We start from the raw sequence: 56,464 nt of genomic DNA, 5'->3' as shown, positions 1-56,464 counted from the left end.
GCGATTAAATGGTCTTCGATTCCGAGATATGTACAGAGTTCGGTATTGCTTGGGCATAGAGAAATTATTTTCATTAATTAGTCACCTACCCTTGAAAGATAAAAAAATGAAGAACAAGTGCAATGAATACTCCAGTCAAAGCTCCGAAAAAGACTTCAATCGGCTTATGGCCCAGTAATTCCTTTAATTGCTGCTGTTTTTGTTTTTCCTCTTTTTTCTGCCAATTTTTCGCTTGTTGTACAAAAAGATTAAAATCTGTGACAAGCTGATTCAAAACGGCAGCCTGTTCTCCTGCCTGCCGCCTTACACCTGTTGCATCAAACATCGTGATGATGGCAAAAACAGTGGCAACAGCAAAGACGGGGGAATCCATGCCCATTTCGATTCCCACGGCTACCGTAAGTGCAGTCACGGCCGCAGAATGGGAACTGGGCATACCGCCGGTAGAGTTAATCAGCGACCAATTCCATTTATGAAAGGCAATAAAGTGGATCGGTACTTTAATGAATTGAGCAAAGAAAATGGCAATTAAAGCGGCTATTAAGGGGAAGTTCATGAAAAATTCCAAAAGTTTCAGCCTTCTTTCCATTTATAAAGTAACGTTGAGACTTAATTAGAGGAAGCGGATACTGTTTAATCTTTATATCTTTATAATACTTCCATCATATCCAGTCAATTCCCTGCCAATTAGGGAAAATATGTACTTTCTTATACTATTTCTCTAAAGGGAGGCTTTCTAAACTACTTCTTTGTGTGCCTGCGAAATAAAGCGGGGGTCTATGAAAAATCAAGACGTTTATAAAAGTGCCCCGGTAAAGCTCTGACAAGGATTCTTTAGCGGGACACCGAATATGTATAGTAATAGTATGTTTTATAAGGGGAGATATTATTGTCCAATTCAAAAGATAGTGTTAGTTCCATTGTACGTACTGGAAAAATAGAAGATTCTGATTCGATTTTAGACATACAGAAATCCGTTGTTTCAGAAGGAGAGTTTCTTATTCCGTTAGCTCCCGAGTTCAACAACACATATTCTCAACAGAGAGAATGGGTTCAGAGCATATTGGAAAATGAAAAAGAAACATTAATAGTAGCTGAAAAAGAAGGTGAAATCATTGGCTGGATCGTATTCCAAATGACCAAAAATAGAATGCGATTGTCTCATACAGGCACTTTTGGAATGATGATAAGTAAACGGTACAGAGGATTAGGTATTGGAAGCATGCTGCTAAAAGCATTATTGGATTGGGCAGAGAACCATCCTTCCATCGAAAAAGTGAGTTTAGGTGTTTTCTCATCGAATCATGGGGCTCTTTCTTTGTATAAGAAAATGGGCTTTCTTGAAGAAGGTCGTAAGGTTAAAGAATTTAAGATGGGTGAAAATGAATATGTCGATGATATTCTCATGTATAAATGGGTTCAGTAATTGTTCCTATCATGTTTTTTTGGTGAATGAGGACGAGGGGATATTGTTGCAATCATGCTTTTTCAAATCTACGTTGTGCATTGAATTCGGAAATTTCGGGGAATTCCGTTATAATAGAAATAATTGAATGGAGGAATAGAAGAATGTTTACAGTGAAAAATACCTTGAACTTAGATATGACAGATGAATGCTTGTTGATGGGTGTGTTTGATCGACCTATTAAATTTACGGGCATTGGGCAAGAAGCGGATGAAAAGTTAGATGGACACCTTACACAATTGGTGAAAGATGGTGAAATCTCTTCCAAGAAAAAATCAGTCGCGAAAATACATACATTAGGTAAACTAGGCGTGAAGAAGCTGATTTTTGTCGGTTTGGGAAAAGAAAAGGATCTTTCTTTCGAGACATTAAGGGAAGCTTTAGGGAAGGCACGTAAAATGTTGGCTGATTCTAGGCTTACGACTATGAGCATCGCTTTGGATACCTTCACGACTGAACAATTGGGTGCCCTGGATGTAGCGCATGCTTTTTCCGAAGCATTTGAACTAGCTGGCTATAAATTTGCCGGCTACAAACAGAAATCGAACCAGGTGGAAAAAAATATAGAATCAATCACGGTTTATAGTGAGTGTGATATGGAAGAAGTAGGAGCGGCCCTGCATGTCGGGCGGGTATTTGGAAAAGCGACGAATTCAGCGAGGACGTTAGTTAATACACCTGGAAATTTACTGACTTCAACGGATTTAGCGAACTATTCCAAGGACTTGGGTGACCGGTATGGATTCGAGGTTGAAATCCTCAAGAAGGAAGATATGCTCAAGCTTGGTATGGGAGCCCTTCTTGCAGTGAATCAAGGGTCGGTTGAACCACCGAAAATGATCGTCCTCAAATATCAAGGTAAAGAAGAATGGACAGATGTAATCGGGTTGGTCGGAAAAGGGATTACCTTCGATACAGGCGGTTACTCGTTAAAAACGAAGACCGGAATCGTTGGAATGAAAACGGACATGGGTGGAGCAGCAGCTGTTTTGGGCGCTATGGAAATCATAGGGGAACTTGGTCCGGATCAAAATGTCGTAGCCGTCATTCCTTCTACCGATAACATGATCAGCGGAAATGCCTTTAAACCAGATGACGTGATTACAGCCATGAGCGGTAAAACCATTGAGGTGTTGAATACAGATGCCGAGGGAAGGCTTGTATTGGCGGATGCCGTGACGTATGCGAAGCATCATGGTGCAGAATACCTTATTGATGTGGCAACCTTAACGGGTGGCGTCATAACGGCCTTAGGCAATGATATGACAGGTGCCATGACCAATAACGTAGATTTCTATGAGCAGGTCCAAAAAGCCTCTGAGGAAGCCGGAGAGCCGATGTGGCGTCTGCCAATTACCGAAAAAGATAAAGAGCGTGTGCGCAACAGCAAGATTGCGGATTTGAATAATTCACCAGGTGGAGCGGGACATGCCATAATGGGCGGTGCCTTTGTCGGTGAATTTGCCGAATCTACACCATGGGTTCATCTCGATATTGCCGGAACCTCCACGTCAGTGAGTGCGAATGAACTGGGAACTGCCGGTGCGACTGGAGTCATGACCAGGACGCTTGCCCTTCTGGTGGAGACTTTCAATTCGGAGAAGAACTAGCATCATTGACCGAAGCCGGAACGTGGCTTCGGTTTTTTTATGCTACAGATTACTAATTACTCCACTTTAAATTGATGATGATATGGCAGTTTACTTCTCCCGACTTTGGATAAAAATCGAAGCGGATCCCATCAGGATTGTACTTGATATCGGGTACCGTTTTAACTCCCGTTTTTTTTATCATGTCTGTGACGGCAGCCGTTTTTGATTCTTGTGCCGCGGCCATGAGCCTAGTGGAAAATGGTTTGGATGTGGCAATCATATCCACGACTTTTTTTGCATCGTCCATTAATGATTGTGAAGACTTCGCCGATTGAATGAGGAGGTCAGGGTTCCTCATGGAGAAAGCACGAGTTAACTCACCTTCTGTTTTATAATCATTCTTATCCCCATCGTCGTTCGTGCGAAATCCATCCGGGTCATTAAAAAAATAAGGGATCTCACCCAATAGATAGCCTCCCTTTCCCAAGTCTTGCTATAGACAGGGTAATTATATAGGTTAAAATATGAATGAATGTTGAAGATTATGATAGCGGTTTTAGAAAGTCCATTTCTTGTTTGTGAATAGAAACAAATACACACTATTATTTGTAAATGCTTGCATCCAATGGTATACTTACTTACCTTAAGTAAGTGGGTAGAACCTCACTAATAAAACTAAAAAAATAGGTGATTATACTATGAAAATAACGAATCAAATCAAAAACCTTTTAATAGATAAAATGAAAATCTTGAAAACCCCTGGTAAGGATGATCTATGCCTAGTGGGCCCTGTTAATCTACCTGTTAAGCAAGGGGAATTCTCTGCTGTCTTTCAATGGTATACGTGGCTTCAGCTCGAAGGTGAAGACAATGGGAAGGAAGATGTACTCGAGTCTCTTTCACATGCTAACTTAGCTTTTGGCCAGCAATCATCGGTGTTGGTATATGGTGACTTCGAGAAGGCAGAGAATGCGCTCGTCCGTATGCATAGCATCTGTCATACGGGAGATATTTTCGGCAGCCAGCGGTGCGATTGCGGGTACCAACTTCACCAGTCGATGGAGATGATCGTTGAGGCCGGAAATGGCGCCATTTTTTACCTTGCGGACCATGAGGGAAGAGGGATTGGACTATTTTCGAAATCCCTTGCTTATTTGCTTCAGCAAGAAGGATATGACACCGTTGAAGCGAACAATGCCTTGGGGTTTGAAGATGATACAAGATCTTATGAAGGAGCAATCACTGTATTGAAAGCCCTGCGTGATCAACCGGTGACGTTGATTACGAATAATCCTAAAAAGCTATCTGCGCTTAAAGAACATGGACTTACTGCAAATAATCATATCCCGCTTTGGGGCGGTTTGACAGATACGAATAGTTTCTATCTGGATACGAAGATCAAGAAATCCGGACATATCCCGCAAGAGGATCCTACTTTAATTGTGTGAAGGGGAGCTGTATTGATGAATAATGATGAATATTACATGAAGATGGCCTTGGAAATAGCCGCTAGTGCTAAAGGCAAGACCAATCCAAACCCTATCGTCGGGGCTGTTATCGTGAAAGACGGTGTGATTGCCGGTACGGGAATTCATCGTAAAGCGGGCGAACCACATGCGGAGGTTCATGCCTTTAAGATGGCTGGAGACTATGCCAAAGGTGCCACCCTATTTGTGACCCTTGAACCTTGTTCCCATTATGGAAAAACACCACCATGTGCAAACTTGGTGAAGGATTCGGGGATTAAGCGGGTCGTAGTGGCGATGGAAGATCCAAATCCAGAAGTGGCAGGGAGAGGGATTGCCCTCCTTAGAAATGCGGGCATCGAAGTGGAAGTAGGCATTTTGGAAAAAGAAGCACGAAGGTTGAATGAACGATTTATCCACAATATGACAACTGGGCGTCCTTTTGTTCTGTCCAAATATGCGATGACGCTCGATGGCAAGCTTGCGACGCATACTGGTCACTCGAAATGGATTACCGGGGAACAATCCCGCCACTCGGTCCATTTGCTGCGTAATGAAGTCGATGCGATACTAGTTGGCATCGGAACGGTACTGGCTGATAATCCATCCTTGACGACCCGGCTTCCTGAAGGCGGGGGCAAAAATCCAATCCGCATCATTTTGGATAGTGAACTCCGTGTGCCCTTAGAGGCCAATGTCGTCCAAGTCGAGGAAGCAAAAACAATCATAGTTACGCATGAAGATGCCTCATTAGAAAAAATTTCGTCCCTAAGCGAAATGGGGATTGAAATCATGATGGTCCCGAGAACTGATGCGGGATTGGACTTAGAAATCATGATGGACGAACTGTACAAAAAAGGGATAACGGATATCTTGCTTGAAGGCGGAAGCGAGGTAAATGCCTCCTTCTTAAGAGCGGGCCTCATCAATAAATACTTCATCTATGTAGCTCCTAAACTATTAGGAGGAAGAAATTCGCTTACTCCATTTACAGGGGACGATGTGGATACAATGGATGAAGCCTTGGATGTTTCCATCTCTCATGTAGACACGTTTGGGGAAGATATCCGCATTACGGCTTATCCTAAATCAAAATAGACAACAGGTGAGAAGCATGGTGATCAAAACGGATGTATGCATTGTAGGTTCAGGTCCTGGTGGGGCGCTTTTAGCCTATCTTTTGGCCAAACAGAACATTTCAGTCATCTTACTTGAACGGAACAGAGAAGTCGCACGAGAGTTCCGGGGTGAATTCTTGAACGAAGAAGGAGAGGGCATCCTTAAAAAGCTTGGCTTATTTCCGAAAGTGGAAGACTTGGGTTTACTTAGAATAGAACAGATCGAATATTGGCAGGATGGCCAACTTCTAAAAGAAATTTTTCCTGACGTGTACCAAGATAATCTTGGTATCCATGTGCCTCAAAATCATCTGCTGAAGGTGATTGTCGATGAAGCCCAAAAGTTAGATTCCTTTCAATTGATGTTGAATACGAGAGTGACTGATCTCATTCAGGATGAAGCAGGGCAGTTTTGTGGTGTGAAAGCCTTGAAGGATGGGAGCGAGCTCATCATTCAAAGCCCATTGATCATCGGTGCGGACGGAAGGTTTTCAACGGTTAGAAAAAAAGCGAAAATCCCTGTGGCAGTGAAAAACCACGGGTACGATTTACTCTGGGCTAAAATACCGGCTCCTTACGGTTGGAAGCCTTCCATCAAGAATGCATTGGTCAATGGTTCACAGCTAACCCTGTTCACTCAGGCAAAAGGTTTCATCCAGATTGGATGGAATATTGAACATGGTTCGTACCCACAGCTTCGGAAACAGCCTTTTGAACCTTTCATTGAAAAATTGATCAGGAATTTCCCTGAGTTAGGGAACGTGGTCCGAGAACATATCCAATCCTGGCAGGACTTCATTTTATTGGACGTTCATAGCTGCCAGTGTGAAACGTGGGCAAAAGACGGCGTTTTGCTATTGGGGGATGCCGCCCATACAATGACGCCTACTGGTGCTTTCGGTCTCAACTGTGCCCTGGGGGACGCTGATTTATTGGCCCAGCAAATTCACCATTGCATCACAGAGGGAGATACCAAATTCATCGGATTGGTAAGGGCGGAGCCCAAAAGAAGAGCCTACATTGAAAAGGTGCAGGCCTTGCAGGTGGATATGGAGAAATCTTATGAATCCTTGTTTACCGCATATGTCTAAATGGAGAGTGAAGAAGATGAGATTTGGTTTTGATATAGATGATACACTGATTAACTTAAGGGAATATGCATTCCAGTTATATAATGAAAAGCTCAATAAAAATGTGGAGCTAACGCAATTCAAGGCTCTGAAAACATTGGAAATCCATGAATTGTTTGATATGAGCAAAGAAGAAGGCGGAAAGATGTGGAACAGTCTTGCCGAAGAAATCTATTATTCATCTTGTCCAGCATTCGAGGGTGCAGTGGAAACATTACAAGAGCTTGCAAGCGAAGGACATGACATTTTTTATATCACAGCAAGGAAATCCGAGCATGGTGAACGAACGAAACAATGGATGATTGAAAAGGGATTTCCTGTGAAGGATGACCACTTTTATTGCGGCATGAAGGATCATGAAAAAATCGAAACGATTAAGAAATTGGAATTGGATTATTATTTCGATGATAAACCGGCCGTTCTTGAAACATTAGTCGGGATTCCTACGAAGGTATACGCCATCGATAATTCCTATAATCGGGAAATGACCATTCCGAGACTGATGAACTGGTCAGAACTGAAACAGATCTTTTCCAAGTGAATGAAATGAAGGGTGACTTGAATGAACTCAGGTCCCCCTTTTTTATTGATAAAAAATGAATGGTTATTCATTTTCTTCTGTTATAACTCAGGAATACGAGGTAGAATGGTATTAAAGGTAGATTTTATTATGAAAGGGAGGACGACAATGGATATGAATGTAGAAAATTCGTTGATTGGTACGCTTGGGATAGAGATGAAGGAATTGAGTAATGGAAAAGTCATTGCGACAATGCCTGTTGATGAGCGTACCAAACAGCCTTTTGGTTTACTGCATGGAGGCGCATCGGTCGCCTTGGCTGAATCTGTGGCAAGCATCGGTGGTTTCCAGCTGGTCGATGGCACAAAACAAGCGGTCGTCGGGCTTGAAATCAATGCAAATCATGTTAGAAGTGTACGCTCAGGGATTGTTACGGCAGAAGGTAACATCCTTCACCGTGGGAAAACCACAATGATATGGGACGTAAAGATTCGGGATGAAGATGGAAACCTGGTCTGCGTTTCGCGATGTACTTTGGCAGTCATAGACTTGCCGAAGTGAGGAACTAAAAGCGGAATGATAAAAGGGGCTGTCCCAAAAAGGGTAGTTAAGCCTAAATTGAATAAATAGAGAGAGGCAGAAATGTTGATTTAACAACATTTCTGCCTCTTCAATTTTGTGTTATTCTACTCAAAAAAGGTCCTATGAGACAGGCTCTTTTATGGGTTTCATCGTCTTTTCTTCAAGTCATCCTGGACGCTTTGGTCCCACATTTTGACGCCGGAATGATAGGCGGATCGGTTGATCAAATGTCCAGCTACGGGGCTGGTCATGAAAATGAAGAAGATGGCCAGTAAGACGCGAAAATCGAAATGGCTGTGCTTGTAATAAAAATAAAGAAGGGTACCAAGCAAGATGAACATGATACCAAGGGTTGAACTTTTGGATACAGCATGATTCCTTGTATACACATCAGGCAGCCGGATGATACCGAAAGCTGAAACTAAAAATAGAAAGACGCCGATCAAAATAAAACCGGCCGATAGGATTTCAACGATTTCGGTCATCTTCGATTATCTCCCCTTTCTCCAGGAATTTAGCGAAAGCGACCGTTCCGATAAACGACAAGATACCGAGCAACAGGATGGCTTCAAGATATGCTTTCGTATCCATGACTACAGAAGCGAGAGCGACCAGTGCGATAAGGTTGATTCCCATTGCATCAAGGGCGATGACGCGATCAGGCACGGATGGCCCTTTAATTAACCGGTACAAGAATCCAAGCATGGATAATGAAACACCAAGCAATGCGATTTTAAGTAAAAGTGCAAACATTATTTGCTCACCTCCATGATCGCTTTTTCAAATGTATATTTGATGCTGTCGACGGCTTCCTCTTTATCAGCGATATCCATCGCATGGATATAAAGGACGCGATTGTCTTCCGAAACCTCAACTACCAGTGTACCCGGGGTCAGGGTGATTAAATTTGATAGGATGGTAATCTCCCAATCCTTCGTGAGTACCGTTTCGTATGCGAATATACCTGGCTTCATATCGAGCCTTGGCTTCAATACGACTTTAAGTACGCTAATATTGGATAATAATAGTTCCCGGGCAAAAATCAAGATCAGCCGGATGACGGCATACACTCGGTTGAGATAAAAACGTCTGGTGAAAAAATGGCGGAAGAAAAACATGATGCCAAGCCCTAAAGCATAGCCAATGATAAAGGTGCTTCCGTTAAATTCATTTTTTAGAAACATCCAGATGATCGCCAGGAACACATTCAGTAAAATTTGAAAGGACATCAGGCACTACTCCTTTAAAACCGCATCGATATAAATATCGGGATTGATTAGTGTGTCAACAGCATGTGAGATGAAAGGGTAAACCGCTTCTGTCCCGACACCGTATAAAACGGATAGGGCAACAAGAAGGACCGCCGGAAAAAGCATTTTATTAACGGTTGATTTATCAAGGGTATAATCTGCTTTTGGAGTTCCCCAGAAGCCGTGTATGAAAATTTTCATCACCGAATATAAGACCATCAAGCTTGATAGTAAGACCATCGCCAACCCAATATAGGCTCCTTTTTCGGCTGCACCTTGAAGAATCATTAGTTTGCCGGCAAACCCACTGAAGGGAGGGATACCCGCCAATGATATGGCTGCGATAAAGAAGGTCCAGGCAAGCCCCGGATATTGCTTGATCAGGCCACCCATATTCCGTAAATCATCGGATCCACTGATTTTAATCATGATGCCGACCAATAAGAAGAGTGCCGCTTTGATCAACATATCATGAATGATATACAAGATTGAACCGGATAAGGCTGGCTCGTTCATCAAAGAGATTCCGAAGATGATGACACCGACGGCGATGATGATATTATAGATGATGATTTTTTTAACATCCCAATAGGCGATTGCGCCGATAACCCCCACGATAATCGTCAAGATTGCAAGGATTTCAAGGAACAGATGCGTAAAGCTTTGATCATGGTGGAACATGAGTGTATAGGTCCGGAAAATGGAATAAATCCCAACCTTGGTCAATAAAGCTCCAAATAAAGCCATCACAGGGATGGGCGGAGCGTAATAAGAACCAGGAAGCCATTGGAATAACGGGAAAATGGCTCCCTTTAGGCCAAAGACAATTAAGAAACCGATGGCGATGACCGATAGGATTGCTGGCTGTCCGGCCTCTGCGATCCGTTGACTCAGGTGAGCCATGTTCAACGTGCCAAGGACGGAATACAGATAGGCGACCATGATGACGAAAAAGGATGAGGAAAGCACATTGACGATAATGTACTTCAGTGATTCCCTCAGCTGGATTTTCGTCCCTCCCAATACAAGGAGTACGTAGGAAGCCATGAGCATCACTTCAAAAAAGACGAACAAGTTGAAAAGGTCACCGGTAAGGAATGCCCCGTTAACACCAATCAACAAAAACTGAAAGATCGGGTAATAATAATAGGTCTCGCGTTCTTTACCTATGGAATAAAACGAATAAATCAATATCGCAAAACCGATGATATTGGTTGTTAATACGAGTAAGGATGAAAGCATGTCAGCGACGATCACAATTCCAAACGGCGCTTTCCAGCTGCCGACTCCCAGTGATAAAATGCCTTGATTATACACGGATATGACTAAATAAACGGCTAAAGCAATTCCGATAAGGGACGAAATTAGCGAAATCCCTCTTTGAAGCTTAATATGTTTGGCGAATAAAATAAGAATGATCCCTGTAAATAGCGGTAATAAAACAGGCATGAATGGTAGATTAATCATTAGTGTCCGTACCTCTCATTTCTTCCATATCATCCGTCCCCAGTTCCTGATAGGTCCGGTATGCGAGCACCAGTAAGAAGGAAGTGACGCCGAAACTGATGACAATCGCCGTTAAGATGAGTGCTTGGGGAAGCGGATCAACATAAGATGTCACTTCATCACCAAGCAATGGAACAGATCCACCTTTTAAACCACCCATCGTTAAAATCAAAAGATGGGCTCCGTGACTTAGCAACCCTGTACCGATAATGATTCGCAAGATGCTTTTGGAAAGCATCAAATAGGTTGCACACATAAATAGAATTCCTATGACAATGGCCATTAAAAGTTCCATTATTCACTCTCCCCTATCGTTTGAATAATGGTCATCGTGACACCAACAACCACAAGGTAAACCCCTAAATCAAAAAGTACCGCTGTATGAAGCGAAATATGACCAAGGATAGGCAGGTCGATATATCGATACACATGGGTCATGAGCGGAACCCCGAAAAGAAGCGAACCTGCTACAGTCAGGGCCGAAATGAGTAAGCCCGTCCCTATCATCATTTTATAGTCGATCGGCAAGATTTCGGTGACTGTAGTAATATCATAAGCAAGCAACAGCAAGACGATGGCCGCTGATGTCATCAGGCCGCCGACAAATCCGCCCCCCGGCGAGTAGTGGCCACCCAAAAAGATGGAAACGGAAAAAAGCAGGATAACAAAAGCTGCTACCTTTGTTACGGTTTGAAGAATCAAGTCATTTTGTTTCATGATTTATCTTTCCTCCCCGTCAACCGCAATTTAATCATTGCGAAGATTCCAAGCGCTGCAATGGAGAGAACACTTATCTCGAACATCGTATCAAGTCCACGGAAGTCTACGAGAATGACATTGACGACGTTTTTACCTCCTGCTTCCTTATAGGCATTATCAAGGTAATAACTTGAAATGGAATCAAATAGCTTATTGCTATGGGCCGATAAAGCGATTAAGGTGACGATTACTCCGACCCCAATCGATATCAAGGCATTATTCAGCCTGAATGCAATTCGCTCTTCCTTCCGGCTTGCAAGTAACGGCAAATGGTAGAAACAGAGCAAGAAAAGCGCGACGGAGATGGTTTCTATGACCAGTTGCGTTAATGCCAAATCGGGTGCACGGAGTAAGACGAAAAATAGGGAAATCGTATAACCGACCGCTCCTAAGATGATGATGGATGTTAACCGCGATTTGGCAAACAGAATGGCAATCGACCCAATCACGATGATTGCCGCCAAAACGACTTCATATATCCCGAATGGGGCAAAGTTTCCAGTTTCGAATCTAAATGCATCCTTCCAATAAAGGGAAAAGCCCAAGGAAAGGATGAAGAATAGGAAAATTGACAGTAAATAGTTCCGAATCGAGCCGGTCATTAAAAATTTCATGATGGAAGAAGCGGAACGTTCCATCGATTTTAACCCGTGATCATAAAGGGCGTTTAACGAGAAACGTTCTGGAACCCAATGATAGACTTTGCTCCATTTGGATAACGTTTTGTATAAAATGATGCCGATCACAATGATGCCGATGGTCATCCATAATTCTGGTGTGAATCCGTGCCAGAAACCAATATGTACATGAAATGCTGAATCTACTAGGCTTGGCTGGATGCTAGCCACAGCCGGTTGAATAATTGTAGAAGACAGTAGGTTAGGGAAAATCCCGAATACTAGGACCAAAGAAGCAAGGATCATCGGAGATATCAACATGCCAATCGGTGCTTCATGTGGTTTCTTATCCAAATGTTGAAGTTTACCTGTAAAAGGCTTAAGAACAACAATCATGCTGTAGATGAAGGTGAAAACACTCGCGACCCAAGCCACTACCGGGAACAATACTCCCCATGTCTCCATATTGAATACATCCAGTTCTAACACATTCACCATGGCAGCAAGAAACATTTCCTTACTTAAGAATCCATTGAAAGGAGGCAACCCTGCCATCGAAAAGGCACCAATGACGGCTACCGTAAAGGTAATCGGCATCAGCTGCATCAATCCGCCAAGCTTGCGGATGTCCCTTGTCCCGGTCTCATGATCGATAATACCGGCCACCATGAATAAGCTTCCTTTAAAGGTTGCATGGTTAATCAAGTGGAAGACGGCGGCGACAGTCGCAGCCAGGTATATATTGTCTCCTAGTGTGTCATAGTGAAGAGCCGCGGCTCCAAGTCCCAGTAACGACATGATCAATCCAAGCTGACTGATTGTTGAAAATGCGAGAACTCCCTTTAAATCCGTCTGTTTCACTGCAGAGAATGAACCCCAGAATAAGGTGATCAAACCGGCCATCGAAACGAGCCAGAACCAGGTACCGGATTCCGCAAATACCGGGCTTAGACGGGCAACCAGGTAAATACCGGCTTTAACCATCGTTGCAGAATGGAGGTAAGCACTGACAGGTGTCGGTGCTTCCATCGCATCAGGAAGCCAGATATGGAATGGGAACTGAGCCGATTTCGTGAAGGCTCCAAGCAAAATGAGCAAAAGGGCCGGAGTGAATAATGGATGATGTAACAGTTCTCCACTTTGCGCTATCAGTTCCCTTATGCTGAATGTGTTTCCCATAATGGAAAGGAGTACGATCCCCCCGAGCATGCTCAAGCCGCCAAAAACGGTAATCAGTAGCGATTTTTGGGCTCCGTATCGAGACCGCTCCCTCTCGTTCCAATATCCAATGAGTAAAAAGGATGACAAACTCGTGAATTCCCAGAACGAATAGAGGACGATCAGGTTGTCGGAAAGGACCACACCAAGCATGGCTCCCATGAATAGTAAGAGAAAGACGTAAAACTGGTTTAGTTTTTCTTTCTCTTTTGATAAGTAAAAGATGGAATACAAGATAACGAGTGAGCCAATCCCCGTAATGAGTAGGGCAAACAATAGTCCCAGCCCGTCCACATAAAAGTCAATATGAATTCCGAGAGAAGGAATCCATGAAGCCCGTTCCGTTAAGGTTTCTCCCTGTTTGGTCAGAGAAATAAAACGGGAAAAATAACTAAAGAGAAGAACGGGTAAAATCAATACGAACCAGCCAGTATGTATTTGACGCAAGTACTTGTATAAAACCGGTATTAAAATGGCCAATAGAAAAGGTGATAATACCGCCCAATGAAGCAAAGACATAAACTCCCCCCTTATAAACGAAGTCATCGCCTTATTATGCTTTTTTTTACACAATCTTAGACGGTGATGAATCTTCGTTGATTGTTTTTTTATTTATATTGCATGTCATTCTTAAAAGTATAACTCACTTTTTGAGGGTTTGCATGGCTTAAGGAGCCAGGGATACTTGTTAAAATAGAGTTTTATATATAGGTAGAAAGGGAGAGAAAAAGGGTTTCAATTTTTTTTGTAAGGCATCAAAAAAGAGGGGGATACCTGTAAAATCGTTGAGAAATCCTAGTGTATCTTGCATAATATAGGATAAAAGATACGTGGATGGAGAAAACATGAAAAATACTTATTTACTTAGTTATTTCCCGATCATTGCGATTCTGCTGTTTAGTCTGTCCTTTGCGATTTATGGAGAGATGCAGGTGCTTGTATTATTCGGGAATTTGGGAATCTACCAGGGCATGCTGGAGTTTTTTTCTGAGACAGGGATTAAGCTTGCCTTGATGATTGTGCTGTTGCTAGTCATGTTCATGGTGTTTGCGGCGTTGAAATTAATATCGGACACGGTCATTGAGCTTTCGTTATTATTCTTTTCCAAAGATTCGGATGGAAAAGCATTGACGAGCATCAGGATGGGTTCGGTTATTTACGTAATGGGTGGTGCTTGTTCACTGTTTAGTGTTCAATTTCTCTTAGGCCTCATTTCTATCTTCCTTGTCACGAATGTGGTGGCCTTGATTTACTTCGTTTATAAATTGAGCTCAAGTGTAAATGTATCAGGACTTGTCGGATTGATTTTCTTTCCCATCTTTATTTGGACTGCATTAGTGGCCATTGTCGCCTATTCAGCATTGAAACTGTATAACAGCGTGATTGCCAGTTTGCCAATCTAGTATAAACAGAAAGAGCTGTCGATAAAAAATCGACAGCTCTTTCTGTTAGTGCACGCCCTTACTTCTATCTATCAAAGAGGTAATCTTGTTTTCTATGGCAGCTACATTTGTGGTGAACAAGATATACGTATCGGATTTCGTCTTGAGTACGATTCGATCCGTTGTGGCATAAGGTGTACCAATCCTTATGGCATGGGTACCTTCCCCCGCATATGTTTCATCTCGAGTTACTTTTACAATGTCTGAAATGGGTATTTCTATCCTGGATAGTTGCCATTTAATGATTAAGTGGTCATTTGATAATTGAATGGAAATGCCTATCATCATAATCCCTCCGATTGTTCACTGCTCATCATGCTCCGTTTTTAATATTCAGCGGCTTGGCTGATCGTCTTCCAAATCGATATTTGGGGCTGGCGTGAATAGACGGATTGAAGACTGGCTGGCTTATCCTTTCCAACCCAGACGCCGGTTGTGTAGTTTCCTGTCAGGCCGACGAACCAAATGTCTTTGGCATCATTGGTTGTACCTGTTTTCCCACCAATATACTCCGTTGGGAAATAGGCACTCCGTGCTGTCCCGGTTACGGTGACTTCGTGAAGCAGCTGGCGAATTTTGTTCACAGTGTCTTTGTTCCAGACATTTTTCGATTGGTTTTTCCACTTGTAAAGAATATTTCCTTCCTGGTCAGTTATTTTTGTAATCGCCCGCGCCGGTTGGTAGCTTCCATCATTGAATGATGTAAAGGCATTTGTAAGCTCGAGTGGGCTCATCCCATATTCGAATCCCCCAATGGCGGAACTGATGTGTTGATCATGGATGGACACTTTTTTAAATTGAAAGGCATTGAGGTACTTGAAGCTCTTTTCAATGCCGGTCTTTTCGAAGAGCCTGATTGCCGGCGTATTATAGGACTGTGCAAATGCCTTTTTTATAGAAACAAGCCCATAGGTGGCACCGTTATAATTTCTTGGACAGTAGCTGTTGCTGCAATAACTTGCCCCGCTAACGAGCTGATTGATGTCCGCCCCGGTTTCTTCTATATAGGGTGCATAATCCAGAAGCGGTTTTATCGTTGAACCAGGTTGCCTGTAACTTTGGTAAGCACGATTGAAAGAATTTTTTTTATAATCCTTTCCCCCAATCAAAGAGACAAGCTGGTGCGTATGATGCTGTATAACCACTGAAGCTCCCTCGATATCATTGAAACCGATTTGCGATTGTATGGCCGACTTAGCCTGGGTCTGTAGATTTATATCGAGTGCAGTGTGAATGGTTACGCCAGATTTCAGTAGCTTTTGGACTTGCTTGTTCAATTCGGCTTCCGCATGATTACGCGCTCCTTCATCCAGGCCATTCAGTGATTTCGTCAAGCCGTTAGCTGAGGCAACGAGGTCTTTCAACTCTTGGTGGACATAGGTCACATAATCAGGGTATAAATCGATATTGGTGGACAAGTCTAACCTGATTTTCTTTTTAATGAGTTTATCACATTCTTCTTGCTTTAATTTACCTTGGACAACCATCTGCTTTAAAACTCGCTCCTGACGCCTTTTCGTGTTATCAAAGTGTTTAAGAGGATTATAGAGTTCTGGATTATTGGGAATGGCAGCAAGAAAGGCGATTTCTGCCTTCGATAAATCCCTGGTTGATTTACTGAAATAAAATTGGGATGCCGCTTCGATTCCATAGGCTCCGTTATTGAAATAGATGGCGTTCATATAGAGCTCGATGATTTCCGACTTGGATCGTTTACGTTCGAGCTGATAGGCATATAAGAGTTCACTTAGCTTCCGATTATATGTTCTGTCATGGGTAAGAAAAACATTTCTGGCCAGCTGCTGGGTGATGGTACTACCACCCTGTGCAACGGCACTTTTTTTGGAATTGACAAGCAGCGCCCTACTGATGGCAGTTACATCAATTCCCCGGTGCTCATAAAATTTCTGATCTTCCGTCACGATGAATAGGTCTTCAAGGAATACTGGTATATCATCAAGTTCCAAATAAATCCGCTTTTCTCCATTGGAAATTTCACTGATCACTTTACCATTTCCAGCCGTCATATAACTGGTCTGAGCCAAGTCAACCGTATCGAGCGGGATCCTTTTATCCAAAACTTGATGGGGAGTTTCAGCTAGGGACCACTCTTGATAGGAAAGAAAGATAAAAATGGACAAGACCGGAATTGAGAAGAAAATCGTGATATAGCCAAGATACGCGCGCATAGTCCAACTTCCTAACTAATATATTTTTAGTAACTTAATGGAAAATAAGTGGGTAATAAAGAATGGTTCTTTCGCTTTGTTTATCCATCATAATCCAATTAAGGAAGACAATAAAGAGTTTCTTCTGAAGTTGTTAAAAATGAAAATGGAAAAAGATGTGGTAGTTCATAAACAGTGACTTAATGAAATCAAATAAATAATTGACTAAATCTTCTGTTATAATATTCTCATGGAAAATAATAACCAAAATTTAGTCGGTGAAAGATGTCATGAATAAGAAGGGGGTTTGGAAAATGGATGGACAACAGCAGTATGTATTCATAGATTTTGAATTTACGATGCCTGAAGGGAAGGCAAATCCAGTCGGTTTTTATCCGGAAATCATTGAAGTAGGTTTAGTTGCAGTCGTGAATGATACAGTACAGGAACAGTTTTCTTCCTATGTTACCCCGTCGAGATTTCCTGTTTTGACCAATCGCTGTAAGAAGTTCTTGAATATCAGCCAAGACCAGGTGGACCGAGGAATTTCATTTGAAGAATTGGTTTCCTTTTTACAGAAGCTTGATCAGAAGCATCCAACGACAATCGTCACCTGGGGGAACATGGATATGAAGGTGTTGCGCCAGAACTGTCAGAAAGCAGGTCTGAAGTTTCCTTTCACGGGTAAACAGAGCGACCTTTGCTTGGAATATAAGCGCTTCTTCGGGGATCAAAACCAAACGGGGTTATGGAAGGCCGTACAGGCCTACGGAAAAGAAGGCACAGGTAAGCACCACAGGGCCCTTGATGATGCCATTACCACGTATAATATCTTTAAATTGGTGGAGAAAGATAAGAGTTATATGAAAAACCATGAACCTACGACAATCGGCGACCGTATAGACTTATCAAAAGTATTGAATAATTTAGCGTTATAAAAGCCAAATCAATTTCCATTGATTTGGCTTTTATTATGTTTTATTTAAAATAATCTTTTGCTAGGTCATCGAGCATCTGTAAGCTTTTGCTATTCCATTCTGTTTGGCTTTCGTTTAAAGTGTTTGTCATTTTCTCGACAGCTTGGCGTAAGGATTCCTTATAATCGGGAATGTCGCCATCATGGACCCTGACCATATTCATCGGGACATTGGTTTGTTCCCGGAACGCAAGGGCACGTCGCTGATGAAACATGGACACTTCCGTTTGCTTCGGATTATGAAGATCTCCCTGCATAGGGTGCTTCATGACGGCCAATACTTTTACAAGATATGCAGAAGGACGGATATCGGTGACTTCACCAATATATTTCCCCGTTTTATAGATGGCGGTTACCTTGTCGCCAACCTTGAATTCATGCTCTGACATTGCTTCATCCACCTTTCTTTTCAACTCCCTCCATGATACATAAGTCCAAGGACTTTTCACAGTGAAACTGTTTACTGGATCAAAGGTGCTTTTTTTTCTGAAATCGTGTAAAGTGTACAAATGAAGGTTAGAGAATGGAGATATGAGCTATTTATTTAAAAAAGAAAGAGGTTATGACAATGACACAATTTCCACAATTAACAACTGAAGTACTGGAAAATGAAAAAGCGGTCATCATGCAAACGACGTTAGGCGATATTAAAATCAAACTGTTTCCGGAGCATGCTCCTAAAACAGTAGAAAACTTCTTAACACATGCGGAAAATGGATATTACGATGGAATCATCTTCCACCGTGTCATAAAGGATTTCATGCTGCAAGGCGGAGATCCGACAGGAACGGGAATGGGTGGAGAAAGCATTTGGGGTTCTAACTTTGAAGACGAGTTCTCTATGCAATTATTCAACCTGCGCGGAGCTCTTTCGATGGCGAATGCAGGCCCGGGAACGAACGGAAGCCAATTCTTCATCGTTCAAGCACAGCATGTAGATAGCAGAATGGGTGAACAAATGAAACAAGCCGGTTATCCGGAAGAAATCATCAGCGCCTATATGGAAAATGGCGGAACTCCATGGCTTGACCATAAACATTCTGTCTTCGGACAAGTTATCGAGGGCATGGACGTTGTCGATACGATTGCCAATGTTGAGACAGTTGCCGGAGATAAACCAGCCGTTGACGTAGTCATTAAAGGCATTACCATCTTATAATTGATTGATCCTAAAGCGAGGGGCATGAGGCCTCTCGCTTTTTTTAGATTTCTGTGAATGGGGGTTGACTAGTGGATTGATTCAATAATTGTTATAATGAGGTAAATTAGCTATTTATTTCAGGAAGGATGGAACGAATGAACTTTCTTAATCTTTCAGTATTAGGTATGTTTCTATATTTTCCAGAAGACAAGAGTGAATACATTCCGGCTGGCATTACCTGTGTCATCTTTTTGATTGCAGCTATTTTTACAATGAGGGCCATCATTAAGTATTCAAAAAAAGAAGAATTGAAAACGAAAAAATTCGAAGATGAAGTGACTAATAGGAATCGACGTCTAAAAGACGACTCTCTTTCATGATCAATATTTAGTAAACCTTACCGAAGGACGCATATGTCTCCTAATCCGTTTCAAGAAAATAATTGAATGGTATGGTACGGAAAAAACAAACTAGTTCCCATATTGGCATAAGCATTTTATACTAAAGGCTATAGAGATCGTTTTGGGGGCGGGAAGTGTTATGCAAATCATAGCAAAGAGAATGATAGCGGCAGATACGGTCAAGAGTTTCTTTGTGGAACATTGGGAGACAACACAGGTTGTCTTTTCAATCGGCAAGTTTCATTATGCGGAACTCGAGGGATTTGCAGTATTGGATGAGAATGACGAGATAACGGGGATGGTCACATATAAGATAGAGGACCATCAATGTGAAATCATTTCCCTGAACAGCGAACATGAGAAACATGGCGTGGGTTCGTCTTTGCTTTATGTGATAGAAAATATCGCCAAGGAAAAGAACTGCCACTCGATTAAAGCCATTACTACAAATGATAATCTGCAAGCCTTGAAATTCTTTCAAAAAAGGGGTTATGTGATTTCGGAAATTGTGAGGAATGCAGTGGAAGAATCAAGAAAAGCCAAACCGGAAATCCCATTTTACAGCAGAGATGGCATCCCCATACGTGATGAAATCATTCTGGAAAAATTATTGTAATAGGAGGAATGTATATGTTTAAAAAAATGGCGGCAGATGCTCTGGGTCTAAGTGATATTGGAAGTGTGATCAAGCCGGTTGATTATGATAAGGTGGATGCGGATGATTACATCATGCATGAAGATGATGAAAAAATCTATTTCCTGATCAAATCGAAAACGGATGAATACTGTTTCACCAATCAAGCATTCGTCCATTTGGACGGAACAAGTGCCATTAGCAAAAAAAGGATGCTGACCAGATATAGCTATAGCCAGTATGAGTTTTCGAATGTTACCCTTGAAACGGCTGGCACTGTAGATTTAGATGCCGAAATTAAATTCTCGATTGGTGCTAAAACCTTCTCGATAGATGTTCATAAGAAGTTCATTGAGGAATTGAAAGATTTATTTAAATCACTTGTGAAGATTTCAGAAATTTGCCATGAAAATGCCTATGCGCTTCAATATGCCCAACAGAGCGTGAACTTGGCTTCATCGACCTTGAATCAAGTCCGGACAGATGGCACTCAGATGGTGTCCAGCTTCAAGGATATCAATGCCGCTGCATTCGACTGGCTGATGGATAGCCGCAAAAAGTATCATGTTAAAGATTTCGGGTATGTATTCGAGAAATACATCAATAACTAAAAAGTGGAGCGGACACATTGCTGTGTGCGCTCCATTTTTTAGTTATTTAGATCATCTGTGCCAGGAGCATGTTCACTCGGCATATCTGGCCTTTCCGGAACTGGATATCCCTTCGGTGGTTCCGTTACGAAAAGCTCGCCGCCATCACGGCTTGGTGTTTTCCCTTGGAATATATCACCTATTTGGGTTTGGTCAAGCCTGAAGTTGAACTGGGCATTATGGAAGCCTAGATCTACATATTTTCGGCATTCCGGATATTTATTCAGGTCATAGTTCGGTACAGGGAAGATTTTTCCCCAATCCACTCCAAGCGTTTCCAATGCCTTGGCAAATGCATTCTGATGGGCGTTATCACGTACCATAAGAAAGGCGATGGTTTCACGGAGTGTTTTATTGGAGCTCATCTCATAAATCCTTGATTTTTGGAGGACGCCTGTCGATTCAAGCACCACATTGTTAAGAAGGTTGGCAATTAAGTTTCCATGGTCGTACACCCATGAGCCGTTCCATGGATTTCCACCTGCATCTACAGGAAGTGAAGATTTTGCCCCCATAATAAAATGGTGAGGGTTCGCTCCAGATTTGATTACATCTTCAAGTGGTGCGCCATTTGGACCGGAATTACCAGGTTGATCGCCACCGGCCTCATTGAGCAGCTGATTGATCGTTGTTTGAACAAGCTCCACATGGCTCAGTTCCTCCAGAAATACCCCACGGATCAAATCCCGGTATTGCTTATCCTTGCCACGAAAGTTCGCACTTTGAAACGAGAACTGCATCAAGGTCCGCATTTCTCCGAATTGTCCGCCGAGTGCTTCTTGAAGTACTTTGGCTGCATTCGGATCCGGTTTGTCAGGAACAATCATGTTAATTAAATCTTCTTTGTAAAAATACAAGGAAATGCCCCCTTTATTAATGATGTGCCTAGTTAGCTTTTGTATAATCGTTCAATTTATTCTTTAGGAAAAAATACCTTTATGGAATGCCGGAAAGAGAGAAATACTAGGGAAAGGTTGATTATGAAAGGGTGTTGAATATGCTATCCAATCAGCAACTAAATAGTTTTAAACAGCAACTGCAGCAAACAAAGCAGCGGTTGGAAGGGCAAATACTTGACTCCGGAGATCTCGGCTTAAGTAGGAATATCAAGGATTCGACAGGTGAATTGTCCTCCTATGATAACCATCCGGCTGATCAAGGCACGGAATTGTTCGAACGGGAAAAGGATCTGGCACTTGGAGAACATTATCGTGATGAAGTCAGGGATATTGATCGAGCACTTCAGGCCCTTGATGAAGGTAAATATGGGAAATGCGAGGTATGTTCTGCAGAAATCCCACTCGAACGATTGAACATCATTCCAACCACGACTTTTTGTGTGGAGCATAGTCTATCTCAAGAGACCTCCCATAATCGGCCGGTCGAAGAAGAGGTGCTAGGTCCAAGCTTCAGCACGTACGATTGTGATGGCACGAGTTCTGTTGGGTACGATGGGGAAGATAGCTGGCAGGACGTGGCCAGATTCGGCACATCCGAATCACCTTCAGACTTCGCTTATCCGCCAAGTGATTACGAACATACGTATATCGATTCGTACGAAAATGTAGGATTCGTCGAGAATTATGAAAATATTGCCGGCGTTGATTTATATGGAAAAAATTTAACGGTTTATCATAATGTAGAATACCAGGAAATAGAAGATACGCTAATCGAAGAGGATAGTCAGACTCCTTTTGGCGATTTACCACGTTATGAAAAAGATCCATATGTGGAAGAAGAAAATCAATAAGCAAAAGAAAAGAACCAGGCTAAGTCCTGGTTCTTTGTCTGTTTTTATGAAAAAGCCAATTTGAGGCGATTTAGTCCATCTGTTAGCAGGCTACGTGAACAACCGATATTCATCCGGACAAAGCCTTCTCCACCAGGCCCATATTTAGTACCCGGTTCTAAAGCTAGTTTGCCTTTGTGGATCAATCGTTCTTGAATTTCCTTATCGGAGATGCCAAGATTGCGACAGTCGATCCATAAGAGATAAGATGCATCAGGATGCATGACGCGAAGATTTGGAATCTCTGCTGTGATGAACTCTTCGGCCACTTTTACATTTCCTTCAATATATTCGGTCAATTCCGTGAGCCAGCTAAGACCGTCACGGTAAGCAGCTTCCATGGCCGTTAAGGCTAGAATGTTCAGTCCATGGAAGGCTTGTCTTGTTTGGGCATTCTGCAGTTTGACTTGTAGCTCTTTATTGCTCGTAATCAAGAATGAAGCTTGCATGCCAGCAATGTTGAAGGTTTTGCTTGGTGCCATTAGCGTGACGGTGATATCCGCCAATTTATCCGTTAATGAAGCGATAGGGTAATGTATCGCGGTTGAGTGGAAGAGGTCTGCATGGATCTCATCACTGACAATGATGACATTATAGGCTAGGCAAAGTTCACCTATCCGCAATAATTCATCTTTCGTCCAAATTCGGCCACCTGGATTATGGGGGCTGCAAAGAAGAAATACCTTCACGCCGGTCTTCAGTTTTTCTTCGAAATCTTCGAAGTCTATGGCAAACCGGTCCTTTTCCAAACGAAGTGGACTATTGACCACTTCCCGTCCATTGTTCTTAATCATGTCAAAGAAAGGTGTATAGACAGGGGATTGAACAAGGATCTTATCTCCTGGTTCCGTAAAAGCCTGGATTGTAGAACCGATGGCTGATACGACACCAGCGCTAAATGAAATCATGTCTCTCGTAATCGACCATTGATGTCGGTTGTTCACCCACTTTTGAATCTCGCTATAAATGGATTCAGAAGGAACGGTATAACCGAAAACAGGATGATTCAATCGTGCGATCAATGCTTTTTGAATGGGTTCTGGAGATGGGAAATCCATGTCGGCGACCCACATAGGTAGGACGTCTTCGCTGCCATATATGGATTGTAGGGCCGGTTTGTCCCATTTTACCGAACCAGTATTTTCCCTGTTGATATGTTCATCAAAAATAGATTTGTTCAAGATATTCACCGCCAATTAATTTTTTGCCATGCTTTGATTCTGTCTTAACGAAAAGATATTTGATATGATACTATGATAACATGTTCTTTCCGAAATTATGGAGCAGGTGATTATAATCGATACACAACAAATGAATATAGCGTTTGTGACTACTTTACAAGAATGGGATCCGTTTGGGATTGGCGGGGAGCTGTATGAACCAGAGATTGCCGACACGGTCGTGGCAATTCGCGATATAGATGACCTCCAGGAACTAGCGGAGAAAATAAAATCCATCTACGAATATGCATTCGATGAACCCGTTCAGCTGGAACGCTGTATACAGGTTGCGCAAAAACTGCTGATCATAAAAAACGATGCCAGCTGTTCAATTTAGATAAAAGGGATGACTCCCGAGTAGAGTCATCCCTTTTTATATATGTTCAATCTTCTAAAAACCTCTTGATTAAATGATACACTTCTTCAGGTTTCTCCTCTGGAAGGAGGTGGCCGGTGTCTTCCAGTACGATGAGCTTTGAATTGGGTAGGTCTTCGTGGAGTCTTATTCCAATCTCGAGCGGTACGACCTTATCGTACCTTCCCCAAACAAGCAGGCAGGGGGTATGGATCGAATGGAGCTCTTCTGATGATAAATCGCCTTCCTTATCACGCAACATCTTTCCTAGGGCACGGAATATGTCATGGTTCTTCATGAAAGGGTCTAGATATCCCTGACGCATTTCATCATCGATCATTGCTTGGTTATGGACGACATTGCTTAAGTTCTTATCAATCCCTGACCTTTGCAGATACCCTTTTACCCCAAATGAAAAGAATGGAAGGTAGCTGAGCATTTTCATTTTCTTAGGAAAACTTGGACAATAACAATTAGCGATTTTTTATGTATTATTTATTGTTTAGTAATTTATACAATAGAGGATATTTTACAAAAAAATACAATAATTTATTTTTATAACAGTTCATATTATACTTAAAATGAATACATACAAAGGAGAATGAAGAAACTATTTAGTATTATGGGAGTGCTAGTATGCTTCATCTTTGTTCTAACACCTCTAGCTTCTGCAAGTGAATTAGAAGGGCCTGAATCACAAGATGTAAGCACACTTTTTATCAAATTTATTGACGATGCATACAAAAATGTTAATTTACTAAATGTAGAGGATGCATACGGTAAGGATGAAAAAAGATCAGTTTGTTAACGAAACAAGCCAGTATTATGCAAACAAGAATTACAAAGAAATTCAAAATGTCATCAAAGATCAGGATTTACAAGTTTCATATAATAGAAGTGAAGATGTAATCCCTCAAACAAGAGGTACTATAAGAGGTATGAGTGTTTCAAATCACTTTTATCATTTAGCAAAATCTACAAAAGGAGCTTTTCAAAAAGAATGGGTTACACTTCTAAGTGGTAATTTTTCTTATGATAGTAGTACCATGCAAGTGACGTCGGTTAGCGGTCCAAGAATCACACTTGATTCAGCAAATTTTGGTGCGGCATTTTCACCTTATATGGACGGTATACTTACAAGTAACAGTAAATCCGGTGCTGGAGCAACTTTTTCTGCTAATTACACGATGAAAGCTACACTTGGTGCATCTATCGGTGACTTCCCTATAGGGTTTAATTTCAACTTTGGAAATCATACGGACAAGTGGACTGCTAGTTCAATGCAACCTTAATCATTGAATAACACATTCTATGATACCAGGGGCCTCAGGTTGAGAATTTCCCTGGTATCATTCAGAAAAGAGGGTGAACTATTTGGGCATCATCAAATGGCCTCAAGGTAAAAAATCATGGAGTGTCTATTTCGTTTTCATGCTACTCTCTTATATTGGCTATGTTGCAACGGATATTATTAGGTATTCGAGCATTCACCACGACGCTAATGGTTATATAACGCAAGAGAATTTAGATATGAAAAACCAATTGGCAACCTGGTCAGACACATTTGAATTTATATTCTTAGCTTTGTTTGCTGTCACATTTCTAGTTGCCTGTTTCAAAAGAAAAAGTCCGTTCCTGAAACATTTCTTTGTTGTAAACATCGCTTTAGTTATTGGAATTGTGATAATCGGAGTTGTTTTGCTGTTTACAATAGCCTCTCCTATTGGAAATTTGTTGCAGCCTCTATTATTGCCTTCGTATCTATTACTCGGAATGTTCATATATCTCATTTTTTCATGCCTTAAAAATAAAGTTATTAGCAACAAAGAAACCGGGTTCAATTCGAAAAGGTAAACTCGGTTTCTTCGTCTTGACTATAGTATTAAGCGATAATAAAGTTGTTTTATTTTTAATTGTGCTAACAATATAGCATTCCTGTATCAAATGCATCAATTACTTATGTGTAAAACTATATACCTTGTGAAGTAATACACTTAAACTAAAGGGTGCGTTAGTTGCACAAGCCAAATTTAAAAAGTCGGATTCCTTTACGTAATGGAACCGACTTTTTTTAGATTGAAATTCCCTTAGCGTTTTACGCGTTTTGTTGGTAGGACCCCTTATAGATAAAAAATGCTCTTTTGTATCTTTTTAAAAAAAACGAATACGTTGTATTGATACGGTTAATACTACGTATTACAATATAGGTATAGAAAAGGGGGTGCAAAAAATGGCACAAACAACTATTAGTGTTCGTATGGATGAACAGCTAAAGAAGGAAATGGAGTATGTTTGTAACGAACTTGGAATGAACTTAACAACTGCAATTACTATTTTTGCTAAAACAGTGGCACGTGAGAAAAGGATCCCTTTTGAACTATCTTTGGTAGATCCTTTTTATAGCGAAGAAAACATGGCTCGACTACAAAAATCAATTGCACAATTTGATGAAGGGAAAGGCACAGAACATAACCTTATTGAGGTAGACTAATGCAAAAAAATTGGTCAGATGAAGCGTGGGAAGATTATGTATATTGGCAAGGACAAGACAGAAAAACGCTTAAAAAGATAAACAAACTTATCCAAGATATTGACCGAAATGGCTATAAAGGTATAGGAGAACCTGAACCTCTTTGACATGGTCTCTCAGGTTGGTGGAGTCGTAAGATTAATGACAAAGACCGTCTTGTATATCGTATCAAGGATGAGAAAATTGAAATTGCTCAGTGCCGAACTCATTATGGTGATAAATGATATTGAAACAAATTTAAAGGTTTCTCTGGCTATCGCCCTTATATTAAGGGCGTAGCTTGATTGCATTTTTATTATTTGAACCTTTCAAATCTACAACGTGTCTCTTTTTATAGTGCTTATATGAAGCAATGAAAGTTTGATACATTAGTATTGTGAGCTTAAAATTAAAGGGAAGTATATGAGCTTTATTTAAGCCTAATATTCGTACCCTGATCCGGCAAGGAGGACGGCCCGATCGACTAGCTCCGGATAGGCATTCATGAGTTGCAGCGAAACTTGTCCGCCCATTGAATGAGCAATGATGCTAAATTTCTTGATACCTTTTCCTTCTAATAGTTGGACGAGGGAATTGGCAAAGTTACGAAAGGAGTAGATATAGCGGTTCGTTTTTCCACTTTGGCCAAATGGAGGAAGGTCCACCGAAATGACATTGAATTCCTTAATTAAATGCGGCACCAGTTTCCGAAAGCTAAAGCTTGATGATAGGAAACCATGTACCAACAAAAGTGTGGGCAGGGAATCATCAATAAAGTTGTGTTCGTAATACCAATCCATGTTCCCGACGTGCTCGATTTCCTTTTTTACATAACCCTGCATGACTACACTCCTTCAACTAAACATATGAGATGTTCCTTACTTTCAAGATAATTCCTGAATATACTGTTACATAACAACAATAGAAATTATACCCATAAAAACCACAATTACTATAACAGATAATCATTTAACTTTGGTATAATAGTGTAAGTTTATCCTGACAGAATAGGACTTATTAATTTAATAGTGTCATACATGCCTTTATAAAGAAATTGATTGACTTTCTGCCAGCCTAACCATCATGTCTGAAATTTGTGAATTCTACTAGGGAGGTTTTCCAATGCATTTGAATGAAGGAGAATTGGAAGTCTTAAGAATCATTGAAAATAACAGTCGGATCGATCAAAAAGATTTGGCCAAAATGACCGATTTATCAGAAGCGGACATTGAATCAACGTTAAAAAAATTGGAAGACATGCGCGTGATTGTCCGTTATTTGACAGTCATTAACTGGGCGAAAGTGGATGAATATCATGGTGTGACCGCGATGATCGATGTCAAAGTGACCCCGAAACGTGGAGTGGGCTTTGATGAGGTAGCCAAACGAATTTACCGATTTAAAGAAGTGGAGTCCGTCTATTTGATGTCCGGCGCGTATGACCTTTCCGTCATCGTAGAAGGACGATCAATGAATGAAGTGGCAAGGTTCGTATCGGAAAAACTTTCGACGCTAGATTCTGTCATTTCGACGACAACTCACTTTATTATGAAAAAATATAAGCATGACGGTACGATTTTTGAACAAACAGAAGAAGACAGAAGGATAGTGGTATCACCATGATTAAAACGAGTTACGTATCAAGAACGGTTTCAGAGCTAAAACCATCGGGCATCCGTCGATTTTTCGACTTGGCTGCTAATCTGGAAGGGGTCGTCTCTCTTGGAGTGGGGGAACCGGACTTCGTTACATCCTGGGGGGTCCGTGAAGCGGCGATCAACTCATTGGAAGAAGGGTATACTTCTTATACAGCTAACGCGGGATTGATGGAATTAAGGCAGGAAATCAGTGGGTATATGAAGAAGCAGTTTGCGGTTTCGTATAATCCTCAGAATCAAATCATCGTTACGGTGGGAGCTAGCCAGGCTCTTGATATTGCTCTGAGAACCGTCTTGAACCCAGGCGATGAGGTCATCGTCGTCGAACCTTGTTTCGTTGCCTATGCACCGTTGGTAACCATGGCAGGCGGAGTGCCGGTCACCGTCCAAACGTCGAAGGAACACGATTTCAAGTTAACGCCAGAACAGCTCGAAGCCGCCATTACACCTAGGACGAAGGCGGTTTTAATTTGTTCGCCAAATAACCCGACTGGAACACAGTTAGGGAAATCAGAGTTAGCTGCACTCGCTGAAATCGTTCAAAAGCATGATCTATTGGTCATTTCAGATGAAATTTATGCGGAGCTTGCTTATGATGAGAAATATACATCTTTTGCAGCTATCGATGGGATGCTGGAGCGGACGATCGTCATCAACGGGTTTTCTAAAGCTTTTGCCATGACTGGATGGCGCCTTGGGTTCGTCTGTGCCCCTAGGGAAATTTCCGAAGCAATGCTCAAGGTTCACCAATATGCGATGATGTGCGCGCCAACCATGGCACAGTATGCGGCATTGGAAGCTTTGAAAAACGGGATGCAAGAAGTGGAAGATATGCGTCGCAGCTATAGAGGAAGACGCAATTATATTGTGAAGTCACTTAACGAGATCGGTTTGGACTGCCATAATCCAGGCGGGGCCTTTTACGCTTTTCCATCGATTAAGAAAACAGGCATGACGTCCATGGAATTCGCAGAAAAATTGCTGACAGAAGAACTGGTCGCCGTTGTTCCGGGAGATGTATTTGGAGAAAGTGGCGAGGGGCATATCCGTTGTTCTTATGCTTCCTCCATGGAACAGCTCCAGGAAGCTATAAAAAGAATGGAACGGTTCATGAAGAAATATAGTAAGTACTAAAAACTCCATGCAAAAAAATAGGGATTCAATCGTAATATACGACGAATCCCTATTCCATAGGGGGAATTAGAAAAAAGAGTTAATCTTAATGGATTAACATAGAAAGTGTTAGTCATAGTATATCCACACGATTGGGAAAAAATACTACCTGTATGAAAATTTTTAGCTATTCGTTTGTGTATTATATAGCTGATTCATGACTTTCACTATTTGTTCTTCACTGAAATCTTTCGCGGTACGTAGGATGAGTTTAGCCTGCTTGATTCCAATTTCCCGGATGAGTTCTGCCATTTCCTCGTCCACTCCTGAAGTATCAATGATGGGGGTGCTTTGAATAAGATCTGATGCAGGAATATCAAGAACAGTGGAAAGTCGTAGAATGGTTTGGGTATCAGGGATCACTTCACCTGATTCATACATTTCGATTTTCTTTGTGCCCATACGTAATTTCAAAGCCAATTCTTGTTGAGTGAGTTTATGATCTTCTCGGTATTGCCGAATATTCTTTGCGATATTTGACATGGTCAAGCACTCCTCTTTTTAGGAAATATTAGTTATATGGTTATTTTACCATATTTTAACTTATATACAGTGTATTGATTTGGATATTCTGTGAAAGAAAACGCCGCAACGGTAACCGTTGCGGCGTTTTGTAAAGAATGCTATTTGTCAAAAAGACCAATCGAACTGAAAAATACGAGGATGATAGCTACCGGAACAATGTAGCGAATCAGGAAATACCAAATTTTAAAGAAAGAAAAGCCTGGACTGGAACCCAGTTGAAACTCTTTTTGCACTGAGATCCGTTTCATTTGATACCCAATGAAAAGAGAAATGAATAGGGCTCCGATAGGCAAGGCAATATTGCTCGTTACATAATCGGCAAGATCAAAAAAGGTTAAGTTGAAAATCTTCACATCGGCCAGTACTCCGAATGATAGAGCGCTCGGAATCCCTATCAAGAAAACCAGTATCCCAGCAATCCATGAGGAATTCCGGCGCTTTGTTACATCACCTTTGATCATGGAGGCTACGATGATTTCCAGGATGGAGAACGCAGAAGTCAGTGTAGCGAATAATAATAATATGAAGAAAACCGTCATGAAGATGCCGCCTAAGGCAATTTCGTTAAAGACTGCAGGCAACACGACAAAGACCAGTCCTGGACCACTAGAAGGGTCGAAGCCAAGGGCGAATACCGCCGGAAAAATGACTAAGCCTGCTAACAGGGAAATGAAAATATTCAATCCGACAACTGATAATGCCGATTTAGTGATATCTTCCTTCTTGCTTAAGTACGAAGCATAGGTGACCATTACTGAGATGCCCACACTCAGTGCAAAGAAGGATTGACCGAGTGCTAATAAGATCGTTTGCTTTGTCAAAGAGGAGAAATCCGGTTTCAAGAAGAATGTAACACCTTCCATTGCGCCGTCCAGTGTCATCGACCGAACGAGAAGGACGAGAAAAAGCACGAACAGGGAGGGCATCATATATTTATTCGCTTTTTCGATTCCTTTTGATACGCCTCCTTGCACGACCCAAATCGTCAAGATCATGAAAAGAAACTGAGCGATAACCGTTTCATAGGGGCTGCTTATAATGGTATTGAAGAGATCGCTGTATTCCGTTTGGGTTAAATTTGAGAGGGATCCGGTAAAGCTTCTCCATAAATAGGAAAGAATCCATCCACCGACCACACTATAGAAGGAAAGTAAGATGATGGACGCAAGAACTCCTCCATAGCCCAATAACACCCATGGTTTTCCCGGGGCAATGTGTTTATAGGCACGAATGGCATCCTTTTGTGCATTCCTGCCGATGGTAAATTCAGCGATGAGTATAGGTGTACCGATTAATAGGGTGAAAATCACAAAAAAGAGGAAAAACGCGCCTCCTCCATTTGTCCCTGTCATATATGGGAACTTCCAAATGGCACCCAATCCAATAGCGGAACCGGCCGCTGCTAGGATGAATCCAATTTTAGAAGACCATTGCTCTTGTTTGGCCATGATGAAAAACTCCTTTTGAAGTATAGAAACATGAGTAGGTAGAGATAAACATTTTTTCATCTTACTACGATTAATTTGAAATGGGTAGTATTTTGTTATTATAATTTTTTGAAAAATATGTGATTGGAAAAGTAAAGCATAGGTTTAAATGAAAACTTTTAGGATAAGTTATAAATAATAGTCATATATCGAAATGAACGCTTAATTACAAAATTTTTAAGATATAACGGAAAAAGTATGGTATACTTAACTTTGATTATTTCCAGTTCTGTGATATAATTTTGTATTGCGTGAAAAGCCGAAAAAATATATATAAAATAGGAGTGTTACCATGTCTGAAAAATTCGAAATTGGTGCAGTAGTTACTGGTAAAGTAACTGGTATTCAACCATACGGTGCATTTGTTGCTTTAGATGATTCAACTCAAGGTTTAGTTCATATTTCTGAAATTACTCACGGGTTCGTAAAAGATATTAACGAACATTTAAAAGTGGGCGATGAAGTGAAAGTTAAAGTACTTTCTATTGATTCAAAAGCTGGAAAAATCGGCTTATCAATCCGCGCAACAGAAGAAGCTCCTGAGCGTACTGAAGCTCCTAAGAAAGCTCCAAAAAAACGCCAAGCATCTGTTAAAGCGACTTCACACATCGAGTCTACTGAAGGATTCAACTCTTTAAAAGACAAACTTCAAGCGTGGATCGACCAATCTGAACGCGAAGACTTAATCAAAAAATAATTTTTTTACCGGAAGGTCCTTGGACCTTCCGGTTTTTTTTTATTATAAAATTAGATAAAGCCGGGACATGAGTCTGTCATGAACCGGCTTTATTATTTTGCTTTTGAAAAATCATCGAGTTGTTTTAGTTTCTGGTTCACGGGACAGTTCGGGACTTGGCTTGAAGAGAAGACCAAGGTTGACAAGACCGGCAATCCCTACTAAGCCATATACGATACGGGCCAACGCAGCATCTTGTCCGCCGAAAATCGCTGCGACTAAGTCAAATTGGAAAAACCCAATCAGACCCCAGTTGATGGCTCCGATAATTGTCAAAACAAGTGCGGTTCTTTGTATCCCACTCATTATATTGCCTCCTTTTTTTAAGCATCTTTCTTTACTTATCATGCATTTTGAAGATAATAATATACACACCCACAAAAAAACTAAACGGATTTTTTGTATTTATATGGAACATTGGTCATAATGAAGAAGTAAAACATCCATTGCTATGAGGTCTTGGAGCCTTTTGAATAGTGGCAATGTTAAAGGAGAAGATATAATGGAAAATTACACATACAAGAATCCTACTAAGATTATTTTTGGTAAGGATCAATTAAATACCCTAAAGGCTGAAATACCAGCCTATGGAAAAAGAGTCCTGCTTGTTTACGGCGGAGGAAGCATCAAGAAAAATGGCTTGTACGATAAGGTCATGGCTGTTTTGAAGGAAATTGATGCAGAGGTATATGAACTAGCAGGAGTGGAACCAAACCCGCGGATCACGACTGTCCGTAAAGGTGCGGAATTGTGTAAGGAACACCAAATTGATTTTGTGTTAGCGGTAGGTGGCGGAAGCGTGATCGACGCCACAAAAGGTATCGTTGCAGGTGCGAAGTATGAAGGAGACGCATGGGATCTTGTCATCAAAAAGGCACCTGTCAAGGAAGCACTTCCGTTTGGAACGGTCCTTACGATAGCGGCAACTGGCTCTGAAGCCAATTCAGGTTCGGTTATTACAAATTGGGAAACCAAAGAGAAGTATGGATGGGGAAGTCCATTGGTATTCCCTAAATTCTCCATTTTAGATCCAGAGAATACTTTCTCCCTTCCGAAAAACCAAACGGTCTATGGAATGGTCGACATGATGTCACATGTATTCGAAACGTATTTCCATCAAGAAACACATGCTCCGCTTCAGGACCGTTTTTGTGAATCTCTATTGGTGACGGTTATGGAAACGGCTCCTAAACTTTTGGAAAATCTAGAGGATTATGAACACCGTGCTACGATATTATATGCGGGGAATGTGGCATTAAACGGTTCACTAGGGGTAGGATACCTTGGTGACTGGGCCACTCATAATATTGAACATGCCGTATCTGCAGTCTATGATATTCCTCATGCAGGAGGGTTGGCGATATTATTCCCTAACTGGATGAAACATGTGCTACACGAAAATGTAGAGCGATTCAAGCAAGTTGCAGTCCGCGTCTTCCAGGTCGATCCAGAAGGCAAATCAAGTGAAGAGGTTGCACTTGAGGGAATTGAACGACTTCGTTCATTCTGGAGCAGCTTAGGCGCTCCAACTCGTCTTGCTGATTATGATATCGATGATTCACAGATTGAGGTCATTGCCGATAAAGCGATGAGCAATGGAGAATTCGGACGATTTAAAGTGTTGAATCGTGAAGACGTTCTTGCGATTCTACGTGCATCATTATAAGTAAGTAACAGAACAGAAGATATAAGGCTCCCACTACTCGCTTAGTGGGAGTTTTGTCTATAAAAACAGAATTTACTTCTGGTTTTCTTGATTCTGATATAGACATCAGATAAAGTGAAAAGGTAACCAAAGATTAAAGGAGGAATAGGCATGTCCCAAATACGTTTTGATTATTCAAAAGCTCTACCGTTTTTTGGCAAGCATGAAATGACTTATTTACAGGATGCTGTAAAAGTGGCACACCATTCTCTACACGAACAGACTGGTGCGGGCAATGAATATCTAGGCTGGCTTGATTTACCTAAGAATTATGATAAAGAGGAATTCCTCAGGATTAAGAAAGCGGCCGCAAAAATAAAGAAAGATTCGGACGTATTGTTGGTTATCGGAATCGGTGGTTCTTATCTTGGGGCGCGTGCAGCCATTGAAATGCTGCAACACAGTTTTTATAACCTATTGCCTTCTGATAAACGAAACACTCCGCAAATCATATTCGTTGGAAACAACATTAGTTCTACATATATGCAAGATGTCATGGATCTATTGGCGGACAAGGATTTTTCAATCAACGTCATCTCCAAATCGGGTACGACAACAGAACCTGCACTGGCGTTCCGGATATTCCGGAAGCTACTTGAGCAAAAGTATGGATCTGAAGAAGCAAAAACTCGTATATTTGCGACTACTGATAAAGAGAAGGGCGCTTTGAAGACAGTGGCAACAGAAGAGGGATTTGAAACGTTCGTCATTCCAGATGATGTTGGTGGCAGGTATTCTGTTTTAACGGCAGTAGGACTGCTTCCAATCGCCGTGAGTGGTGCAGATATCGATCAAGTCATGGAAGGAGCAGAACGTGCCAGAGTGGAATTCAGTTCTTCGGAGCTCTCTGAAAACCAGGCTTATCAATATGCAGCCGTCCGTAATGTTCTTTATAATAAAGGGAAAACCATAGAAATGCTGATCAACTATGAACCTGGTCTGCAATACTTCTCTGAGTGGTGGAAACAGTTATTCGGTGAGAGTGAAGGGAAAGACCAAAAAGGGATCTTCCCGGCATCGGCCAACTTCTCCACGGATCTGCACTCGATGGGACAGTATGTGCAGGAAGGACGACGTGATCTTTTTGAAACGGTCATAAAGGTAGAAAAGGCGCGACATGAAATCACGATTGAAGAGGAAGAAAACGATTTGGATGGCTTGAACTATTTGGCTGGACAAACCGTTCAATTCGTCAATAATAAGGCATTCGAAGGCACATTGTTAGCTCATACAGACGGCGATGTACCGAACCTGATCCTTTCGGTTCCACAACTTGATGCAGCTACGTTTGGCTACCTAGTATATTTCTTCGAGAAAGCTTGTGCGATGAGCGGCTATTTATTGGGAGTCAATCCATTCGATCAGCCGGGTGTCGAAGCGTATAAGGTGAACATGTTCGCCCTACTAGGAAAACCAGGATTTGAATCGAAAAAAGCAGAATTAGAAAAACGCTTATAAAAGGTAAAAAGGCATCTTGCTGGACATATCGTGTCCTGCTTGATGCCTTTTTTATTATTAAGAAAAAGTTAAGGGGGAAGTGTGATACTTATATCTACACCCATTAAGAGAATGGAGGGCTTAAGCATGCAAATATTGTCGTCCATTCCTAATTATGCGACCACTTCATATGGAACATCAAGCAGCACTCAAAGCATCATTAAAGATTTGGAAAAACAGAAAACGGAGTTGCAGGCAGATATTCAAGAAGCTTATCAAGCGAATGATACCGCTGAAGACAAGACAGAGAAGGTCCAGCAGTTGCAACAAGAAATGCAGCAACTCGAATGGAAAATCCAGCAACTGCAAGCAGAAGAAGAAGAAGAAGATAAGGAAACCAGGCAAGTGAAAGTGACCACACAAAAATAAAAGGACAGCCTGGAAATCAGTGATAAGGCCAATTTTCTTTTTGCTCAATCGAAAGAGGAAGAGTAAGCGTTAGGTTTTTTTAAAAACTATTGGGTAAGCTAATTATTAAAATTAGCAAAAGAGGTTTTAACATGATTGAAATTTCTTCTAAGTTGGAAGGGAAAACATTCGGTTTGTTTGATCTAGAGACAAAGTTTAAACCAGAGGGGTATATGATTGGTGGTGGTTGGGATTATGACCATGGCACTTTTGACTTTAAAATCGATGATAAAGATGGTTATCAATTTTTACGCGTGCCTTTCAAAGCTGTTGATGGCTCGCTGGATACCGATGGGGTAATGGTCGAAATCATGACTCCGTATTTGTTATCTCATAAGTATGAGGATGGTATCGACCGGGAAGGGAATATTGGGAACCTTTCGGCTTCTTTCAATCAATTTGCCGAACCGGAAGATCCCGATGCAGAATTCCCACAAGATTATATTGCTTATGGAAAATCTCTTGTTCGGGATCTGGAAAAGTTACTATTGGGTTAACCACCAATGATGAGCAAGGTATCATTTGGATGGATGATGGCATCTGATGGAGGCTTGATAAGAGTCTCGCCTCCTGATACGATGCCAACCAAAAGGATGTCCTGTTCTAGTAAGGTAACGCTTAATTGTTTGAAAGTTTTACCTTTCCATTCGAATTCAACCGGAATTCTTTCGATCTTCAGGCCATTTTCCTTTGTCGGACTCTCTTTCGTTTTTTCATCGATTCCTCTCCAAAGACATTCTTGCATATAGTCACTCGCAAACTTATTTGTTTCAATGATTCCGTCTGCTCCGGCACGTAAAGCATTTTCCTTCTGTTCCGGCGTTAGAATTTCAACAAGGCAATAAACATGGGGGTTCAACCCTTTTACGGCAAGTAAGGTCAAGACGGAAAACATATCCGTTTGCAGTTCATTTTGTTGAAGGTCAGCCGTAATTAGCACCCGCTCCGCTTGTTTAATATTGGCCTGCAGCAAAACGGAATCCAAACTTGCCTTTCCTTGCACAAAATGGATGTTCGCCCTTGGCAATGGGTGTTTGTTCAATGTATCGTCGATCAGGACAATTGGCTGATGATGTTTGCTTTCGTGAATATTGTTAATGATTCGTTTCGATCGGCCATTCCAACCGATGATAATAAAATGACCACTGCCGCTAAATTCTTTCCTTCCGGTAAGGAATTGCTGGTCGCTTGAGATGGACATTTTGGCAATGTAGGCAAAATAAGAAGTGATGACTCCAACCCCGGACAAAATGAGAAGCATTCCGATCATTCTCCCGAGTTTCGTTAGTGGGACGAGATCCCCGTACCCGACAGTGGAAGTCGTGACAATGGCCCACCAGATTCCTTCAAATATAGAAGGGAAATTTTCGGGCTCGATTAGATGGATCAGCCATCCGAAAAAAACTAAAAACAGGATGATGGACAAAAGCAACTTAAATAAAAGCGGAGACCGTTGCAAGACGTGGCTGCTGAATGGATTAATTTTGATCATATTATCCCCCCCTAAGTCCTTTTAGTATGGACAAAAGGGGCTCAACTCATAAGGATTTGCCGGACAATCTTTATAGAGGAAGATAGAACAGATAAAAACCTTCCTAAGGATAAGGAAGGTTTTTATCACGTAGAGTCACGTATCCACAAGATGGAATTTATGCTCGGTTTTGAATCATATGCAGAAATCATTGTGTATATTCCCAAGATGAGCTTTTTCAGACTCGTCTTCGAACGTTAAAGTTCTCACTGATGAGGAGCCAGTTTTGCGGAAAGGAGAGACCGAGCTTCCAATAACTCATTCCTCTCAGATTCAATTCTTTGATTAAATCAAACTTAGCCTGTATGGAACGGGCGTCCTCAAACCAAACCTCATGTTCTTTCCCCTCAGCATCTGTGTAAGTAAAATGAGGAGCCTGTGCCTTTTCATCATATTCAATGGATGCGTTATTTGCCGCAGCTATCTGGATGGCTTGCTGAGGACTGACGGCCTTAGCAATTGATCCTTGGACAAAAGGTAATGTCCAATCATAGCCGTATAGGTTTTGCCCCATAAGGATCTTATTGGCTGGCATTTCGGTGATGGCATATTCAAGAACCTCACGAACCGGACCAATTGGGGACACAGCCTGGGCGGGACCCCCGCTATATCCCCATTCGTACGTCATGATAATGACAAAGTCGACAATTTCCCCATGAGCTTTATAATCATGTGCTTCATACCAGCCCCCTTTTTGCTCGGCGCTGGTTTTAGGTGCCAGTGCCGTTGAAATGTACCAGCCTTCTTTTTTGAATCGTTCTTTTGCTTTACGTAAAAATTGATTGTAGGCATCTTTATCGGACGGACGTAAAAACTCAAAATCAAAATGGATATCCCTGAATCCATACTTTTTGGCTGTTGTGACAATATTGTTTAGGAACTTATTCTGCACGGACGTGTTGGTAAGGATGATTTGTCCGAGTTCAGCACTGAATTGATCGTTTTCCTGATTGGTGATTACCATCATGAGGACATTTTTATTTTCTTTAGCGATGGTTGGAAAGTTATTGAGTAATGGTTCCTTTAAGGAGCCATCACGGAGCGCCTGAAAGCTGAATGGAGCTAAGTAGGTCAAATAAGGTGCTGCTTCCCTAGCCGCCGTTTCAAGGGCAGGAGCAACTGTTGTACCGCGAGGCTCGACATAGGCGTTGAATTCAGCCGTCCGTTTTTTTCGGGCAGGAATGTAAAGGCGGTATCCGATGGATAACGGTTCCTGTTCGGAAATGCCATTGATCCTGGCTAATTCTTGATATGGGACATCTACCTTTTGAGAAATCGAAAATAACGTATCACCGGGCTGGACAAAATAATAACTGCCGACTATAGGAATGACGATGGCCTGCCCGACGACCAGATTATTTGGGTTAGGAATTTTATTTGTTTCCACGAGCCGGTCAACGCTCACGCTATACGTCTGGGCAATGCCAAATAACGTTTGGCCAGGCCTAACCACATGAATTTGCACGTCTTTTTCCCCCTTACTGAAAGTTTCCTAACAGTTTATGAGCATAAGAAGGAATTCATGATAAGAGGCCATGATGTTATCGTTCAAAAGATACGATTATTCAATAAATTGGAAATAATAATTTAAGCCGAAGATGTAAATAAATATATGTAAGGAGGTGAGACACATGGCAAACAACAACAGCAGCAATCAACTAGTAGTAGCTGGAGCAGAACAAGCTCTAGAACAAATGAAGTATGAAATTGCAAACGAATTTGGCGTGAATTTAGGTGCTGACACAACAGCTCGTGCTAACGGATCAGTTGGTGGGGAAATCACAAAACGTTTAGTGCAAATGGCTGAACAACAATTAGGCGGATCAGCTCGTTAATAATTGAATAAATTGGATTAGAAAGAGAAGGGGAATGATCCCCTTCTCTTTCGCATTTTGTTCATAAGGGGCTTATTGGCTTGCCAGGACGGAGATTGCTCTTTCCGGGAAATCAGTCATGATGACATCAACCCCGATAGTGGCAAGTCTTTCGATATCAGCCTGGTTATTGGCGACCCAGGGGCGGACCTTATAACCCAGCTTTTTTGCAGAGGCATGAATGGCTTCAGTCAAGCTTTTTTGATCAGGATGGAAGCCACTCTCCTTTCTATAGGCTAATATTTCATCAATGTTAGTCGGCAGACCTTCGAATAATAAAGCCCGCTCCAATTCGGGGGCCAACTCCTTCACTTTTTCAATCGATTGATGATTGAAGGAAGATAGAATGACCCGACGTTCCATATGATGTTCCCGGATTAAATCCACAACTTTTTCTTCTATTCCCTCGTACGCGATCTTATCCGTTTTGAGTTCTATATTCATCGATAATGAATGTTCCTTCGCCCAATCGAAAATCTCTCCTAAGAACGGAATCTTCTCTCCACTGAACTCCTCGGAAAATTTGCAACCGGCATCTGCTTTCTTCAATTCTTCACTAGAAAAATCTTTGACAAAGCCGGATAGTGTGGTGGTCCGGTCAAGAGTTTCATCATGGATGACCACCAATTCATCGTCCGAGCTAAGGTGGACATCGAATTCAATGCCATCGGCCCCGACCCTTACAGCTTCTTTAAACGCAAGGATCGTATTTTCCGGATGTGTCCCTTTCGATCCACGATGGGCAAAAATCTGGATGGTTCTCACGAGCGTCACTCCTTCTTTTTAATTATCTTGAGTCTATGATACATGGTGTAGTCCTTTTTTTCAGCAACGATTAATAGACAATATTTTAAACAACGAGTAAAATACAAAAGGTATTTCCATTTATATGCGGACAAATTTTGAGGTGAAAATAATGAATATTTGGGAAATTTTTGTGGCGGTTATCCTTGGCCTTGTGGAAGGTCTAACGGAGTTTGCTCCGGTATCCTCTACAGGCCATATGATCATAGTAGATGATTTATGGCTGAAATCCACTGAAATTTTTGGTAGTGAAGTGGCCAATGCTTTTAAGGTCGTCATCCAGCTCGGTTCCATACTTGCTGTAGTGGTGCTCTTTTGGGGACGTTTCATGGACTTGCTTGGCTTAAGAAAAATGAAGAACCCTTCTGCTGTGGCAGGGGAAAAGCTGAATTTGCTTCAAATCATCGTAGGGTTGCTACCTGCGACCGTATTGGGTTTACTGTTCGAAGATTATATCGATGATCATTTATTCACGGTCAAGACGGTTATCATCGGATTGTTCGTAGGAGCTTTATTGATGCTTGCGGCGGATAAGTTCCGACCGAAATTGACGGCGGAAACGGTTGATCAAATTACCTATAAACAAGCTCTTGGTGTTGGGCTAATCCAATGTCTAGCCCTTTGGCCAGGATTCTCCCGTTCCGGCTCGACGATCTCAGGTGGTGTGCTTCTTGGCATGAGTTATCGTGCGGCTTCCGATTTCACATTTATTATGGCCGTGCCAATCATGGCAGGAGCCAGTTTGCTGAAAATCATTAAATACTGGGAATACTTCACACCTGAAGTATTACCATTCTTTATCGCAGGATTCATCAGCGCCTTTATTTTTGCGTTATTCTGCATCCGTTTCTTCCTTTTATTAATTAATAAAGTGAAGTTGACGCCTTTTGCTGTCTATCGAATAGTCCTAGCGATTGTGCTATTATTCATTGTTTGGTAAAACCTAGCCATCCCTATCAAAAGGGATGGTTTTTTTTTATACAAAAAGAGGGAGCGATGAAGGGAAGCTTTCAATCATCAGTAAATGGATGGATACAATCTTAGACGAACTTTAGTATTATACTCCTATTGGATTATTTACCTATTTAAGGGTGAATGATTAGGTGAACTCGACATAGTGTACTTCTTTCGTTTTATAGAACCGTTAAAATGAACTTCTAAAACTGAAGTGAGTTAATACGAATAATTATAAAATATATTTATATATAATTCGTATTTTACTTAATTAATTCTTCCTTTACCTTAATTAAATACAAAATATATATATTTAGCTAAAATCCGCGAAAAATAAATAAAAAAATGTAGGCGTTTCCAATATAGGAACTGCAACCTCTCGAGTGATATATTGAATTATTCTGATTATTTAATAAATTATTCTTATATACTTTTCGTGGTATAATTTTTTTGAGAAATTAGAAGATGTGTACGCGAAAGGGGGACATTGAATGAATGATCAATTGAAAAAAACGATTGGCTTTTGGGTTGGAACATCTATAGTAGTGGGTACAGTCATAGGCTCCGGTATTTTCATGAAGCCCGGTGTGGTACTTGAGTTAAGTGGTAATTCAACGATGTCCTTATTGGCTTGGCTGATTGGTGGATTGATAACGCTTGCAAGTGGATTGACCATCGCTGAAGTGAGTACACGAATTCCTAAAACGGGCGGTTTATATGCGTATTTAGAAGAAGTGTATGGTAAGATGTGGGGATTCCTGTGTGGGTGGGTCCAAACATTGGTATATGGACCTGCAGTAATGGGCGCGCTCTGTTTATATTTCGGTGCGTTGGTGGCCGGTTTATTTAATATATCTATGGATTATACAATGGGAATTGGAATTGTCACCATTGTCTTCTTGACCGCGATGAACTTGTTGGGAACAAAATACGGTGGGTTGATTCAAACGGTTTCCACGGTTGCAAAATTGATTCCCATCGTCTTTATTGCCGTGTTCGGAGTGGCTCAAGGCGATATGCCTGTCTTTAACATGGATGTTGAAACCACGGTGAAGGTAAGCATGGCGGGTGCGATACTTGCAACGCTATGGGCATATGACGGATGGATCAATGTGGGATTCATGGCAGGTGAGATGAAAAACCCACAGAAAACTTTACCCCGGGCGATCATTACGGGGATAGTGGTGGTAATGGTTGCTTACTTAGCTGTAAACCTGGCCATGCTGCATGTCCTTGGTGCGGATGGAATCATTGCGAATGGAACAAATTCGGCCAATGTGGCAGCGACCGTTCTTTTTGGTGAGTTGGGTGGAAAATTAATTGCGATTGGAATCTTGATCTCTATCTTTGGCTGTTTGAATGGCAAGCTTTTAACCTTCCCAAGAATTACACTTGCGATGGCGGAGGATAAAATGGTGCCTGGTCATAAACAGATAAGGAAGATATCACCTAGATTCAGAACGCCTATCAACGCAACGATTCTACAAGTGGTCATTGCGATAATCATGATGATTGTGACGGATCCTGATAAGCTTTCGAATATGGCGATATTCTCTGTCTTTTCTTTCTATGGGTTAGCTTTCTTTGCGGTCTTCATTCTACGGAAGAAAGATCCAGATGCAAAAACGTATAAAGTGCCACTTTATCCGTTCATCCCTATTCTGGCGATAGTCGGTGCAGTTTACATAGTGCTTAGTACATTAATCGATACACCGATGGATGCGCTCTACTCCGTGATCATATTGATAATCGGATTACCTGTATACTGGCTGATGGTAAAAAACGAAAGGAAAGAAAGACAAGCGAAGTAACGAATGAAGACCCTTCACTGAAACGGTGAAGGGTCTTCTTATGTTGGAAAAATGTTTAATTCTTTTAGCTTCCTGCAAAATAGACAACGTAGTCAGGACGTATTAACATAGAAGTAAGTTAAGTTTGAAAGGTTTGAGTGGAATTGAATTATATTGAGCCTGCGGGTAAATCATTTCGCAAAACGATCCTAGCTTTATTTCTTGGAAGTTTTGTAACATTTGCAGATTTATATAGTACCCAACCGGTCATCCCGGTTTTTGCGAAGCAATTCGGGGTATCGCCGGCAATGGCGAGCTTAACTCTTTCTTTTGCAACAGGAACGCTCGCCATATGCTTGTTGCTTGTTTCTTTTTTTTCGGAGAGTATTGATCGAAAGAAGATAATGGGTGTGGCTCTGACCATGTCCGCTTTACTATCAATCAGTGTCAGCTTTGTCCAGGATAGCATCACCACCTTAATTGCTGTCAGGGCGGTCCAGGGGGCCGTCCTTGCAGGGTTCCCGGCGATTGCCATGGCGTATATCAATGAGGAGTTCCATCCGAAGAGTCTAGGGTATGTGATGGGGATTTACGTGAGCGGTTCATCTATTGGAGGGCTGGCAGGAAGACTGATTGTGGGGGTATTGACCGACCACTACTCATGGAATATAGCAATTGGGAGCCTTGGCGTGTTAAGTTTACTAATTAGCCTGGTCTTTTGGTGGATGCTCCCATCTTCCCAGCATTCACTAAACAATAAAATGTCTCTGTTCAGAATAAAAGAATCCTTACAGCATAATTTTAAGAATCCACAATTATTATTACTATTTGGCATGGCATTCTTACTAATGGGTTCGTTTGTGACCGTTTATAACTTTATCGGAATTCCGCTGATGGAACCCCCTTATCAATTATCACAAACTCTGATTGGTTTCATTTTCATTATCTATCTAGTTGGGACCTTCAGTTCAACGTGGATGGGAAAGCTCGCGGACCGGTATAGCAAGGGGCACGTGTTGTTATCAGGAATCCTGATCATGCTTGCGGGGGCGCTCTTAACCTTGGCTGTTCCCCTTTCCGTGAAGATAATAGGTCTCGCTTTCTTCACATTTGGTTTCTTTGGGGCCCATTCAATTGCGAGCAGTTGGGTCGGAAGGGTGGCAGGGAAGAGCGAAAAAGCCCAAGCCTCCGCATTATACCTATTATTCTATTATGGTGGCTCCAGTATTGTGGGGGCGACTGGCGGAATCTTCCTGATCCGGTTCGGCTGGGGAGGAGTCGTTGCTGTTGTATCCCTCTTGATCATTTCGGCGGCTGTATGCATATTGTTGCTGAAGAAGGAAACATGAATGAGATAATCAAGTTCTCTTTTCTATCATATTTACTAGATTGGTGAATATAATCTATTGAAAAAGGATAGTAAGTAATAGATTGATAAAAAGGAGTAATAGATAGAGTGAAACGAAAAACAGGAATTCTGGGTGGCTTAATAGCCGTTTTAATCATATTATTGGTTGTATATGTATCTGGACCCAATCGGTTAGACAAAGTGGTGATTGTCGAGAAATACTACCCTCATTTTTCTGATGGAAAGGCGATTGGCTTTAAAACGAACGAGGTCATTGATGTCAGTAAGACGGAAGAGGGGTCGAATTGCGCGATGAAGTTCGACAATGGAAAGATATACGAAATTGATTGCGATCGCTATTTATCATATAAAGTAGATGAAACGGTCTATATCTCTTCCGACGGTAACCAAGTTAAGACCATCCAAAGAAAAAGGTAGTAACATAGCTAACCTGATGAAAAGCTGATTTTGTATGAATATACAAATTCAGCTTTTTTAATTGGGTAAATACTTATTATTTTAGGATAAAAGTGGAAATAAATATAGGAAAATAGTATGATAATTTTGTGAACGATTTAAAAAAGAATGGTTTGGAGGGAATATTATGAGACTTATTCAATATATCATTCGAACAAGTTTGGTTGTGGTACCCGGTACCTTTTTGATTGGGTTGCTCGTTTGTCTCGTTAATGGTATTTCGGGAACTCGTATGTTTTGGAATCTATTTTTCATTGTGATTTGCGGTTTGATTGTCGGAATAGTTTCCTCCATGATAAACCATCGCAGATTCATACGGCCGATTGGGTCGATCAATCGTTATTTGGAAAAAATATCAGATGGGGACCTTAAACAAAGGATAAATGAAGATCAGCTCGGTTTTTTGAAAACGATCGCAATCAATATTAACCATACTGTTGATTCTTGGGGCGAAGTGTTGAAAAAAGTCCAGGAAGCCTCAAAAAATATGAACACCTATTCTAATGAATTAGCAGAAGGCGCACATCTGACAAGTAGTGCAACTGAAGAGATTTCTTGTTCAATGGAGGATGTTGCAGAAGGAGCCAGAAACCAGGCTCAGGGAGTGAACGAGACAACTGAGGTGATTTATCAGATGTCGTCCAGTCTAGAGAAAGTAACACTCGGGGCAGAGATGGTTTCTGGCTCAATTGATATGTCCTTGAAGAAAGCCCAAGCAGGAACGAGTTCAATCGATGAGGCAGGCCGGCAAATGGAGTCGATTTACTCCAATGTGAATGAATTGGCAAGGGTCGTCAATGGACTCGGGGAACGTTCCGTAGAGATAGGCAAAATTGTCGAAGTGATTACAGGAATAGCTGCTCAGACGAATCTATTGGCCCTGAATGCTTCTATAGAAGCTGCACGTGCTGGTGATCAAGGTAAGGGATTTGCTGTGGTAGCTAATGAAGTGAGGAACCTTGCGGAGCAATCGAGAAATGCGACTCAGCAAATCAGCGAAATCAACAGTCATATCCAGAAAGAAACAAAGCAGGTTTCCGAGCAGATGGGCTTTGTCAATCATGAGGTAAGCGAAGGAATTAAAGTGATGACCGGAGCCGGAGACACATTTGTAGAAATTCACCACTCCATCAATGATCTTTCCAATCAGGTTGGGCAAGTGGGTGAAGCGATAGAAAAAATGGAAGGGGGAACGAGGGCGGCTGTACAGTCCATGGATTTAATATCAAGTTCCGCTGCCGGCTCAGAGGCCGCGACAAGGAGCATCATGACGGCAACAGGGGAACAATCGGCGGCGATAGAGGAAATCACTGCTCTTGCTGAACATCTGAAGACATTAGCGGGGGATATGGATGATGCCATTCATACGTTCAAAATGTAACCCGATTTAAATGAAGACCCAAACCTTTTTGGTTTGGGTCTTCATTTGCCGTTTTTATTTAAACTCTTACTTTTATCCTTCTTATTACGACGAAGTACATCTAAGATTCTACGGCTATTGTTTTTACTATTGATAAGTTCGACTAAGTCACTCATATTTTCTGCTTCAAAGTCTTGCTGATTTTTTTTCAATGAAATCCCTCCAAGTTATCGTATTACCCTTTTCCATAGTGATTCAAACTCTTTTATCCTATTGGTAATATAAGGTTTTTATATCCCTTTTTCATAAAAATTTGCTAAAATTGAAAAAAGGCTTGATATTATTCAAGGAATGGTACGGGGGTGCGTTGTCGTTATGGATGAAGAATTGAAATTAATTGGCGAGAAAATTGAAAAATTTAAATATATATTAGTGGAGCATCTCGAACTGTTCGATGAAGAATCCCCTTATGAATTGGAAGCAAGCAAAGTGGTTCGGGCACAAATCATCCAAATTCATGCGGATGCTTTAATTACCAGTAGAAGCCAAGCGATGAAAAGCATGAAAGAATTCGGGATGGAAATTGGTAACCGACTTGTGGAAATGGGTGTTTCGCTGGATAAAATTATCGGCGAGATTCAGTTAGGGCGTAACCTGTTCTGGAGTTTTATTGAAGAGGAAGTCAGCAATCGCCACTATTCAATTGAAGTCTTGTTAAAAGCGAGTTCGATTATTGATGCCATCTTGGACGAATTCCTTTATTGCATGAGTGTGAGTTATGTGAATTATTATAAGGAAATAGCCAATTCGGCAAACGAGTCATTAAAGAAAATTAAAGAGAATCAAGAAGTCATGGAAGAGTTGGCGACGCCTATCGTCCAAACTATGCTACAAGATGTTCTGCTCGTACCACTAATTGGGCGTATTGATGAATGGCGAATGGAGTCCATGCAATCGACGGTTCTGCAAAAATGTACCGATTCCCATGCTGAAGTATTGATCTTGGATTTCTCCGGCATCACCTATACGAAAGATGATAATATGTTTTCCCTACTTGATCAGTTGGTGGGGGCGTTAGCCTTGATGGGGACGGAAACGATGTTTGTCGGGTTTACACCAGCTGTGGTGAGGCAAATCATCAAGCTTGATTTCTCTCACCAGGTCAAATCATTCTTATCTTTCGCTCAGGCTATGGAGTATATTGTTAAACGGAAAGGGATTACAATCCAGTACTCAGAATGAAGGTATCCTAGAATTGCGGATATCTTTTTTTTATAGGATGTAGTGATGCTCCAAGGGGAGGTTAATCTTAATAAATGTGAGCGATATCTAGTATCTGTACGGTATTACAATAATATTGGTATAACGTAAACGAAAGGTTGTTGAATGAATTTTGGCTTTTAAGCAGAAAAATCGCCTTAATCCAGATGTGAAATGGTTCAGTGTGGGTATCTTGACTGATCATGGTTTAGAATATGAAGAATATGAGACACTGTCAAAGCGAATCCTTGATGCAGTCAATAACGTAGGCGCCATATCAGACCTGGTCAGGGTTGAGTGGGACAAACAAAAACTGAAAGCCTTACATGAGCGATTCAAGAACCCGGTGCTAAGTGATCCCTGTTTCATTATCAACGAAGTGATTTCGGAGGATATTGAAAGGGAAAAGAAGCTTCTGCAGGAGAAACATAAATGGAAAAGGTTCCTGAACCTTATTTCCCAATATGACTACCTAGAAGCGGAGACGAAGGCCGTACACGACTTCGATAAGTCTCTTTTATATACGGATGATATAGAGAAAGTGATTGAATTTCTTACCCATAGAACATAAATGAAACGCATCGGTTATCGATGCGTTTCATTTACGTTTTGAAATAATTTCTCTGCAGTACATAGGGAAAAGAGAGGAATATCCTCTATTCTTTCGAAATAAGTAGAAAAAATTAGGAAGTTGGTAGGGAAGTTGGATAGAAAAGCGAATACTTAAAAGTAGAAAGAGAGAGTTTTAAGAAAAGGGAGATGAAACAATGGAAGCAGTCCTACCTCAGCCAAAGCCAAAAAGAAGATGGAAAAAGCGCGTCCTGTGGTTTTTTGGATCACTACTTATACTTGCAGTGATAGCAGTGATTGCGGCAAATGTATTTCTATCAAGATCGCTTCCTGAGACGAAGGGGGAATTAACCCTGCCAGGTCTTTTGAAAACGGTTACAGTTGTGCGGGATTCGAGTGGGGTTCCACATATAAAGGCTGAAAATGAACATGATTTATATTTGGCTCAAGGCTATATCCAGGCGCAGGACCGTTTGTTTCAAATGGACCTAAGTAGGCGTCAGGCATCTGGTGAATTAAGCGAAGTGATTGGGGAGAAGGCCGTTAAAAATGATAAATATTTTCGTACGCTTGGGTTAAGGAGGGCTGCCGAATCCTCTTACGACACATATACAAGTGAAGGTAAGAAGGCGTTGGATGTATTCGCGGAAGGCGTGAATCGTTATATCGCCGAATTGCAGGAAAGTGGGAAATGGCCAGTCGAGTTCACGTTGCTAGGCTATGAACCGGAGCCTTGGACAGCTGCGGATTCTCTGACCATTGGGAAGTATATGGCATTTGATTTAGGTGGGAACTGGGAAGATCAGGCATTCAGACAGTATTTGCTGCAAACTTTCCCAAAGGAAAAGGCCTATGATCTTTTCCCGAATTATCCAAAGGACGCTCCATATATCATCGGCAAGGAAGATCTGGATATTGAGAAAAGCTTTGCCGGTGCCGTTATTCCTTATGAATTCAATGGCAGTAATAACTGGGTCGTATCAGGTTCGAAAACAGATACCGGTAAGCCGCTTCTAGCCGATGATCCCCATCTCGGATTAGCGACACCCTCCGTTTGGTACCAAACGCATCTGGAGGCACCGACTGTCAATGTGAGTGGGGTCATTTTTGCTGGGATTCCCGGCATCATCCTGGGTCATAATGAAAACGTCGCCTGGGGTGTGACGAATACGGGGCCGGATGTTCAGGATCTGTATATCGAAAAGAGAAATCCAAAGAATGAGAATGAATTCGCTTACGAGGACAAATGGGAAAAAGCAAAAATAATCGATGAACCAATCAAGGTAAAAGACGGCAAGACGATTGATTATCAAGTGACGATTACTCGGCATGGGCCGGTCGTCTCCGAGTTCGCAGGTAATAGCGGGAAGGATACGGTCCTGGCATTGCGATGGACGGCTCTTGATCCGTCAGCTGAACTGGAAGCAGTATTGAATATGAATAAAGCAAAAGATTGGGATGAATTTGAAAAAGCACTCCTGAAGTTTGAGACGCCGGCACAGAATTTCGTCTTCGCTTCTACCGATGGGACGATTGCTTATAAGGCGAACGGGAAGATTCCCATCCGAAAAAAAGGTGATAGCATGTTGCCGGTACCAGGCTGGACGGATGAATATGAATGGAAGAGCTATATTCCCTTCGATGAACTGCCAAAAACAATTAACCCAGAAGCAGGGTTCATTTCGACGGCGAATAATAAGGTCATTTCCGACGATTATCCGTACCATATCAGCAATAACTGGGCACAGCCTTATCGTCAAATGAGGATTCAGGAATTTTTGAAAGCCAATAAGAAACTGACTGCACAGGATATGCAAAACCTGCAGATGGATCAGGTGAACCTGCAAGCAAGAGAATTTGTCCCGCAATTTTTGAAGATATTGAATGGCTCTTCCGGCAAGCAGGAAGAACAGGCGCTAGAGATATTACAAAAATGGAATGAGATTGATTCAGTGGATGCCGCAGCACCGATGATTTTTAATGTGTGGATGAAGAAAATTGGTGATGTCCTGCTGAAGGACGAGATTCCTGAGGAAACGCTTAAACTTTTTAATGGAAGGAGATCGGCGCTAGATGAATTGCTGCGCGAGGCACTGAACGGGAAACCAGGTCCGTGGATCGAAGAAGCAGGGGGGATAGAACAGGTCTTGGCAAAGTCATTACATCAGACATTGAAGGAACTAGAGAAAACGCAAGGTTCCGACCTGACCGATTGGGAGTGGGGAGATTACCACCAAGTCCGCTTTAATCATCCACTTTCCAGTGTTTCACCCTTGAACTACTTGTTCAACAGTGACGGGGGGGTTCCGGTTGGCGGTAGCAGTGTCACTGTCCAGGCAGCCGCATTTCTTGACGATGGAACCGTCAATCACGGTGGTTCCTGGAGATTTGTCATCGATCTATCCGATACGAATCAAGCCTATCATCTTGTCGGCCCTGGCCAATCTGGAAATGTTAAAAGCAAATGGTATCATGACCAGCTTGATGATTGGGCGGATGGGACTTATCATAAAACGATACTGGACAAACCAAAAGGCGACAAGCTGACATTGAAGCCAGAGTAGATGAAAAGGACCTTACTTTTGAAGTGAGGTCCTTTGTCTGTCACAAAACGTATATCTTACAAAAAGGAGTCGCAGGACCAGTGTGATCTGAACTTGGCGTCCCCTGCTCCCTATCGTTTCTGATTAATCAGGAATTCTGTAAGAAATTCCTCGAAATTCGGAGCTTCGATGCTAGCGATCTTTTCATAGGATTCTATGATTTTGAGTTTGATTTCTTGTTCGAGGTCTTTTCTGTCTTGATAATGTGTGTTCTTTAAGGATTTTTTTATTTTAGGATCTAGAGAATTGATCATTTCCATCAATTCTTCTTTTGAAAGTTTGTTATCCACAATGCCTGTTCTCCTTCCTACCATAAATCTCATTCATATAGTGTTTTCGCAGTTTTTTGAGTCCTTGTTTGCGAATGCTAGATATGTTTTGAGGTGATTCATGGAAATAAGCTGCGATTTCTTTGTTGGAAAGGCCGTAGGAATAGACCATCGTTAGTACCTGATTTTGTTTCGGCGTCAGCTTCTGAAGGGCTTTCACCAATTCTTCGTCACCGATATGGGAAGAAAGGTCGCCAGTTTCCCCCATCTTTTCAAGTTGAATGTCCAGATTTCCGATTCGATCGATGATCCCGCCGCTATCCAAGGTCATGTCGAGATCCATTCGATAGCGTTCCCTTTGTTTTCGTGCTCTTTTATCATAGTCAACGGAGAAAAAATAAATTAATGAGCATAAGTATTTGTATACCTTGGCCCTATAATAGAAAATTTGGAATGTCTCGTTGAGATGACAAATGTTGTTTGAGGATGGGGACTCAAGTGTATCTGTGAAAATCTTCATATGGTCAGGGTTTTGTAAAAAAACCTGGACGATGGGTTGTTCAAAGAATGAAGTGTATCTTTGATGTAACACATCAAGTGAATGAGAAAAGAAATGAGCGGTTAACTTGTTCATTTATTATCCCTCCTTAAATTCATAAAGTGATGGACAAGGGGAATAAATCAATTATATACGAACATTCGTTCTTTTTTCTATAAACCGATAGTGCTAGATTGATTTTGCTCGGACATTATTCACTTTAGTTAATAGATACAAGAAAAGGGGTGAAGAGGATGATGATTGAGGATGCTACTGTGTGGGTATCACTAGTTAGCGATTTTGGCTATCCATTCGTCGTTTCAATGTTTTTGCTCTTCCGCTTCGGAAAAAAATTAAATGCACTGACTCTAGAAGTAGAAAACCTGAAGAAGACCGGTCATAAAAAGAGAAGCTGACATAAGGAGCTAGGTTGAAATACGGATTTTGGATTCTGTTTCCATAAGGGATCCAAAATCTAGATAGTGAAATGAAAGCGTTGGATATGAGTTATCCTATTATTATTTTGCCCGAATAGGATATTATGTCTTCCTAGCTTGGAATATAACACAAAAAATGGTAAAAATAATCCTCACATAGAATCATTTTATTAATATAACTCATCGGTCCTAAGAATTAGTGGAAAGCCTCCTCCCTTACGTATTTTGTTTTATAAAGTAAAGTGAAAATACTTTTAAAAAAACAACATTTTTACGTTATACGAAAAAAAATGCAGCATTTCATTGGATAATGCTGTATTTTTCACTGAATGGTAATAAAATGTAATTTTAGGATAGGGGGCGCTGTTTTGAACAAGAAACAACTTAACGATCTTGAACGATTGCAATTGGAGAGTGAACAAGGGAATTTTTCGCTGAAGCTGAACTGGGAGACACTCCGTAGCCGGAATGGCGTCTTGCAAAATGATTTCCTACATTACGAAGGAAATCAACTGGTTGGATTTGTCGGTTTGTATGACTTCGGAAGTAAACTAGAAATGTGCGGAATGGTTCATCCGGATTTCCGGAGACGGGGGATTTTTACGAATTTGGTGAATGAAGCTTTGGAAGCTGGAGTAAGGAGGGAAGCAAGAGCGATTATCCTTAATGCTCCGGGTCCATCCGATTCCGGAAAAGAGTTCTTAAAACAAATCCCATGTGAGTTTGCGTTTTCGGAATACCAAATGAAATGGTCTCTTACCGAACTGTCTCACGATGAAGATATTATCATTCGCCCTTCAAGGAAAACGGATGCGGAAACAGAAATTCAATTGGATATTCAATGTTTTCAGTTTTTGGAAAAGGAAGCAAGGGATTATTATCAGCGCATTCAATATGAAGATACGTTAAAGACCTTGATGATTGAATCAGAGGGGATTACTGTAGGTAAAATCCGGGTCGATCATAGTGAAGGAGAAGCGTGGATTTATGGTTTTTCAATTTTTCCGGAGTATCAGGGAAAAGGCGTTGGCAAAAAGGTGCTGAAGAAGATAGTGGCTGAACAGCATGAGCTCGGCTACGATATTTTTCTTGAAGTGGAAGCGAAGAACGCGCGTGCTCTGGGACTCTATGAATCTTGTGGATTCAGGACGATACAGCGGCAGGATTATTATGAGTATAAGTTAGGGGAATGATGGTTCCATTCTAGAGTCATTGGAAAAGGAGATGAGGATGCTGCTGACACTTTTCAATTATAACTGGCAAGTCAGAAGGGAATGGATCGAATGGTGTCTGAAACTCCGTTCTGATGAATTACTGAGAAAGCGGAACGGGGGAATGGGCACCATCGTGAAGACGCTCGTCCATATCATTGATGTCGAGTATAGTTGGATCCGGGCCATTCAGGGGAATCCGGATCTTGAAATAGACTTGGATTCGTTCTATACAGTTGATGATATTCAGGACTTGTCCGCCAGGTATCATCAGGAAGTAAGGGAATTCATGCAGACATGGTCACCTAGTATGGAGCATGAGGTGATAGAAGTTCCCTGGATGGATGGGAGTTATGAAAAGGGCAAGGTAGTAAGACACTTGATTGCCCATGAGATTCATCACATTGGACAGCTGTCGATCTGGGCGAGGGAAATGGGACTCAAACCGGTATCCGCCAGCTTGCTTGATCGTCATTTATAAACGCCTATAGAAGAACTGGTGAATGATTTTCATTTCCGGTTCTTTTTTCTCTTTTCTGGCGTTTTATGATTATCAAATGAAAAAAAGGGTATCAAGAAATTTAGAGGGTTTTCATTTGAAAATCAGGTTTGTAATGGTAACCATTTTATAGAATTGATTTTGTTAGAAGGACATGGGGGATTGCTAGATTCTTAGTTTTCCGGTGTTCTGAAGAAATAAAGCGAACAGCACAAGCAAGAGTTTAGGCAGTATAGGCAAGCTCCTTTTATCCTCTTTCATCCAGTTCCACCCACTCGTCATACATATTATCCATTACAAGAAAAAACCATGCAGCTTAGAAAGGAAGTAACGATGCGTTTAAAATTAAATAGTGTTTTCTGGATTTCCGCAATTATTGTAACGTTAGTCGTCATCATAGGAGCAGTGATTCCCAAAACTTTTGCAAATGTGGCCAATGCTGCTCTTGATTTTACAACATCATCTTTTGGCTGGCTATTTTTGGCCGCTGTTTTCTTATTTGTCGTTTTCCTGATCTATCTCGTTTTTAGCAAATATGGAAAGATCCGTTTGGGTGGGGAGGACGAACGTCCGGAATTCCCTTTGTTCTCCTGGATTGGCATGTTATTTTCCTGTGGATTTGGTATTGCTTTAGTGTTTTATGGGATAGGAGAACCAATGAGCCATTTCTTTACACCACCATATAAGGATGTCGAGCCATTAACGACAGAAAGCGCCCGATTGGCTATGGGGTATTCCTTCTTTCATTATGGTGTCAGTCAATGGGCCATATTCTCAATTGTTGGACTTGCCATGGCATATTTTCAGTTCCGGAAAAAGGAGAATGGACTGGTCTCAACAACCCTTTCTCCCATAATCGGAAAGGGTAGGCATGAAAAACCAACAAAAAAATTCATAGATATCCTTGCCATTACGGCCACGATCATGGGTGTTGCAACCTCATTAGGCCTAGGAATCATGCAGATTGATGGAGGCATACGCTTCTCCTATAACATGCCGGATGCCAGCTGGATTAAAATCGTGATTGTCATCGTGATGATGGCACTGTTTTTAACCTCTGCGATTACCGGGATAAACAAAGGAATGAAATGGTTAAGTACTTTTAACCTGTTTGCCGTATTCTTGATCATGCTGTTCATATTCATTACGGGGCCGACTCAGTTCATTCTAGATACCTTCATCGTAGGAATCAGTGATTATATCTCTAATTTTGTAACATATAGCTTAAGATTGAACCCATATAACGGGAACCCTTGGGTTTATAAATGGACCATTTTCTACTGGGCGTGGGCGATTGCCTGGTCACCTTTTGTGGGTTCCTTTATCGCTCGAGTTTCTAGAGGGCGCACAATCCGGGAATTCATTATCGGCGTGATGGTCGCTCCCCCAGTTATAGCTTTGGTCTGGATTGCCATTTTCGGGGGAACGGCTCTTCATATGGACCTTTTTGAAGGTACGGAAATTGCAGCAGCTGTAAATGACGATATAACAAGCGCTCTTTTTACCATGCTTCAAGGACTCCCGATTAGTGGAGTCGTCACGGTTTTTGTCTTGATCTTAATCTTGACCTTCCTTGTGACTTCAGTCGATTCAGCCGTCTTTATATTAAGTTCGATGTCGACGAACGGTAGCTTGAATCCTCCGATATTCGTCCGAGTCATTTGGGGCGTATTAATGGGAGCTATTGCCTTGGTCCTTCTTTTATCGAGTGGATTAACCGGATTGCAGTCCGCATCAGTTGTGTCAGCTCTGCCATTTACGATTATTTTGCTACTCATCATGGTTGCCTTTTATAAAACCATGCGTAAGGACTTGAAGCTGGCTCCTAAACCCGCTTCCGCGAAAAAAAGGTCGGTAATAAGAAGAAAGCGTTAGATTATTAAATAGGTTAGTAGGCCGGTTCATGTAATGAGCCGGCCTATTTTAGATATAAAACGGAAAATAATTGGTATATTATACCTTATTCGTCATTAATAAATGATGCAAAAGAATTATTTTATCAAAAAATGTAAAATTGCAAGGAAATGTGTAAAAATTCTGATAAAAATATGGTATATTGTTGTAGGATTTCATAAAATTTGAGAGGTTGTGAAGTATGTCGTTTAAAACGAAAATGCTAGCCCCAATCCTTGCTGTAAGTTTGATTACAGCCCCATTTGCCGTTCCGGTAGATGCATCTGCCAAAGGAGTGAGCAAAGCGAAACCGTTTGCACTTTCAACTCCTACGGTAAGTTACACAAACGGGGCTAATGCCACTGTAACTGTTACGCCTAAAAAGGGAAATAAGGGGAAAGAAGCCGTTGTCTTTCAGCTAATGAATGGGACAAAGGTCGTTTCTCAATCAGCTGTAGAGACGGACATCAAGTCAGCACAAAAGTTTTCTGCCCACTTCAACACGTACAAATCAGGATATTGGATCAAGGTATCCGTTGTTTCCAATTATAATGGAAAAACGAGTAATTTCGGCAAAAGCCTTGCCACCTCGGTTTCCGATGCTCCATTTGAACTACGAATCATGGAAACGACAGACGTACACACCAATCTTGTAAGTTATGATTATTACAAAAATGCCGTATCGGATTCAGTTGGATTCTCACGCACGGCTACATTGATTAAACAGGCAAGAAAAGAAGCAAAAAACAGCGTTTTAGTAGATAATGGGGACCTCATTCAAGGCACGCCGCTTGGTACATACAAAGCGAATATAGCGCCACTGAAAAAGGGAGAAGTGCACCCTGTCTATAAAGCAATGAATCTACTTGGTTATGATGTGGCTACATTTGGTAACCACGAATTCAATTATGGGTTATCCTATCTGGACGAAGCTATCAATGATGCGAATTTTTCCTATGTAAATGCTAATGTCTATAAAAAGGATAAAGATAAAAATCCAAATAATGATAAGAATAAATACACGCCATATAAAATCGTGAAGAAGAAAGTAAAAGATATAAATGGCAATGAAAAATCTGTTAAAATCGGATATATCGGTTTTGCCCCTCCGCAAATCATGGATTGGGATAAAACAAATCTTGATGGGAAAGTCGTGGCCAAGGAAATCGTTGCGACAGCCAATAAATTTGTTCCTGAAATGAAGAAAAAGGGTGCAGATGTCATCGTGGCATTGACGCATTCAGGTTTTAGCGGCGACGCCAAAAACACTGAGGATGTTATCTATTCATTAAGTAAAGTGGCTAATATCGATGCCATTACATTCTCGCATACTCATAAAGTCTTCCCGG

64 protein-coding genes and 2 pseudogenes (2 of these 66 only partly in view) are annotated in these 56,464 nt (G+C 41.4%); 40 read left to right on the top strand and 26 right to left on the bottom strand.

Features of this window, described 5'->3' with window-relative positions; genetic code table 11:
* Together ACQKL5_RS11890 and ACQKL5_RS11885 are read right to left on the bottom strand one after the other, a co-directional pair.
* A protein-coding gene (locus ACQKL5_RS11890) for a cobalamin-binding protein (RefSeq protein ID WP_427608956.1) crosses the window boundary here: on the bottom strand, positions 1-74 show its beginning. 715 nt of this gene lie to the left of the window's left edge; only the first 74 of its 789 coding nucleotides appear in the window; its start codon is at positions 72-74; the stop codon falls past the left edge of the window.
* 11 nt (positions 75-85) lie between these two features.
* Positions 86-568 carry a divergent PAP2 family protein gene (locus tag ACQKL5_RS11885; protein WP_427608954.1) on the bottom strand — a complete coding sequence of 161 codons (483 nt, stop codon included), beginning with the start codon at positions 566-568 and terminating at the stop codon, positions 86-88.
* A 321-nt stretch (positions 569-889) separates the two neighbouring features.
* Between ACQKL5_RS11885 and ACQKL5_RS11880 the strand changes: the two genes are divergently transcribed.
* Positions 890-1,426, top strand: a complete 537-nt coding sequence (locus ACQKL5_RS11880) for an N-acetyltransferase family protein (protein ID WP_427608953.1) — start codon at positions 890-892, stop codon at positions 1,424-1,426.
* A gap of 143 nt (positions 1,427-1,569) precedes the next feature.
* A complete protein-coding gene (locus tag ACQKL5_RS11875; RefSeq protein WP_427608951.1) occupies positions 1,570-3,075 on the top strand; it encodes a leucyl aminopeptidase in 1,506 nt (501 codons plus the stop codon).
* 52 nt (positions 3,076-3,127) lie between these two features.
* Here the strand turns inward: ACQKL5_RS11875 and ACQKL5_RS11870 are convergent, their stop codons facing one another.
* Positions 3,128-3,523, bottom strand: coding sequence for a hypothetical protein (locus ACQKL5_RS11870; protein WP_427608949.1), 396 nt, complete (start codon positions 3,521-3,523; stop codon positions 3,128-3,130).
* A gap of 232 nt (positions 3,524-3,755) precedes the next feature.
* On the opposite strand from ACQKL5_RS11870, the gene ACQKL5_RS11865 reads away from it, so the two are divergent.
* The 5 genes from ACQKL5_RS11865 (at position 3,756) to ACQKL5_RS11845 (ending at position 7,852) form a co-directional block, all read left to right on the top strand.
* Complete coding sequence (locus ACQKL5_RS11865; protein WP_427608947.1) at positions 3,756-4,505, top strand: GTP cyclohydrolase II; 750 nt, start codon at positions 3,756-3,758, stop codon at positions 4,503-4,505.
* Between the two features lie 15 nt (positions 4,506-4,520).
* Positions 4,521-5,621: a bifunctional diaminohydroxyphosphoribosylaminopyrimidine deaminase/5-amino-6-(5-phosphoribosylamino)uracil reductase RibD gene (ribD, locus tag ACQKL5_RS11860; RefSeq protein ID WP_427608945.1), complete on the top strand. Its 1,101-nt coding sequence runs from the start codon at positions 4,521-4,523 to the stop codon at positions 5,619-5,621.
* A 16-nt stretch (positions 5,622-5,637) separates the two neighbouring features.
* The gene (locus ACQKL5_RS11855) at positions 5,638-6,732 is read left to right on the top strand and encodes an FAD-dependent monooxygenase (RefSeq protein WP_427608943.1); all 1,095 of its coding nucleotides are present in this window, start codon (positions 5,638-5,640) and stop codon (positions 6,730-6,732) included.
* A gap of 16 nt (positions 6,733-6,748) precedes the next feature.
* Positions 6,749-7,312 (top strand): 5' nucleotidase, NT5C type, encoded by a 564-nt coding sequence (locus tag ACQKL5_RS11850; protein ID WP_427609157.1) that lies wholly within the window; start codon positions 6,749-6,751, stop codon positions 7,310-7,312.
* 153 nt (positions 7,313-7,465) lie between these two features.
* A complete protein-coding gene (locus ACQKL5_RS11845) occupies positions 7,466-7,852 on the top strand; it encodes a hotdog fold thioesterase (RefSeq protein ID WP_427609155.1) in 387 nt (128 codons plus the stop codon).
* Positions 7,853-8,019: 167 nt separating this feature from the next.
* On the opposite strand, the gene mnhG is transcribed toward ACQKL5_RS11845, so the two are convergent.
* Genes mnhG through ACQKL5_RS11810 form a run of 7 tightly spaced genes read right to left on the bottom strand, consistent with a single transcriptional unit; the run spans position 8,020 to position 13,742 of the window.
* The gene (mnhG, locus tag ACQKL5_RS11840; RefSeq protein WP_402962953.1) at positions 8,020-8,358 is read right to left on the bottom strand and encodes a monovalent cation/H(+) antiporter subunit G; all 339 of its coding nucleotides are present in this window, start codon (positions 8,356-8,358) and stop codon (positions 8,020-8,022) included.
* Positions 8,342-8,626, bottom strand: a complete 285-nt coding sequence (locus tag ACQKL5_RS11835) for a Na(+)/H(+) antiporter subunit F1 (protein WP_402962956.1) — start codon at positions 8,624-8,626, stop codon at positions 8,342-8,344. The genes mnhG and ACQKL5_RS11835 overlap by 17 nt, the downstream gene beginning before the upstream one ends.
* A complete protein-coding gene (locus tag ACQKL5_RS11830; protein WP_427608942.1) occupies positions 8,626-9,102 on the bottom strand; it encodes a Na+/H+ antiporter subunit E in 477 nt (158 codons plus the stop codon). Before ACQKL5_RS11830 ends, ACQKL5_RS11835 begins: the two co-directional genes overlap by 1 nt.
* A 6-nt stretch (positions 9,103-9,108) precedes the next feature.
* Complete coding sequence (locus tag ACQKL5_RS11825; protein ID WP_427608941.1) at positions 9,109-10,590, bottom strand: Na+/H+ antiporter subunit D; 1,482 nt, start codon at positions 10,588-10,590, stop codon at positions 9,109-9,111.
* Entirely contained in the window at positions 10,583-10,924 is a 342-nt protein-coding gene (locus ACQKL5_RS11820; RefSeq protein WP_427608939.1) for a Na(+)/H(+) antiporter subunit C, read from the bottom strand. The genes ACQKL5_RS11825 and ACQKL5_RS11820 overlap by 8 nt, the downstream gene beginning before the upstream one ends.
* Positions 10,924-11,346, bottom strand: coding sequence for a Na(+)/H(+) antiporter subunit B (locus ACQKL5_RS11815; RefSeq protein WP_427608938.1), 423 nt, complete (start codon positions 11,344-11,346; stop codon positions 10,924-10,926). Before ACQKL5_RS11815 ends, ACQKL5_RS11820 begins: the two co-directional genes overlap by 1 nt.
* Positions 11,343-13,742 (bottom strand): Na+/H+ antiporter subunit A, encoded by a 2,400-nt coding sequence (locus ACQKL5_RS11810; RefSeq protein WP_427608937.1) that lies wholly within the window; start codon positions 13,740-13,742, stop codon positions 11,343-11,345. The genes ACQKL5_RS11815 and ACQKL5_RS11810 overlap by 4 nt, the downstream gene beginning before the upstream one ends.
* Before the next feature lie 326 nt (positions 13,743-14,068).
* Here ACQKL5_RS11810 and ACQKL5_RS11805 point away from each other — a divergent pair, with 326 nt between their 5' ends.
* Positions 14,069-14,626 carry a DUF5366 family protein gene (locus ACQKL5_RS11805; RefSeq protein ID WP_427608935.1) on the top strand — a complete coding sequence of 186 codons (558 nt, stop codon included), beginning with the start codon at positions 14,069-14,071 and terminating at the stop codon, positions 14,624-14,626.
* A 45-nt stretch (positions 14,627-14,671) separates the two neighbouring features.
* Here ACQKL5_RS11805 and ACQKL5_RS11800 read toward each other — a convergent pair whose 3' ends face one another.
* On the bottom strand, positions 14,672-14,950 hold the full coding sequence (locus tag ACQKL5_RS11800) for a hypothetical protein (protein WP_427608933.1): 279 nt from the start codon (positions 14,948-14,950) through the stop codon (positions 14,672-14,674).
* Positions 14,951-14,991: 41 nt separating this feature from the next.
* Entirely contained in the window at positions 14,992-16,854 is a 1,863-nt protein-coding gene (locus ACQKL5_RS11795) for a transglycosylase domain-containing protein (protein ID WP_427608931.1), read from the bottom strand.
* Positions 16,855-17,147: 293 nt separating this feature from the next.
* Between ACQKL5_RS11795 and kapD the strand changes: the two genes are divergently transcribed.
* A complete protein-coding gene (kapD, locus tag ACQKL5_RS11790; protein ID WP_427608929.1) occupies positions 17,148-17,771 on the top strand; it encodes a 3'-5' exonuclease KapD in 624 nt (207 codons plus the stop codon).
* Positions 17,772-17,811: 40 nt separating this feature from the next.
* Here the strand turns inward: kapD and ACQKL5_RS11785 are convergent, their stop codons facing one another.
* Complete coding sequence (locus ACQKL5_RS11785) at positions 17,812-18,198, bottom strand: kinase-associated lipoprotein B (protein WP_427608927.1); 387 nt, start codon at positions 18,196-18,198, stop codon at positions 17,812-17,814.
* Between the two features lie 179 nt (positions 18,199-18,377).
* Here ACQKL5_RS11785 and ACQKL5_RS11780 point away from each other — a divergent pair, with 179 nt between their 5' ends.
* From ACQKL5_RS11780 to ACQKL5_RS11765, 4 genes are all read left to right on the top strand, one after another.
* A complete protein-coding gene (locus ACQKL5_RS11780; protein WP_427608925.1) occupies positions 18,378-18,968 on the top strand; it encodes a peptidylprolyl isomerase in 591 nt (196 codons plus the stop codon).
* Between the two features lie 137 nt (positions 18,969-19,105).
* On the top strand, positions 19,106-19,330 hold the full coding sequence (locus ACQKL5_RS11775; RefSeq protein WP_427608923.1) for a hypothetical protein: 225 nt from the start codon (positions 19,106-19,108) through the stop codon (positions 19,328-19,330).
* A 160-nt stretch (positions 19,331-19,490) separates the two neighbouring features.
* On the top strand, positions 19,491-19,967 hold the full coding sequence (locus tag ACQKL5_RS11770) for a GNAT family N-acetyltransferase (RefSeq protein ID WP_427608922.1): 477 nt from the start codon (positions 19,491-19,493) through the stop codon (positions 19,965-19,967).
* A gap of 14 nt (positions 19,968-19,981) precedes the next feature.
* The gene (locus ACQKL5_RS11765) at positions 19,982-20,596 is read left to right on the top strand and encodes a PH domain-containing protein (RefSeq protein WP_427608920.1); all 615 of its coding nucleotides are present in this window, start codon (positions 19,982-19,984) and stop codon (positions 20,594-20,596) included.
* 38 nt (positions 20,597-20,634) lie between these two features.
* On the opposite strand, the gene ACQKL5_RS11760 is transcribed toward ACQKL5_RS11765, so the two are convergent.
* Positions 20,635-21,492: a manganese catalase family protein gene (locus tag ACQKL5_RS11760; protein WP_427608918.1), complete on the bottom strand. Its 858-nt coding sequence runs from the start codon at positions 21,490-21,492 to the stop codon at positions 20,635-20,637.
* A 140-nt stretch (positions 21,493-21,632) separates the two neighbouring features.
* On the opposite strand from ACQKL5_RS11760, the gene ACQKL5_RS11755 reads away from it, so the two are divergent.
* The gene (locus ACQKL5_RS11755) at positions 21,633-22,385 is read left to right on the top strand and encodes a TraR/DksA C4-type zinc finger protein (RefSeq protein WP_427609153.1); all 753 of its coding nucleotides are present in this window, start codon (positions 21,633-21,635) and stop codon (positions 22,383-22,385) included.
* A gap of 44 nt (positions 22,386-22,429) precedes the next feature.
* Here the strand turns inward: ACQKL5_RS11755 and ACQKL5_RS11750 are convergent, their stop codons facing one another.
* On the bottom strand, positions 22,430-23,614 hold the full coding sequence (locus tag ACQKL5_RS11750) for a MalY/PatB family protein (protein ID WP_427609151.1): 1,185 nt from the start codon (positions 23,612-23,614) through the stop codon (positions 22,430-22,432).
* An 88-nt stretch (positions 23,615-23,702) separates the two neighbouring features.
* Between ACQKL5_RS11750 and ACQKL5_RS11745 the strand changes: the two genes are divergently transcribed.
* On the top strand, positions 23,703-23,981 hold the full coding sequence (locus tag ACQKL5_RS11745) for a DUF1871 family protein (RefSeq protein ID WP_427608916.1): 279 nt from the start codon (positions 23,703-23,705) through the stop codon (positions 23,979-23,981).
* Between the two features lie 46 nt (positions 23,982-24,027).
* On the opposite strand, the pseudogene ACQKL5_RS11740 reads toward ACQKL5_RS11745, so the two are convergent.
* A pseudogene (locus ACQKL5_RS11740) lies at positions 24,028-24,432 on the bottom strand (alpha/beta fold hydrolase); the annotation flags it as partial.
* A 168-nt stretch (positions 24,433-24,600) separates the two neighbouring features.
* Between ACQKL5_RS11740 and ACQKL5_RS11735 the strand changes: the two are divergent.
* The 4 genes and pseudogenes from ACQKL5_RS11735 to ACQKL5_RS11720 all read left to right on the top strand — a co-directional run bounded on the left by ACQKL5_RS11735 (position 24,601) and on the right by ACQKL5_RS11720 (position 26,753).
* Entirely contained in the window at positions 24,601-24,807 is a 207-nt protein-coding gene (locus ACQKL5_RS11735) for a hypothetical protein (protein WP_427608914.1), read from the top strand.
* A complete protein-coding gene (locus ACQKL5_RS11730) occupies positions 24,785-25,291 on the top strand; it encodes a hypothetical protein (RefSeq protein ID WP_427608912.1) in 507 nt (168 codons plus the stop codon). The genes ACQKL5_RS11735 and ACQKL5_RS11730 overlap by 23 nt, the downstream gene beginning before the upstream one ends.
* Before the next feature lie 938 nt (positions 25,292-26,229).
* Entirely contained in the window at positions 26,230-26,490 is a 261-nt protein-coding gene (locus ACQKL5_RS11725) for a type II toxin-antitoxin system RelB/DinJ family antitoxin (protein ID WP_427608911.1), read from the top strand.
* Positions 26,490-26,753 (top strand): annotated as a pseudogene (locus ACQKL5_RS11720) (Txe/YoeB family addiction module toxin). The gene ACQKL5_RS11725 and the pseudogene ACQKL5_RS11720 overlap by 1 nt, the downstream one beginning before the upstream one ends.
* A 195-nt stretch (positions 26,754-26,948) precedes the next feature.
* On the opposite strand, the gene ACQKL5_RS11715 reads toward ACQKL5_RS11720, so the two are convergent.
* On the bottom strand, positions 26,949-27,350 hold the full coding sequence (locus ACQKL5_RS11715; protein ID WP_427608909.1) for an alpha/beta fold hydrolase: 402 nt from the start codon (positions 27,348-27,350) through the stop codon (positions 26,949-26,951).
* Between the two features lie 280 nt (positions 27,351-27,630).
* Here ACQKL5_RS11715 and ACQKL5_RS11710 point away from each other — a divergent pair, with 280 nt between their 5' ends.
* Together ACQKL5_RS11710 and ACQKL5_RS11705 are read left to right on the top strand one after the other, a co-directional pair.
* Entirely contained in the window at positions 27,631-28,131 is a 501-nt protein-coding gene (locus ACQKL5_RS11710) for an Lrp/AsnC family transcriptional regulator (protein ID WP_402963031.1), read from the top strand.
* Positions 28,128-29,300 (top strand): aminotransferase, encoded by a 1,173-nt coding sequence (locus ACQKL5_RS11705; protein WP_427608908.1) that lies wholly within the window; start codon positions 28,128-28,130, stop codon positions 29,298-29,300. Before ACQKL5_RS11710 ends, ACQKL5_RS11705 begins: the two co-directional genes overlap by 4 nt.
* A 162-nt stretch (positions 29,301-29,462) precedes the next feature.
* On the opposite strand, the gene ACQKL5_RS11700 is transcribed toward ACQKL5_RS11705, so the two are convergent.
* Both ACQKL5_RS11700 and ACQKL5_RS11695 read right to left on the bottom strand, forming a co-directional pair.
* Entirely contained in the window at positions 29,463-29,822 is a 360-nt protein-coding gene (locus ACQKL5_RS11700) for a helix-turn-helix domain-containing protein (protein ID WP_427608906.1), read from the bottom strand.
* Between the two features lie 140 nt (positions 29,823-29,962).
* The gene (locus ACQKL5_RS11695; RefSeq protein WP_427608904.1) at positions 29,963-31,312 is read right to left on the bottom strand and encodes a sodium-dependent transporter; all 1,350 of its coding nucleotides are present in this window, start codon (positions 31,310-31,312) and stop codon (positions 29,963-29,965) included.
* 331 nt (positions 31,313-31,643) lie between these two features.
* On the opposite strand from ACQKL5_RS11695, the gene yugI reads away from it, so the two are divergent.
* On the top strand, positions 31,644-32,048 hold the full coding sequence (gene yugI / locus ACQKL5_RS11690; protein ID WP_402871118.1) for a S1 domain-containing post-transcriptional regulator GSP13: 405 nt from the start codon (positions 31,644-31,646) through the stop codon (positions 32,046-32,048).
* 111 nt (positions 32,049-32,159) lie between these two features.
* On the opposite strand, the gene ACQKL5_RS11685 is transcribed toward yugI, so the two are convergent.
* On the bottom strand, positions 32,160-32,393 hold the full coding sequence (locus tag ACQKL5_RS11685; protein WP_427608903.1) for a DUF378 domain-containing protein: 234 nt from the start codon (positions 32,391-32,393) through the stop codon (positions 32,160-32,162).
* 196 nt (positions 32,394-32,589) lie between these two features.
* Between ACQKL5_RS11685 and ACQKL5_RS11680 the strand changes: the two genes are divergently transcribed.
* From ACQKL5_RS11680 to ACQKL5_RS11665, 4 genes are all read left to right on the top strand, one after another.
* A complete protein-coding gene (locus ACQKL5_RS11680) occupies positions 32,590-33,753 on the top strand; it encodes an iron-containing alcohol dehydrogenase (protein WP_427608901.1) in 1,164 nt (387 codons plus the stop codon).
* Positions 33,754-33,903: 150 nt separating this feature from the next.
* Positions 33,904-35,250: a glucose-6-phosphate isomerase gene (locus ACQKL5_RS11675; RefSeq protein ID WP_427608900.1), complete on the top strand. Its 1,347-nt coding sequence runs from the start codon at positions 33,904-33,906 to the stop codon at positions 35,248-35,250.
* A gap of 126 nt (positions 35,251-35,376) precedes the next feature.
* Complete coding sequence (locus tag ACQKL5_RS11670; RefSeq protein WP_427608898.1) at positions 35,377-35,658, top strand: FlxA-like family protein; 282 nt, start codon at positions 35,377-35,379, stop codon at positions 35,656-35,658.
* A gap of 131 nt (positions 35,659-35,789) precedes the next feature.
* Complete coding sequence (locus ACQKL5_RS11665; protein WP_427608896.1) at positions 35,790-36,194, top strand: YugN-like family protein; 405 nt, start codon at positions 35,790-35,792, stop codon at positions 36,192-36,194.
* Here the strand turns inward: ACQKL5_RS11665 and ACQKL5_RS11660 are convergent.
* Both ACQKL5_RS11660 and ACQKL5_RS11655 read right to left on the bottom strand, forming a co-directional pair.
* Positions 36,191-37,189: a potassium channel family protein gene (locus tag ACQKL5_RS11660; RefSeq protein ID WP_427608894.1), complete on the bottom strand. Its 999-nt coding sequence runs from the start codon at positions 37,187-37,189 to the stop codon at positions 36,191-36,193. The two genes, ACQKL5_RS11665 and ACQKL5_RS11660, sit on opposite strands and share 4 nt — an antisense overlap.
* 217 nt (positions 37,190-37,406) lie before the next feature.
* On the bottom strand, positions 37,407-38,693 hold the full coding sequence (locus ACQKL5_RS11655) for a glycosyl hydrolase family 18 protein (protein ID WP_427608892.1): 1,287 nt from the start codon (positions 38,691-38,693) through the stop codon (positions 37,407-37,409).
* Between the two features lie 166 nt (positions 38,694-38,859).
* Here ACQKL5_RS11655 and ACQKL5_RS11650 point away from each other — a divergent pair, with 166 nt between their 5' ends.
* Positions 38,860-39,063: a small, acid-soluble spore protein, alpha/beta type gene (locus tag ACQKL5_RS11650; protein WP_402963074.1), complete on the top strand. Its 204-nt coding sequence runs from the start codon at positions 38,860-38,862 to the stop codon at positions 39,061-39,063.
* A 72-nt stretch (positions 39,064-39,135) separates the two neighbouring features.
* Here ACQKL5_RS11650 and ACQKL5_RS11645 read toward each other — a convergent pair whose 3' ends face one another.
* Entirely contained in the window at positions 39,136-39,867 is a 732-nt protein-coding gene (locus ACQKL5_RS11645) for a glycerophosphodiester phosphodiesterase (protein ID WP_427608890.1), read from the bottom strand.
* A 151-nt stretch (positions 39,868-40,018) separates the two neighbouring features.
* Between ACQKL5_RS11645 and ACQKL5_RS11640 the strand changes: the two genes are divergently transcribed.
* The 5 genes from ACQKL5_RS11640 (at position 40,019) to ACQKL5_RS11620 (ending at position 45,856) form a co-directional block, all read left to right on the top strand.
* Positions 40,019-40,846 carry an undecaprenyl-diphosphate phosphatase gene (locus tag ACQKL5_RS11640; RefSeq protein ID WP_427608889.1) on the top strand — a complete coding sequence of 276 codons (828 nt, stop codon included), beginning with the start codon at positions 40,019-40,021 and terminating at the stop codon, positions 40,844-40,846.
* Positions 40,847-41,351: 505 nt separating this feature from the next.
* Positions 41,352-42,671 (top strand): APC family permease, encoded by a 1,320-nt coding sequence (locus tag ACQKL5_RS11635; protein WP_427608888.1) that lies wholly within the window; start codon positions 41,352-41,354, stop codon positions 42,669-42,671.
* Positions 42,672-42,814: 143 nt separating this feature from the next.
* Positions 42,815-43,999, top strand: a complete 1,185-nt coding sequence (locus tag ACQKL5_RS11630) for an MFS transporter (RefSeq protein WP_427609149.1) — start codon at positions 42,815-42,817, stop codon at positions 43,997-43,999.
* Between the two features lie 107 nt (positions 44,000-44,106).
* On the top strand, positions 44,107-44,436 hold the full coding sequence (locus ACQKL5_RS11625; protein ID WP_427608887.1) for a hypothetical protein: 330 nt from the start codon (positions 44,107-44,109) through the stop codon (positions 44,434-44,436).
* Between the two features lie 166 nt (positions 44,437-44,602).
* On the top strand, positions 44,603-45,856 hold the full coding sequence (locus ACQKL5_RS11620) for a methyl-accepting chemotaxis protein (protein WP_427608886.1): 1,254 nt from the start codon (positions 44,603-44,605) through the stop codon (positions 45,854-45,856).
* A 41-nt stretch (positions 45,857-45,897) separates the two neighbouring features.
* Here ACQKL5_RS11620 and ACQKL5_RS11615 read toward each other — a convergent pair whose 3' ends face one another.
* Positions 45,898-46,047 carry a hypothetical protein gene (locus tag ACQKL5_RS11615; protein WP_427608885.1) on the bottom strand — a complete coding sequence of 50 codons (150 nt, stop codon included), beginning with the start codon at positions 46,045-46,047 and terminating at the stop codon, positions 45,898-45,900.
* 163 nt (positions 46,048-46,210) lie between these two features.
* Between ACQKL5_RS11615 and ACQKL5_RS11610 the strand changes: the two genes are divergently transcribed.
* From ACQKL5_RS11610 to ACQKL5_RS11600, 3 genes are all read left to right on the top strand, one after another.
* On the top strand, positions 46,211-47,077 hold the full coding sequence (locus ACQKL5_RS11610; RefSeq protein WP_427608884.1) for an STAS domain-containing protein: 867 nt from the start codon (positions 46,211-46,213) through the stop codon (positions 47,075-47,077).
* Positions 47,078-47,228: 151 nt separating this feature from the next.
* Positions 47,229-47,666, top strand: coding sequence for a hypothetical protein (locus tag ACQKL5_RS11605; protein ID WP_427608883.1), 438 nt, complete (start codon positions 47,229-47,231; stop codon positions 47,664-47,666).
* Positions 47,667-47,862: 196 nt separating this feature from the next.
* On the top strand, positions 47,863-50,229 hold the full coding sequence (locus ACQKL5_RS11600; RefSeq protein WP_427608882.1) for a penicillin acylase family protein: 2,367 nt from the start codon (positions 47,863-47,865) through the stop codon (positions 50,227-50,229).
* Positions 50,230-50,339: 110 nt separating this feature from the next.
* Here ACQKL5_RS11600 and ACQKL5_RS11595 read toward each other — a convergent pair whose 3' ends face one another.
* Both ACQKL5_RS11595 and ACQKL5_RS11590 read right to left on the bottom strand, forming a co-directional pair.
* The gene (locus ACQKL5_RS11595; RefSeq protein ID WP_427608881.1) at positions 50,340-50,558 is read right to left on the bottom strand and encodes a hypothetical protein; all 219 of its coding nucleotides are present in this window, start codon (positions 50,556-50,558) and stop codon (positions 50,340-50,342) included.
* Positions 50,551-51,171, bottom strand: a complete 621-nt coding sequence (locus ACQKL5_RS11590; protein ID WP_427608880.1) for a sigma-70 family RNA polymerase sigma factor — start codon at positions 51,169-51,171, stop codon at positions 50,551-50,553. The genes ACQKL5_RS11595 and ACQKL5_RS11590 overlap by 8 nt, the downstream gene beginning before the upstream one ends.
* A 158-nt stretch (positions 51,172-51,329) precedes the next feature.
* On the opposite strand from ACQKL5_RS11590, the gene ACQKL5_RS11585 reads away from it, so the two are divergent.
* From ACQKL5_RS11585 to ACQKL5_RS11565, 5 genes are all read left to right on the top strand, one after another.
* Positions 51,330-51,491 carry a YvrJ family protein gene (locus ACQKL5_RS11585; protein WP_427608879.1) on the top strand — a complete coding sequence of 54 codons (162 nt, stop codon included), beginning with the start codon at positions 51,330-51,332 and terminating at the stop codon, positions 51,489-51,491.
* A gap of 389 nt (positions 51,492-51,880) precedes the next feature.
* On the top strand, positions 51,881-52,705 hold the full coding sequence (locus tag ACQKL5_RS11580) for a GNAT family N-acetyltransferase (protein ID WP_427608878.1): 825 nt from the start codon (positions 51,881-51,883) through the stop codon (positions 52,703-52,705).
* A gap of 40 nt (positions 52,706-52,745) precedes the next feature.
* Entirely contained in the window at positions 52,746-53,204 is a 459-nt protein-coding gene (locus ACQKL5_RS11575; protein ID WP_427609147.1) for a DinB family protein, read from the top strand.
* Positions 53,205-53,531: 327 nt separating this feature from the next.
* Entirely contained in the window at positions 53,532-55,097 is a 1,566-nt protein-coding gene (locus tag ACQKL5_RS11570) for a BCCT family transporter (RefSeq protein WP_427608876.1), read from the top strand.
* A 220-nt stretch (positions 55,098-55,317) separates the two neighbouring features.
* A protein-coding gene (locus ACQKL5_RS11565; protein WP_427608874.1) for a bifunctional 2',3'-cyclic-nucleotide 2'-phosphodiesterase/3'-nucleotidase crosses the window boundary here: on the top strand, positions 55,318-56,464 show its start. 2,651 nt of this gene lie beyond the right edge of the window; only the first 1,147 of its 3,798 coding nucleotides appear in the window; it begins with the start codon at positions 55,318-55,320; the stop codon falls past the right edge of the window.

Source organism: Peribacillus sp. NPDC097675 (genome assembly GCF_050277655.1).
GTDB lineage: Bacteria > Bacillota > Bacilli > Bacillales > DSM-1321 > Peribacillus.
This window is presented reverse-complemented; position numbering and strand designations above follow the sequence as displayed.

Coding starts and splice junctions, on each gene's coding strand:
- ACQKL5_RS11875 (WP_427608951.1), top strand. CDS start 1,570: ATGTTTACAGTGAAAAATACCTTGAACTTAGATATGACAGATGAATGC.
- ACQKL5_RS11865 (WP_427608947.1), top strand. CDS start 3,756: ATGAAAATAACGAATCAAATCAAAAACCTTTTAATAGATAAAATGAAA.
- ribD (WP_427608945.1), top strand. CDS start 4,521: ATGAATAATGATGAATATTACATGAAGATGGCCTTGGAAATAGCCGCT.
- ACQKL5_RS11855 (WP_427608943.1), top strand. CDS start 5,638: ATGGTGATCAAAACGGATGTATGCATTGTAGGTTCAGGTCCTGGTGGG.
- ACQKL5_RS11850 (WP_427609157.1), top strand. CDS start 6,749: ATGAGATTTGGTTTTGATATAGATGATACACTGATTAACTTAAGGGAA.
- ACQKL5_RS11845 (WP_427609155.1), top strand. CDS start 7,466: ATGAATGTAGAAAATTCGTTGATTGGTACGCTTGGGATAGAGATGAAG.
- mnhG (WP_402962953.1), bottom strand. CDS start 8,358: ATGACCGAAATCGTTGAAATCCTATCGGCCGGTTTTATTTTGATCGGC.
- ACQKL5_RS11835 (WP_402962956.1), bottom strand. CDS start 8,626: ATGTTTGCACTTTTACTTAAAATCGCATTGCTTGGTGTTTCATTATCC.
- ACQKL5_RS11830 (WP_427608942.1), bottom strand. CDS start 9,102: ATGTCCTTTCAAATTTTACTGAATGTGTTCCTGGCGATCATCTGGATG.
- ACQKL5_RS11825 (WP_427608941.1), bottom strand. CDS start 10,590: ATGATTAATCTACCATTCATGCCTGTTTTATTACCGCTATTTACAGGG.
- ACQKL5_RS11820 (WP_427608939.1), bottom strand. CDS start 10,924: ATGGAACTTTTAATGGCCATTGTCATAGGAATTCTATTTATGTGTGCA.
- ACQKL5_RS11815 (WP_427608938.1), bottom strand. CDS start 11,346: ATGAAACAAAATGACTTGATTCTTCAAACCGTAACAAAGGTAGCAGCT.
- ACQKL5_RS11810 (WP_427608937.1), bottom strand. CDS start 13,742: ATGTCTTTGCTTCATTGGGCGGTATTATCACCTTTTCTATTGGCCATT.
- ACQKL5_RS11805 (WP_427608935.1), top strand. CDS start 14,069: ATGAAAAATACTTATTTACTTAGTTATTTCCCGATCATTGCGATTCTG.
- ACQKL5_RS11800 (WP_427608933.1), bottom strand. CDS start 14,950: ATGATAGGCATTTCCATTCAATTATCAAATGACCACTTAATCATTAAA.
- ACQKL5_RS11795 (WP_427608931.1), bottom strand. CDS start 16,854: ATGCGCGCGTATCTTGGCTATATCACGATTTTCTTCTCAATTCCGGTC.
- kapD (WP_427608929.1), top strand. CDS start 17,148: ATGGATGGACAACAGCAGTATGTATTCATAGATTTTGAATTTACGATG.
- ACQKL5_RS11785 (WP_427608927.1), bottom strand. CDS start 18,198: ATGTCAGAGCATGAATTCAAGGTTGGCGACAAGGTAACCGCCATCTAT.
- ACQKL5_RS11780 (WP_427608925.1), top strand. CDS start 18,378: ATGACACAATTTCCACAATTAACAACTGAAGTACTGGAAAATGAAAAA.
- ACQKL5_RS11775 (WP_427608923.1), top strand. CDS start 19,106: ATGAACTTTCTTAATCTTTCAGTATTAGGTATGTTTCTATATTTTCCA.
- ACQKL5_RS11770 (WP_427608922.1), top strand. CDS start 19,491: ATGCAAATCATAGCAAAGAGAATGATAGCGGCAGATACGGTCAAGAGT.
- ACQKL5_RS11765 (WP_427608920.1), top strand. CDS start 19,982: ATGTTTAAAAAAATGGCGGCAGATGCTCTGGGTCTAAGTGATATTGGA.
- ACQKL5_RS11755 (WP_427609153.1), top strand. CDS start 21,633: ATGCTATCCAATCAGCAACTAAATAGTTTTAAACAGCAACTGCAGCAA.
- ACQKL5_RS11745 (WP_427608916.1), top strand. CDS start 23,703: ATGGAGCAGGTGATTATAATCGATACACAACAAATGAATATAGCGTTT.
- ACQKL5_RS11735 (WP_427608914.1), top strand. CDS start 24,601: ATGAAGAAACTATTTAGTATTATGGGAGTGCTAGTATGCTTCATCTTT.
- ACQKL5_RS11730 (WP_427608912.1), top strand. CDS start 24,785: ATGAAAAAAGATCAGTTTGTTAACGAAACAAGCCAGTATTATGCAAAC.
- ACQKL5_RS11725 (WP_427608911.1), top strand. CDS start 26,230: ATGGCACAAACAACTATTAGTGTTCGTATGGATGAACAGCTAAAGAAG.
- ACQKL5_RS11715 (WP_427608909.1), bottom strand. CDS start 27,350: ATGCAGGGTTATGTAAAAAAGGAAATCGAGCACGTCGGGAACATGGAT.
- ACQKL5_RS11710 (WP_402963031.1), top strand. CDS start 27,631: ATGCATTTGAATGAAGGAGAATTGGAAGTCTTAAGAATCATTGAAAAT.
- ACQKL5_RS11705 (WP_427608908.1), top strand. CDS start 28,128: ATGATTAAAACGAGTTACGTATCAAGAACGGTTTCAGAGCTAAAACCA.
- ACQKL5_RS11700 (WP_427608906.1), bottom strand. CDS start 29,822: ATGTCAAATATCGCAAAGAATATTCGGCAATACCGAGAAGATCATAAA.
- ACQKL5_RS11695 (WP_427608904.1), bottom strand. CDS start 31,312: ATGGCCAAACAAGAGCAATGGTCTTCTAAAATTGGATTCATCCTAGCA.
- yugI (WP_402871118.1), top strand. CDS start 31,644: ATGTCTGAAAAATTCGAAATTGGTGCAGTAGTTACTGGTAAAGTAACT.
- ACQKL5_RS11685 (WP_427608903.1), bottom strand. CDS start 32,393: ATGAGTGGGATACAAAGAACCGCACTTGTTTTGACAATTATCGGAGCC.
- ACQKL5_RS11680 (WP_427608901.1), top strand. CDS start 32,590: ATGGAAAATTACACATACAAGAATCCTACTAAGATTATTTTTGGTAAG.
- ACQKL5_RS11675 (WP_427608900.1), top strand. CDS start 33,904: ATGTCCCAAATACGTTTTGATTATTCAAAAGCTCTACCGTTTTTTGGC.
- ACQKL5_RS11670 (WP_427608898.1), top strand. CDS start 35,377: ATGCAAATATTGTCGTCCATTCCTAATTATGCGACCACTTCATATGGA.
- ACQKL5_RS11665 (WP_427608896.1), top strand. CDS start 35,790: ATGATTGAAATTTCTTCTAAGTTGGAAGGGAAAACATTCGGTTTGTTT.
- ACQKL5_RS11660 (WP_427608894.1), bottom strand. CDS start 37,189: ATGATCAAAATTAATCCATTCAGCAGCCACGTCTTGCAACGGTCTCCG.
- ACQKL5_RS11650 (WP_402963074.1), top strand. CDS start 38,860: ATGGCAAACAACAACAGCAGCAATCAACTAGTAGTAGCTGGAGCAGAA.
- ACQKL5_RS11640 (WP_427608889.1), top strand. CDS start 40,019: ATGAATATTTGGGAAATTTTTGTGGCGGTTATCCTTGGCCTTGTGGAA.
- ACQKL5_RS11635 (WP_427608888.1), top strand. CDS start 41,352: ATGAATGATCAATTGAAAAAAACGATTGGCTTTTGGGTTGGAACATCT.
- ACQKL5_RS11620 (WP_427608886.1), top strand. CDS start 44,603: ATGAGACTTATTCAATATATCATTCGAACAAGTTTGGTTGTGGTACCC.
- ACQKL5_RS11610 (WP_427608884.1), top strand. CDS start 46,211: ATGGATGAAGAATTGAAATTAATTGGCGAGAAAATTGAAAAATTTAAA.
- ACQKL5_RS11600 (WP_427608882.1), top strand. CDS start 47,863: ATGGAAGCAGTCCTACCTCAGCCAAAGCCAAAAAGAAGATGGAAAAAG.
- ACQKL5_RS11590 (WP_427608880.1), bottom strand. CDS start 51,171: ATGAACAAGTTAACCGCTCATTTCTTTTCTCATTCACTTGATGTGTTA.
- ACQKL5_RS11585 (WP_427608879.1), top strand. CDS start 51,330: ATGATGATTGAGGATGCTACTGTGTGGGTATCACTAGTTAGCGATTTT.
- ACQKL5_RS11570 (WP_427608876.1), top strand. CDS start 53,532: ATGCAGCTTAGAAAGGAAGTAACGATGCGTTTAAAATTAAATAGTGTT.